This window comes from Lacticaseibacillus boliensis (assembly GCF_054784775.1).
Window position 1 is genome coordinate 115,343 of record NZ_BAAIHN010000001.1, and the last position, 57,671, is coordinate 173,013.

56 protein-coding genes (1 of these 56 cut by a window edge) are annotated in these 57,671 nt (G+C 54.0%); 7 read left to right on the forward strand and 49 right to left on the reverse strand.

Features of this window, described 5'->3' with window-relative positions; translation table 11 throughout:
* Positions 1–93: 93 nt before the first annotated feature.
* The gene (locus tag ACYVRB_RS00530; protein WP_461212869.1) at positions 94–480 is read right to left on the reverse strand and encodes a hypothetical protein; all 387 of its coding nucleotides are present in this window, start codon (positions 478–480) and stop codon (positions 94–96) included.
* A 199-nt stretch (positions 481–679) separates the two neighbouring features.
* On the opposite strand from ACYVRB_RS00530, the gene ACYVRB_RS00535 reads away from it, so the two are divergent.
* Positions 680–1,333 (forward strand): lysophospholipid acyltransferase family protein, encoded by a 654-nt coding sequence (locus ACYVRB_RS00535; protein ID WP_461212870.1) that lies wholly within the window; start codon positions 680–682, stop codon positions 1,331–1,333.
* Positions 1,334–1,363: 30 nt separating this feature from the next.
* The gene (locus ACYVRB_RS00540) at positions 1,364–2,749 is read left to right on the forward strand and encodes an APC family permease (protein WP_461212871.1); all 1,386 of its coding nucleotides are present in this window, start codon (positions 1,364–1,366) and stop codon (positions 2,747–2,749) included.
* Positions 2,750–2,820: 71 nt separating this feature from the next.
* Here ACYVRB_RS00540 and folP read toward each other — a convergent pair whose 3' ends face one another.
* The 7 genes from folP to ACYVRB_RS00575 form a co-directional block, all read right to left on the reverse strand.
* Positions 2,821–3,936 (reverse strand): dihydropteroate synthase, encoded by a 1,116-nt coding sequence (gene folP, locus ACYVRB_RS00545; protein ID WP_461212873.1) that lies wholly within the window; start codon positions 3,934–3,936, stop codon positions 2,821–2,823.
* Between the two features lie 10 nt (positions 3,937–3,946).
* The gene (locus tag ACYVRB_RS00550) at positions 3,947–4,495 is read right to left on the reverse strand and encodes a non-canonical purine NTP pyrophosphatase (RefSeq protein WP_461212875.1); all 549 of its coding nucleotides are present in this window, start codon (positions 4,493–4,495) and stop codon (positions 3,947–3,949) included.
* On the reverse strand, positions 4,492–5,742 hold the full coding sequence (locus ACYVRB_RS00555) for a bifunctional folylpolyglutamate synthase/dihydrofolate synthase (RefSeq protein ID WP_461212876.1): 1,251 nt from the start codon (positions 5,740–5,742) through the stop codon (positions 4,492–4,494). Before ACYVRB_RS00555 ends, ACYVRB_RS00550 begins: the two co-directional genes overlap by 4 nt.
* Positions 5,729–6,304, reverse strand: coding sequence for a GTP cyclohydrolase I FolE (gene folE, locus ACYVRB_RS00560; RefSeq protein ID WP_461212877.1), 576 nt, complete (start codon positions 6,302–6,304; stop codon positions 5,729–5,731). The genes ACYVRB_RS00555 and folE overlap by 14 nt, the downstream gene beginning before the upstream one ends.
* 12 nt (positions 6,305–6,316) lie before the next feature.
* Positions 6,317–6,796 carry a 2-amino-4-hydroxy-6-hydroxymethyldihydropteridine diphosphokinase gene (gene folK / locus ACYVRB_RS00565; RefSeq protein ID WP_461212878.1) on the reverse strand — a complete coding sequence of 160 codons (480 nt, stop codon included), beginning with the start codon at positions 6,794–6,796 and terminating at the stop codon, positions 6,317–6,319.
* Positions 6,789–7,145 (reverse strand): dihydroneopterin aldolase, encoded by a 357-nt coding sequence (gene folB / locus ACYVRB_RS00570; RefSeq protein WP_461212879.1) that lies wholly within the window; start codon positions 7,143–7,145, stop codon positions 6,789–6,791. Before folB ends, folK begins: the two co-directional genes overlap by 8 nt.
* A 119-nt stretch (positions 7,146–7,264) precedes the next feature.
* Positions 7,265–7,717, reverse strand: a complete 453-nt coding sequence (locus ACYVRB_RS00575) for a GNAT family N-acetyltransferase (RefSeq protein WP_461212880.1) — start codon at positions 7,715–7,717, stop codon at positions 7,265–7,267.
* Between the two features lie 193 nt (positions 7,718–7,910).
* On the opposite strand from ACYVRB_RS00575, the gene ACYVRB_RS00580 reads away from it, so the two are divergent.
* Entirely contained in the window at positions 7,911–8,081 is a 171-nt protein-coding gene (locus ACYVRB_RS00580) for an SPJ_0845 family protein (RefSeq protein WP_461212881.1), read from the forward strand.
* A gap of 38 nt (positions 8,082–8,119) precedes the next feature.
* On the opposite strand, the gene ACYVRB_RS00585 is transcribed toward ACYVRB_RS00580, so the two are convergent.
* The 34 genes from ACYVRB_RS00585 to ACYVRB_RS00750 all read right to left on the reverse strand — a co-directional run bounded on the left by ACYVRB_RS00585 (position 8,120) and on the right by ACYVRB_RS00750 (position 47,616).
* Complete coding sequence (locus ACYVRB_RS00585; RefSeq protein WP_461212882.1) at positions 8,120–9,622, reverse strand: glycoside hydrolase family 3 N-terminal domain-containing protein; 1,503 nt, start codon at positions 9,620–9,622, stop codon at positions 8,120–8,122.
* A 97-nt stretch (positions 9,623–9,719) separates the two neighbouring features.
* Positions 9,720–10,001, reverse strand: a complete 282-nt coding sequence (locus ACYVRB_RS00590; protein WP_461212883.1) for a nucleoside triphosphate pyrophosphohydrolase family protein — start codon at positions 9,999–10,001, stop codon at positions 9,720–9,722.
* Positions 9,988–10,599 (reverse strand): ribosome biogenesis GTP-binding protein YihA/YsxC, encoded by a 612-nt coding sequence (yihA, locus tag ACYVRB_RS00595; protein ID WP_461212885.1) that lies wholly within the window; start codon positions 10,597–10,599, stop codon positions 9,988–9,990. Before yihA ends, ACYVRB_RS00590 begins: the two co-directional genes overlap by 14 nt.
* Positions 10,600–10,722: 123 nt before the next feature.
* Positions 10,723–11,976, reverse strand: coding sequence for an ATP-dependent Clp protease ATP-binding subunit ClpX (clpX, locus tag ACYVRB_RS00600; RefSeq protein ID WP_461212887.1), 1,254 nt, complete (start codon positions 11,974–11,976; stop codon positions 10,723–10,725).
* Positions 11,977–12,341: 365 nt separating this feature from the next.
* Positions 12,342–13,286, reverse strand: a complete 945-nt coding sequence (locus ACYVRB_RS00605) for a DMT family transporter (RefSeq protein ID WP_461212888.1) — start codon at positions 13,284–13,286, stop codon at positions 12,342–12,344.
* A gap of 114 nt (positions 13,287–13,400) precedes the next feature.
* Entirely contained in the window at positions 13,401–14,237 is an 837-nt protein-coding gene (locus ACYVRB_RS00610) for an ROK family protein (protein WP_461212889.1), read from the reverse strand.
* Positions 14,238–14,407: 170 nt separating this feature from the next.
* Complete coding sequence (gene tig / locus ACYVRB_RS00615; RefSeq protein WP_461212890.1) at positions 14,408–15,691, reverse strand: trigger factor; 1,284 nt, start codon at positions 15,689–15,691, stop codon at positions 14,408–14,410.
* A gap of 81 nt (positions 15,692–15,772) precedes the next feature.
* Positions 15,773–16,300: a GNAT family N-acetyltransferase gene (locus tag ACYVRB_RS00620; RefSeq protein WP_461212892.1), complete on the reverse strand. Its 528-nt coding sequence runs from the start codon at positions 16,298–16,300 to the stop codon at positions 15,773–15,775.
* A gap of 19 nt (positions 16,301–16,319) precedes the next feature.
* Complete coding sequence (locus ACYVRB_RS00625) at positions 16,320–16,772, reverse strand: MarR family winged helix-turn-helix transcriptional regulator (protein ID WP_461212893.1); 453 nt, start codon at positions 16,770–16,772, stop codon at positions 16,320–16,322.
* A 91-nt stretch (positions 16,773–16,863) separates the two neighbouring features.
* Positions 16,864–18,633: an alpha-amylase family glycosyl hydrolase gene (locus tag ACYVRB_RS00630; protein ID WP_461212895.1), complete on the reverse strand. Its 1,770-nt coding sequence runs from the start codon at positions 18,631–18,633 to the stop codon at positions 16,864–16,866.
* A 44-nt stretch (positions 18,634–18,677) separates the two neighbouring features.
* The gene (locus tag ACYVRB_RS00635) at positions 18,678–21,065 is read right to left on the reverse strand and encodes a glycogen/starch/alpha-glucan phosphorylase (protein WP_461212897.1); all 2,388 of its coding nucleotides are present in this window, start codon (positions 21,063–21,065) and stop codon (positions 18,678–18,680) included.
* Between the two features lie 54 nt (positions 21,066–21,119).
* Positions 21,120–22,562 carry a glycogen synthase GlgA gene (gene glgA / locus ACYVRB_RS00640; RefSeq protein WP_461212898.1) on the reverse strand — a complete coding sequence of 481 codons (1,443 nt, stop codon included), beginning with the start codon at positions 22,560–22,562 and terminating at the stop codon, positions 21,120–21,122.
* Positions 22,555–23,724 (reverse strand): glucose-1-phosphate adenylyltransferase subunit GlgD, encoded by a 1,170-nt coding sequence (gene glgD / locus ACYVRB_RS00645; protein ID WP_461212899.1) that lies wholly within the window; start codon positions 23,722–23,724, stop codon positions 22,555–22,557. The genes glgA and glgD overlap by 8 nt, the downstream gene beginning before the upstream one ends.
* Entirely contained in the window at positions 23,721–24,863 is a 1,143-nt protein-coding gene (locus tag ACYVRB_RS00650) for a glucose-1-phosphate adenylyltransferase (protein WP_461212901.1), read from the reverse strand. The genes glgD and ACYVRB_RS00650 overlap by 4 nt, the downstream gene beginning before the upstream one ends.
* 29 nt (positions 24,864–24,892) lie before the next feature.
* The gene (gene glgB, locus ACYVRB_RS00655) at positions 24,893–26,785 is read right to left on the reverse strand and encodes a 1,4-alpha-glucan branching protein GlgB (RefSeq protein WP_461212903.1); all 1,893 of its coding nucleotides are present in this window, start codon (positions 26,783–26,785) and stop codon (positions 24,893–24,895) included.
* 274 nt (positions 26,786–27,059) lie between these two features.
* Positions 27,060–27,833 (reverse strand): tryptophan synthase subunit alpha, encoded by a 774-nt coding sequence (trpA, locus tag ACYVRB_RS00660; protein ID WP_461212904.1) that lies wholly within the window; start codon positions 27,831–27,833, stop codon positions 27,060–27,062.
* Positions 27,826–29,019 (reverse strand): tryptophan synthase subunit beta, encoded by a 1,194-nt coding sequence (gene trpB / locus ACYVRB_RS00665; RefSeq protein WP_461212906.1) that lies wholly within the window; start codon positions 29,017–29,019, stop codon positions 27,826–27,828. Before trpB ends, trpA begins: the two co-directional genes overlap by 8 nt.
* Before the next feature lie 3 nt (positions 29,020–29,022).
* Positions 29,023–29,607, reverse strand: coding sequence for a phosphoribosylanthranilate isomerase (locus tag ACYVRB_RS00670; protein WP_461212908.1), 585 nt, complete (start codon positions 29,605–29,607; stop codon positions 29,023–29,025).
* A complete protein-coding gene (gene trpC / locus ACYVRB_RS00675; protein ID WP_461212910.1) occupies positions 29,604–30,383 on the reverse strand; it encodes an indole-3-glycerol phosphate synthase TrpC in 780 nt (259 codons plus the stop codon). The genes ACYVRB_RS00670 and trpC overlap by 4 nt, the downstream gene beginning before the upstream one ends.
* On the reverse strand, positions 30,380–31,399 hold the full coding sequence (gene trpD / locus ACYVRB_RS00680) for an anthranilate phosphoribosyltransferase (RefSeq protein WP_461212912.1): 1,020 nt from the start codon (positions 31,397–31,399) through the stop codon (positions 30,380–30,382). Before trpD ends, trpC begins: the two co-directional genes overlap by 4 nt.
* Before the next feature lie 468 nt (positions 31,400–31,867).
* Positions 31,868–32,311, reverse strand: coding sequence for a MarR family winged helix-turn-helix transcriptional regulator (locus ACYVRB_RS00685; RefSeq protein WP_461212913.1), 444 nt, complete (start codon positions 32,309–32,311; stop codon positions 31,868–31,870).
* Between the two features lie 124 nt (positions 32,312–32,435).
* Positions 32,436–37,220 carry a YhgE/Pip family protein gene (locus tag ACYVRB_RS00690; RefSeq protein WP_461212915.1) on the reverse strand — a complete coding sequence of 1,595 codons (4,785 nt, stop codon included), beginning with the start codon at positions 37,218–37,220 and terminating at the stop codon, positions 32,436–32,438.
* Between the two features lie 220 nt (positions 37,221–37,440).
* Positions 37,441–39,009, reverse strand: a complete 1,569-nt coding sequence (locus ACYVRB_RS00695) for a HAMP domain-containing sensor histidine kinase (protein WP_461212916.1) — start codon at positions 39,007–39,009, stop codon at positions 37,441–37,443.
* Positions 39,009–39,695: a response regulator transcription factor gene (locus ACYVRB_RS00700; RefSeq protein ID WP_461212918.1), complete on the reverse strand. Its 687-nt coding sequence runs from the start codon at positions 39,693–39,695 to the stop codon at positions 39,009–39,011. The genes ACYVRB_RS00695 and ACYVRB_RS00700 overlap by 1 nt, the downstream gene beginning before the upstream one ends.
* Before the next feature lie 340 nt (positions 39,696–40,035).
* Entirely contained in the window at positions 40,036–41,460 is a 1,425-nt protein-coding gene (gene gndA / locus ACYVRB_RS00705) for an NADP-dependent phosphogluconate dehydrogenase (protein WP_461212919.1), read from the reverse strand.
* A gap of 91 nt (positions 41,461–41,551) precedes the next feature.
* Entirely contained in the window at positions 41,552–42,106 is a 555-nt protein-coding gene (locus ACYVRB_RS00710) for a YceD family protein (protein ID WP_461212920.1), read from the reverse strand.
* 45 nt (positions 42,107–42,151) lie between these two features.
* A complete protein-coding gene (locus tag ACYVRB_RS00715; protein WP_461212921.1) occupies positions 42,152–43,291 on the reverse strand; it encodes a nucleotidyltransferase in 1,140 nt (379 codons plus the stop codon).
* A gap of 1 nt (position 43,292) precedes the next feature.
* Positions 43,293–44,030, reverse strand: coding sequence for a class I SAM-dependent DNA methyltransferase (locus ACYVRB_RS00720; protein ID WP_461212922.1), 738 nt, complete (start codon positions 44,028–44,030; stop codon positions 43,293–43,295).
* Positions 44,030–44,386 (reverse strand): ribosome silencing factor, encoded by a 357-nt coding sequence (gene rsfS, locus ACYVRB_RS00725; protein WP_461212924.1) that lies wholly within the window; start codon positions 44,384–44,386, stop codon positions 44,030–44,032. The genes ACYVRB_RS00720 and rsfS overlap by 1 nt, the downstream gene beginning before the upstream one ends.
* A gap of 2 nt (positions 44,387–44,388) precedes the next feature.
* Positions 44,389–44,991 (reverse strand): bis(5'-nucleosyl)-tetraphosphatase (symmetrical) YqeK, encoded by a 603-nt coding sequence (gene yqeK, locus ACYVRB_RS00730; protein WP_461212925.1) that lies wholly within the window; start codon positions 44,989–44,991, stop codon positions 44,389–44,391.
* Positions 44,978–45,634 (reverse strand): nicotinate-nucleotide adenylyltransferase, encoded by a 657-nt coding sequence (locus ACYVRB_RS00735; protein ID WP_461212927.1) that lies wholly within the window; start codon positions 45,632–45,634, stop codon positions 44,978–44,980. The genes yqeK and ACYVRB_RS00735 overlap by 14 nt, the downstream gene beginning before the upstream one ends.
* An 11-nt stretch (positions 45,635–45,645) precedes the next feature.
* A complete protein-coding gene (locus ACYVRB_RS00740; protein ID WP_461212929.1) occupies positions 45,646–45,957 on the reverse strand; it encodes a YhbY family RNA-binding protein in 312 nt (103 codons plus the stop codon).
* 20 nt (positions 45,958–45,977) lie between these two features.
* Entirely contained in the window at positions 45,978–47,099 is a 1,122-nt protein-coding gene (yqeH, locus tag ACYVRB_RS00745) for a ribosome biogenesis GTPase YqeH (protein ID WP_461212930.1), read from the reverse strand.
* On the reverse strand, positions 47,092–47,616 hold the full coding sequence (locus ACYVRB_RS00750; protein ID WP_461212931.1) for a YqeG family HAD IIIA-type phosphatase: 525 nt from the start codon (positions 47,614–47,616) through the stop codon (positions 47,092–47,094). Before ACYVRB_RS00750 ends, yqeH begins: the two co-directional genes overlap by 8 nt.
* A gap of 194 nt (positions 47,617–47,810) precedes the next feature.
* Between ACYVRB_RS00750 and ACYVRB_RS00755 the strand changes: the two genes are divergently transcribed.
* From ACYVRB_RS00755 to ACYVRB_RS00770, 4 genes are read left to right on the forward strand one after another with little or no spacing between them, the layout of a single operon-like run.
* Positions 47,811–48,641, forward strand: a complete 831-nt coding sequence (locus tag ACYVRB_RS00755) for a VOC family protein (protein ID WP_461212932.1) — start codon at positions 47,811–47,813, stop codon at positions 48,639–48,641.
* A complete protein-coding gene (locus ACYVRB_RS00760) occupies positions 48,634–49,602 on the forward strand; it encodes a VOC family protein (protein WP_461212933.1) in 969 nt (322 codons plus the stop codon). The genes ACYVRB_RS00755 and ACYVRB_RS00760 overlap by 8 nt, the downstream gene beginning before the upstream one ends.
* A 9-nt stretch (positions 49,603–49,611) precedes the next feature.
* Positions 49,612–50,214, forward strand: coding sequence for an alpha/beta hydrolase (locus ACYVRB_RS00765; protein ID WP_461212934.1), 603 nt, complete (start codon positions 49,612–49,614; stop codon positions 50,212–50,214).
* 1 nt (position 50,215) lies between these two features.
* Positions 50,216–51,172 carry an NADP-dependent oxidoreductase gene (locus tag ACYVRB_RS00770; RefSeq protein WP_461212935.1) on the forward strand — a complete coding sequence of 319 codons (957 nt, stop codon included), beginning with the start codon at positions 50,216–50,218 and terminating at the stop codon, positions 51,170–51,172.
* A gap of 39 nt (positions 51,173–51,211) precedes the next feature.
* On the opposite strand, the gene rplT is transcribed toward ACYVRB_RS00770, so the two are convergent.
* The 7 genes from rplT to ACYVRB_RS00805 form a co-directional block, all read right to left on the reverse strand.
* Complete coding sequence (rplT, locus tag ACYVRB_RS00775) at positions 51,212–51,568, reverse strand: 50S ribosomal protein L20 (RefSeq protein ID WP_461212936.1); 357 nt, start codon at positions 51,566–51,568, stop codon at positions 51,212–51,214.
* 176 nt (positions 51,569–51,744) lie between these two features.
* A complete protein-coding gene (gene rpmI, locus ACYVRB_RS00780) occupies positions 51,745–51,945 on the reverse strand; it encodes a 50S ribosomal protein L35 (RefSeq protein ID WP_054718570.1) in 201 nt (66 codons plus the stop codon).
* 27 nt (positions 51,946–51,972) lie between these two features.
* Positions 51,973–52,500, reverse strand: coding sequence for a translation initiation factor IF-3 (infC, locus tag ACYVRB_RS00785; protein WP_461213029.1), 528 nt, complete (start codon positions 52,498–52,500; stop codon positions 51,973–51,975).
* 190 nt (positions 52,501–52,690) lie between these two features.
* Positions 52,691–53,074, reverse strand: a complete 384-nt coding sequence (locus ACYVRB_RS00790) for a hypothetical protein (RefSeq protein WP_461212937.1) — start codon at positions 53,072–53,074, stop codon at positions 52,691–52,693.
* Between the two features lie 164 nt (positions 53,075–53,238).
* Entirely contained in the window at positions 53,239–55,209 is a 1,971-nt protein-coding gene (gene thrS / locus ACYVRB_RS00795) for a threonine--tRNA ligase (RefSeq protein ID WP_461212938.1), read from the reverse strand.
* Between the two features lie 282 nt (positions 55,210–55,491).
* Positions 55,492–56,412 carry a primosomal protein DnaI gene (dnaI, locus tag ACYVRB_RS00800; protein WP_461212939.1) on the reverse strand — a complete coding sequence of 307 codons (921 nt, stop codon included), beginning with the start codon at positions 56,410–56,412 and terminating at the stop codon, positions 55,492–55,494.
* Positions 56,409–57,671: the 3' portion of a replication initiation and membrane attachment family protein gene (locus ACYVRB_RS00805; RefSeq protein ID WP_461212940.1), read on the reverse strand. 114 nt of this gene lie beyond the right edge of the window; only the last 1,263 of its 1,377 coding nucleotides appear in the window; its start codon lies beyond the right edge, outside the window — the gene reads right to left on this strand; it ends in the stop codon at positions 56,409–56,411. Before ACYVRB_RS00805 ends, dnaI begins: the two co-directional genes overlap by 4 nt.

Consider the following 57,671-nt stretch of genomic DNA (forward strand, 5'->3'; position numbering starts at 1 on the left):
CTCCCAAAATGTATTGCTTCTATCATAACGCATCATCTGGGCAAAATAAAAACACCGTCGTTATTAGCTCAAACGACGGTGTTAACCGACTGATTATTCGCAAACCAAAATGATATCTTGCTCATCTTCGTGAATGTATAAACAAGTTGCCTTGGCATCTTCTAAATACCAGCCTTTGGCGCCAAGCTTTCTGGCATCGACCAACAACTGGTCGATATCGGTGTTGGAAAACGAAGCATCAGCACCTACCGCAGAATCATCGGCATTACTGGTCGCCGTCACGTTCAACAACTGGTCACTGGCGTTAAACCGCGCTTGAAAGTAGGTTACAGTCGTCATGCCCACACGAGCAGCGGCAAATGTCTCACGTAGACGGGTGTGGAAAACATGTTCAACGATCGTGGTGGGGAGCCCAGAAAAATTCGCCAGGCGCCTCTCTACCGTTGCATCATTAAACGCACGTGTCAATACTGCTACCATGGTCATAACTTCCTTTCCTCTTAATCTACGTTCATTATATCACAATGAAGTTGGCGGGCGGATTAAAATCCGATGAATCCCCTCATCACCACCGCAGAGTATCCTTGCGACGGCGCTCAAGGCGGTGAAAAATCTGGATGGATAATGACTTAATGGTATAATTTAAACATGCTTTTTATGACACGAAGGGAGTTCACTCATGTTTTACTCTTTCATCCGCGTTGTCGCCAGGTTCTTGTTATTCATTGTGAACGGCAACGCCCATTATGAAAATAAAGCTGTTTTACCAGACGGTCCGTATGTGCTCGTTGGCCCTCACCGAACGTGGTGGGACCCGATTTACTTTGCCATTGCCGCATCCCCACGCAAATTTGGCTTTATGGCCAAACAGGAGCTGTTTCACAATCCGATCCTGCGCTGGATCCTCGTGCACGCCAATGCGTTTAGCGTCGACCGCGCGCATCCAGGGCCTAGTGTCATTAAGACGCCGGTCAGGATGATCAAAAACCAAGGCCTATCGATCATTATTTTCCCATCTGGGACGCGTTACTCAACGGAACTCAAAGGTGGTGCGGCGTTGATTGCCAAACTGGCCAAGGTCCCGCTTGTCCCCGCAGTTTATCAAGGCCCAGTGAAGTTCTCTCACCTATTTCTGCGCAAGCGTGTCACCATTCGCTTCGGTGAACCGATCACGGTGCCAGGTGGCAAACTGACCGACGACGTTAACAAAGCACTCGGTGAACAGATGCAAGCCAGCTTCGATGCAATCGATAAAGCGATCGACCCAAACTTCCACTATGTCCCAGATAAACAGAAGTACTTGGCGGAAAAAGAAAGCGGCAAATTAAAGTAATTATTCTTAGTAAAGAAAGAAGTCAATCCCATGAGTTTATGGCAACGCCTTACGGCTAAACCCGATCTTGATCAAACCCTGCATGCTGACCATCAGCTCGCCCGCACCTTGACGACTCGTGACCTCATCGCACTAGGCATTGGCGCCGTCATCGGCACCGGGATCTTTATCCTTCCTGGTACCGTTGCCGCCACCACCAGCGGCCCTGCCATCACGCTGGCGTTTATCCTCGCCGCAGTCGTCTGCTCGTTGGCAGCGATGTGCTATGCGGAATTTGCCTCGGCCTTACCGGTTGCTGGCTCCGCTTATGCATACGGTAATATCGTCTTCGGTCAGATTTTCGGCTGGATCATCGGCTGGGCGTTGATCTTAGAGTATATGTTAGCGGTCGCTGCGGTCTCAACAAGCTTTGCGGCATATTTTCAAAGCTTCATCGCCGGTTTCGGGTTACATATCCCAACGGCAATCACCGGTGCATTTGATCCCGGCCATGGGACCTACTTCAACCTCGTCGCCGTGGTTGTCGTCTTGTTGATCGGGATCTTACTCTCCCGCGGCATGCAAACGTCAATGGCAGTCAATCGCACGATGGTCGTCGTCAAGCTTGGGATCATCATCTTGTTCATCGCGGTAGGGGCTTTTTACATTCACCCGACCAACTGGCATCCTTATCTGCCGTTTGGCGCCAAGGGCATCCTCACCGGCGCATCAACCGTCTTCTTTGCTTACCTCGGTTTCGATGCTGTCTCCGCCAGTGCCCCAGAAGTCAAGAATCCGCAAAAAACGCTCCCACGCGGCATCATCGGTACCTTGATTGTCGCCACCATCTTGTATGTTCTCGTGGCCATTGTTTTGACCGGGATCGTCCGCTATACGCGACTAGATGTTGCTGACCCAGTATCGTTTGCGCTCAATGCGATCCACCAGCCGCAACTTTCGGGCATCATTGCTTTAGGCGCGTTGGCTGGGATGTTCACAATGATGGTAACCATGATCTATTCTTCCAGCCGGCTGGTTTACGCCATCGGTCGTGACCATCTTTTGCCCCGCTGGTTTGGTAAAGTCACCCACCAGCTTCCCCTCAATGCGCTCTGGACTGTCACATTGATCATTGCCATCATGGGCGGGTTCGTGCCGTTGACGCAGTTGGTCAACTTGGTCAACATCGGGACATTGATTGCCTTTGCCTTCGTTTCAATTGGGATTATTCCGTTGCGTAAGCACGAGCAGATCAACAACGACGGGTTCAAGGTCCCCGGCTACCCGGTGGTTCCGATCATCAGTTTCCTCTTTTGCTTGCTGTTAATGAGTCAATTAAGCAAGGAAACCTGGCTGATGAGTCTCGTCTGGTTTGCTTTTGGGATGATCGTCTACTTCGCCTATGGCTTCCGCCATGCACAGTCGTCACACCAATAACCATACAAAACAAAAATACAGGTAGGCCAGTAGCTTACCTGTATTTTTGTTTGGATTTTAGTTATCTGTGGTCATGGTAACCAATACGCAGATTCAATGGTTTGCAACATTTTCCGTAACTGAACCGTCTCAGCGACATCATGCACCCGCAAAATGTTTCCCCCACGCAAGAACATGGCACTTTCTGCAATCAACGTCACTGCAAGGCGATCGTCTTTAGCCAGCCCAAACAACTGCGCGCCAAAACCCTTGCGCGAAATTGCCACCATCAAAGGCCGCTTGAAATCGTTCAGCATGTCGAGGTTTCGCATCATCGCAAAGTCTTGTTGGCCATCTGCGACCTTAGCATAACCGATGCCTTGATCCAGCGCGATCCGCTCACCGGCAATGCCTGCGGCTTCGAGCGCGGCCAGGTTGGTGGTAAAGAAATCACGCATTTCGCGGGTCAAGTCGCTATATTCGCGGTCCCGATTGCTGTGCATCGTCAACAACCCGACTTTTTCAGGCGCCAGGAGCGCGAGCTTTCGCGGATCATCTGTGAACGCGTTGACGTCGTTGATAATATCAACGCCAGCTTCCAGCGCTGCGACCATCACCGGATATTTATAGGTGTCGATGGCGATCGGCAGGTCTGGAAACGCCTGCCGCAAAAATGCCAACACTGGTGCCACGCGCTGCAACTCAACTTCCGGCGTCACCGGGGTAAATCCAGGACGCGTGGTTTGGCCACCGACTTCGATCACATCGACACCGGCGGTCACCATCGCCTGCACCTGGGCCCGCATGGCCTCAGGGGCAACAAACCGCCCGCCGTCATAAAATGAGTCTGGTGAGACGTTCAAGATACCGTAAACCAATGGCTTGTCAGTCACATCGAAGCGATAGCGCCCGGCCTGCCACCAGATTCGATGCCGATCATAGATGGCGGTCAAATCTGCCGCCGCATCCGCGAACCCTAAAGAAACGAGCGCTTCAGCCAACGGTGCCACCGCCGCCAGAGGCACCAACACTTGTGGAGCCTCAAATACCAGATCAAACTGATGCCACAGCGCTTCTAATGCTGGCATTTGTGCTGGCGTCGCTGTGAACTGGAGTAACAGTTGGCGATCTCGGTTGACCGCCGCTTGAACCCGGCGCTCACCAAGCGTCTGTGGTGCTGTCGGTGTTGCCAATTCCGTAATATGCATGCTCACCCTCCTAAGCGAATAATGCGCTCAGCGCTCGTTCTCGCGGCAAGTACGCCTGACGCGTGGCGGCACTCATCTCCGCCAGCGTCAGCGCTTCACCAACCGGGATCAACACTTTATCAAAACCGCGACTGTATTCGCCGCGGTCAACAGGCGCCACAACCGCATCGAGGGCACCCGTCGCACTGGTCTCTTGGCCGCTTGGCGAGATCAGGGTCAAAACACTTTTCAGCGTCGCCCGTCGGTCAATGCCAGGTGCTAACAGTCTCTGCAAGGCCTCATTGGTATGCTTGCGCGGCAGTTCTCGTGCCGTGCGTACCCCGAGTCGATCCGGTAGTCCCTTCAAAAACAAGCCGGAGTCATCGCCCAACACCCAAACGTGTGGAAAGGCGCGATGCACCGCGGCTGCTTTTTTTTGGGCGTTGATCTGCAGGCTGGTGTCGCCTTCTTCAGGCAACGTTATCCCGCAAGCCACGCCAGTATGGCCATAAGCCTGTAACAGCTGATTCAACTCCGCCAGTTTGCGGTCATTGTGGGTTGCCAACATGAATTCAGTCACAACAAATCTCCTATTAAATAAAATGAACCTGCCACCAAGATAACGTCGTCGGCGCTAGCGACCTTTTTTGCCGCAGCCAAGCCAGCATGAACATCGACCGCCAACTGACTACCCGCCACCATCGTTTGCAAGGTGGCCCCTGCCAACGCCCGTGTCGGGTGCTTAGGCGTCGTGACCCATACTGCGTCTGCAACACCCAATGCCGCAGCTAATCGCGTGACGTCTTTATCCCGCAAAAAGCCGGCGACGACCAACAAGCGCCCGGTCCCTTGCTGTAGCTGGCGGATCGTCGCCAGAACCTGCGGCAAGGCGTCGGGGTTGTGCCCGGCATCGATGACCACGCGTGGCTTTGTGGCCAACTGCTGCAAACGTCCAGGCAATTGGACCTGTGCAAGGGCCGTCACCATCGGTTGCAGATCTGCAAGCACCTTTTGCTCAACCAGCCACGCCGCAACCGCAAGCGCGGTTCGGGCGTTATCGAGCTGATATTGCCCTAACATGCGGACGGAAACCGTCGTGCCATCTGCCAGGCGTGCCTGCGTTCCCGACCAGGAAGTAGCGAGTGGTGTCAGCTGCACCGCTGACGCCCGCCGGACCCCTGTCGCGTGATGGGTAGTCGCTGTTTGCAACAACACTGCTTGGGCGTCTTGTGCTTGATTTGGCGCAATAAACACCATGGCGTTGGCCTTGATGATCTGCGCTTTATTGTGGGCGATTGCTGCCAGAGTCGGGCCTAAGATGGCGGTGTGGTCAAGCGCGATATGGGTGAAAACTGCTGCTTCAGGGGCACTGATCGCATTGGTCGCGTCTGTCGCCCCACCAAGGCCGGCTTCCAGTACCGCCCAATCGCATCCTTGTTGCGCAAACCAGACCAATGTCACCAACACGTCCCACTCAAAGTCGGTGAACGCAGCTGGCATCAACTTGGCTTTTGTCATGACCGCCGCCATCACCGACGCATACGTTTGCGTGCTGATGACTTGGCCGTCGATTTGGGTCTGTTCGCGCTCGTCTCTGATCGCCGGTGACGCAAAATGCCCCACACGATAGCCCGCGTTGCGCAACGCCTGGGCGATAAACGCCCCAGTCGATCCTTTGCCGTTCGTGCCGGCAACATGGATCAAGTGCATCTTGGTGTCAGGATCGCCGAGCTGGTGCAAAACCGCCGTCAGTGCCACTACCCGTGATGGGTCAGCGGCGCGCATCTGGTGATCCATCGCCGCTCTTAGCTCGTCATAGGTTGCCATCGACGCGTCGCGCCTCCTCTTGGAATTCACGCTTTAAATCGCGATCGGTTTGAAAAACTCCGGTGTAACGCGACGTATACGTGAACAAGTCGCCACGATTGATCCCGCGCATTTCCATACACATGTGTCGGGCAACCACAGAAACTGCGATGCCTTTGGGATCCAAGATCCGCTGCAGCTCTTCAGTGATCCGACCGGTCAATACCTCTTGCACACTTGGCCGCCGCGCGACAAAATTGACCAGCCGTCCCAATTTGCTCAAGCCAATGATCTGCTTGTGATTGGGCATGTAACCGATGCTGACATGCCCAAAAAATGGCAAGAGATGATGTTCACACATCGAATAAAATGGGATCTGCTGGACCATCACCAAACCAGGGTCTTCTTCAACCGGAAACACCTTATAATCTTCGAACTGTTCTCCGGCATCAAGCGACCCGAATACTTCAGCATACATTCTCGCAACCCGCTCCGGTGTTTCGATCAAACCGGGACGATCGACATCTTCACCAACCGCTGCGAGCAGTTCGCGGACGGCTTTTTCAATACGTTGTTGATCCATGAGGGACTTCCTTTACTTTTGAATATATGGCCGCACCCAGTTGTGATCTGGAGTGGTCTTGAGCAACGCGGCAACTTCTGCGACGCGAGGGCCGGTTGCGACTTCTAATAATGGCACAAGGACAAAGCGTCGGTTGGGGATCTGGGGATGTGGGAGCGTCAGCTCAGCCGATCGCATCGTCAGATCGTCATAATACAAAAGATCTAAATCGACAGTGCGTGCTCCCCAACGAACGATCCGCTGGCGGTGCATGACCCGTTCAATATCGTGCAGTCGCCGAAGCAAAGCCATCGGTGGCATTGGGGTTTGAATAACGACTACCTGGTTGAGGTAATCATCTTGCACAACCCCACCCACAGGCTGAGTCTCATAGACCAAAGACGCTCGCACCACCTGCACCTCAGGCGTCTGATCAAGCAGCGATCGCGCCTGGTGGAGCCGATGCAACCGGTCGCCGATGTTGGTCCCGAGACCCAGATACGCCTCAGTCATCTGTTGACACCTCGATTTCGACGGTATCAAAAATCCCGTCGATCGGGACCGCGCCTTTGCGGATGCGCAGCGTGACACCGTCGACGGCATAAGTGTCTCGCAACTTCTTGAGCAACTGGTTTGCCAGCATTTCGATCAGCTGATAGTGATGGGTCGTCACGAAGTCTGAGATCGTCTGGTAAACCGCGCCGTAATCAATGGTTTCACTTAGATCGTCGTGTTGGACCTGGGTCTCGATCGGCAGGCGTAACGCCACGTCGATCTGCAACCGCTGACCGAGTTTTTGTTCCTCGGCGAAAACACCGTTGTACGTATGAAACTGCATGTTCGTGATGCGGATGACCCCCATGCGCTTGTCCTCCTGTAACCTTAGTCAGATGATAGAATGACCCTATTATACATGGTGTGCCTCAGAAGGCATAGGTATATGCAAAATGAAAACGCCTCCTATCAGGAGACGTTGGGCTGTTATTCGTCAATCCGGTGAAAATAATGGTACCAGCCGGTTTCTCGTTCGCCTATTTGATCGTATAGCTTCTGGGCACCGGTATTTGTCGAGCGCGTCTGCCAGGTCACACGCACTGCACCATGCGCTTGTCCCCAGGCAAACGTCTCTGTAATCAGCGCCCGAGCGATCCCTTGGCGGCGAAACGCTGGCATCACATACAGATCATTAAGCACCACCGTTTTGCGCAGGGCCCGCTTGTCAAACCCAAAAAGCAAAAAGGCAAAGCCCACCAGTTTGGCGTCAACCGTTGCAACCAATAAGCCGCCCAGCGTGTTTTCCGGTGTCACCAACTCCTGGATCGTCGTTTTCAACGTTGAAACATCGATTCGATGTGGCACAGGACTGTCAGCATAATAGCCTTCGACCAATACCAGCAAGTTTTCAAAATCATCAAGCGTCGCCGTTCTGATCATCTTGGATCCTCCTTTTCAACTGTGTCGATCAACGGGGCAATTTGCAACAAATCGTTACTCATGACCATCGGGTTCACTGGGTTGCCATTATGGTAGCATTTACTGGGCCTCAACTGCAACGGCTGAGGCCCCGGCAGGGTTTTGCACAGTGCGTGGGCACGTGTTATACTATCGTCAAATAGGAGGTGTCCACATGGCACTGCATATCAACAATAAGAGTGATTGGAACGAGATGTTCGACAAGTTCGCGACCCTGCCTAAAGATCGCGATAAGGCTGCCAACACCCCGATCAACGATCCGAAAAAAGAAACAGACGCGCCTGAAGCAAAAGGCGATACCGAGCAGAAGAATACCAAAGCTTAGTCAAACTGGCTGAACACAATTGTGTTCAGCCAGTTTTTTTATCTATGCTTGCGGCTCCTCATGATGCCAGCCACGGCTAACCCAATGACGACGACCGCCACGATCGCCACCAACCAGCGCCCAGAAAACGTTGCGGCTTTAGCCGGAAGCGCCTTGACGGCAATGGCCGCTGGCTTGACGCCAGTTTTAGCCACACGCACCATCACCCGCTGTTGCTTGACCTGGCGTGGAATCGTCAGTTTGAAGTCACCATTATCTGCGACTGTAGCAGTTGCAACCCGATGTTGCTTAGCAAAAGCCGAGACATGACTGCCAGCAGCGACAGACTTGGCAAGTACGCGACCGTGAACGATCGTGTGTTTCTTATTCACGGTCGTTTCGCCGAGCTTGATGTGGGGTTCAATGAACTGAGCCTTGGACAACAAGCCGAGCTTGCGTTTGAGTTTCAAAATCCGCAGATCCGACGCCTCGATTTGCGAGCGCTTGATCGTGCCTTTGGCAACAGCGGCTTTGATCGCTGGGATACCGGTGACATAATCGTTGTTCAACACGGCATCATCCCCTGCTTGGACCGCGAGGACATCTGTCGACGCCAAGTGATACTGTTGCCGAAACTGGGTGATTGCGGCCATTCCCAGGCCATCGGTGATGATGACACCATCGTAATGTAACTTGTGGCGCAACAACCCGGTGATGACCTTGCGTGATAAGGAAGCCGGGTACTTTGCGTCGATCGCCTTCATGACGATATGGGTGACCATAATGCCGTCGACACCAGCGCCAATCCCAGCTTTAAACGGTAACAGATCCTGATGTTCCAGGGTGGCCAGCGGCGTGGACACGGTCGCAAAGCCAACGTGCGTGTCGCCTGCAGCGCCATATCCGGGAAAATGCTTCAGCGTCGCGCCAACACCGGCGTCTTGCATCGCTGGGACAACTTGGGCGATATAGTCGGCCGTCGCTTGATAGCCTTGGCCAAATGTCCGGTCATAAATATAATTGCTCGGATCCGGCGCGACGTCTGCGATCGGTGCAAAGTTCCAGTTGACCCCAACACTTTTGAGCGTCGCAGCGGTTTGTTTGGCGGCGTCCAAGACACCAGCCATCCCTCCGGCGGCATAGGCCTCTTGTGGCGACGGCCAGTGTTTGAGACCTAAAGTCGGTGAATCCCAAAAGCGCGACACCTCACCGCCTTCTTGATCCGTCGCGATTAGCAACGGGATCTTGGCCTTGGCTTGATAACTATCGACCCTGGCTTTCAAGGTCGCAGCACTGCCAATTTTAAAGTCAGCGCCAAACAAGACCAACCCACCGAGATGATATTTTGCAACACCTGCCTGCGCTTGGGCGGGGTCGCTCGGTGTCCGTGACATGAACAGTTGGCCGATCTGTTCATCTAAGCTCATCTTATTGACGTAAGTTCGCAGTTGCGCGTCGCTGATCTCAGGCAACGTCACCGCCTCCACCGCTTTGGCAGTGGTCGCTGCCGCCACCACGACCACCCCAATGAACCCTGCCACGACTAATTTTAATCCTCTCACGTCCATCCTCCTCCAGTTAACTCAATCAGTATACCAGTTTGCGCAGAAGAATCGACGCCAAAATAAAAACGACCGAAAATTTCCGGTCGTTTCGTCATTAACGGGCGTAACGCTTGGCTAACATTTCCAGATTGGTCTTGGCAACATCATCGAAATCGACGTCTGCCCATAAAGCGATCTGGGATAAGTACCACAAGACATCCCCCATCTTGACCTTCAGCTGATCATGATCGAGCTCTTGGCCTTGAAAGGTATATTTCTTGATCAAGTCGACGACCTGCCCAGAATCACTGGCCAATCCCAAGGCCAGGTTAGTTAAGACGTGCTCGTTGCCAGCCAACGTCTTGTTGGCTTCTTTTTGATAATCATTCAGCTCCACCGATTTCTCCTCCAATTCCTGCAGTTTCTTCCAACCAGTGCCAGACCTGCGACTTGCCTTCGCCGGTTTCAGCGGAAAACAAGATCAGTTCATCGGTTTGGTTGATATCAAGCGTCTGTTTGATCTGTTTGATCACGCTCGCACGTTTGGCACGACTAGTTTTATCGACTTTGGTGCCGACCACCAGCGTCTTGATATGAAAATACTTCAGATACTGATACATGCTGACATCATCGGCGCTGGGTTCATGGCGCGCATCGACAAGCAACACCGCACCCCGCAACTGCTTGCGACTGGTGAGATATTCTTCGATCATCGCCGCAAACTTCGCCCGCGAAGCCTTAGAAACTTTGGCAAAGCCATAGCCTGGGACATCGACAAAATACAGCATCTCTTCCAAAATATAGAAATTAAGCGTCTGCGTTTTGCCAGGGACGCTTGACGTCCGTGCCATCGCCTTACGATCGATCAGGCGGTTGATCAAGCTGGACTTACCGACATTACTCCGACCAACGAAGGCAATTTCCGGAAAGCCGGTATCTGGGTACTGCTTGGCACTGACGGCACTGATCGTCAGGTCAACGTTGTGGATCTTCATGGGATCCCTCCTATCTAACTCAATAATTCTATCACATCCGACCCGAAGACTCTCGTTACAAATCTGCGTCGCAACATGATGGCATCAAAAAAGAGGCCAGTAATTGGCTGACCTCCATGATTGTTATGACGCTTCTTGACCGTCTTCAAGCACTAACTCGGGCTTGCCTTTGCCTTCAACCGCGGCCTTGGTGACCACAGCCTTGGTAACTTCAGGCCGACTCGGTAGCTCAAACATCAAGTCTTGCATCACGGCTTCGATGATCGACCGCAACCCACGCGCCCCGGTATCACGCACGATCGCCTTGTGGGCGATCGCATGCAAAGCCGGTTTGGTGAATTCCAGCTCGGTATCGTCGAGACTCAACAGCTTCTGATACTGCTTGACCAATGCGTTCTTAGGCTCTGTCAGAATGCGAACCAAATCGTCTTCAGTGAGCTTCTCGAGGGCCGCGATGATCGGGATCCGGCCGATGAATTCAGGAATGATCCCGAATTTCATCAAATCTTCTGGAACGATCTGCTGCATCACAGACTTGGTTGGATCATAACCAGCTTCTGGCGCACTGGCGCCGAAACCAATCGTCTTATCGCCCATCCGGTTTTTGACGATCGTCTCGATGCCGTCGAAGGCCCCACCGACGATGAACAAGATGTTGGTGGTATCGATCTGAATGAATTCTTGTTGCGGATGCTTACGCCCACCTTGAGGCGGAACGTTGGCGATCGTGCCTTCCAAGATCTTCAACAGGGCTTGTTGCACCCCTTCACCGGAGACATCCCGGGTGATCGACACGTTTTCCGACTTCTTGGCGATCTTATCGATTTCATCGATATAGATGATGCCTTTTTGCGCGCGTTCCACATCGTAGTCGGCGGCTTGCAAAAGCTTCAATAGGATGTTTTCGACGTCTTCGCCGACATAACCGGCCTCGGTCAAAGTCGTCGCATCGGCGATCGCAAACGGCACGTTCAAGATCCGGGCGAGGCTTTGCGCCAGGAACGTTTTCCCGGAGCCAGTAGGCCCAATCAACGCAATGTTACTCTTTTGTAATTCGGTATCGCCTTTATCAGCGACTTCCATCTGGTTAACACGTTTGTAGTGGTTGTAAACAGCGACGGCCAAGGCACGCTTGGCATCATCTTGGCCGATCACATAATCGTTCAAGATCTTCAAGATCTCGATCGGCTTAGGAACTTCCAACAGGTTCTGGTAGGCATCTTCTTTGAACTCTTCATCGATGATCTGCTTGCAAAGCTCAATGCATTCGTTACAAATATATACGCCAGGGCCAGCAACGATCTTCTTCACTTGGTCTTGAGATTTACCGCAGAAGCTGCAGGTTACGGGACCAGTGGTTTCAACGTTGTCAAACATAGATTCTCAACCCCTTCTTGTTAAGTCAATCATACCAAAACAGGGCGGCCCTGCATAGGCTGACTGGTCTAGCCTATCATAGTGTTTGCCGGGTTGCAATCCTCTCGTCAGGTTCGCCATGTGCAATCTTTCGATAAAGATCTGCAAGCTTTTCCAATCAACCGAGATTGCCTGCATGCCTGTCGCTTTGCGGCTCAGCGCATTTTGCCGCAACCCAAGTTCAACAGCGGACAGTCGCTACCCACCACAAATCAATGTGATACTCTCAGTAAATATTGTCCACAATTTAATTTTTTATTTGTCCACTTTTCCAACTGTTTCCAAATGAAAAAAGCTAGCCTTGAAAGACTAGCCACGAAACGAGTCTACAGTAATCTGATTGCAACCACGCCAAGGATCATAACCACCAAACCGAGCAGCTGAATCCGTGTGATCGGGCTGCGTGGTGCTGATAACCAACCGAATTGATCAATGATCAAACTACCAACCATCAACCCTACCAGCACGATCACCACCGCCAGCCCGGTACCAATTGTTGGTGCCAGATAGGCATTTCCCAAAACAAATAGGGCTCCGATCAGACCGCCGACCCACATCCACCACCGATGCATCGGCCGCGTCTGGGTATAGGTTAAGTGTGGATGCAAGATCGCAACGATCACGACCAACACGACCGTGCCGATGGCAAAAGAAATCAACGCGCTTTGGGCCGTTGATCCCAGCACGACACCGAGGTGTCCGTTAACCGCGGTTTGGCTTGCCGACAACATCCCGGCAACAACACCTAACAGGCGCCACAGCCAGAGGCTCGCCCCATGCGGGGTCAATTCCTTGCCCCCACCAAAATCATGTTCCCTAGCGAAAAACGCAGGCAAGGCGACGGTGATCAATACCCCAGCAACGACCAACAAAGCGCCGATGACGCGCACCAACGTCAGCGGCTGTACCGGTGCCGCAAACCAGCCACCATTATCGATCAACAGTCCCATCAAGATCTGCCCGGTAACCGGGAAGATGACTGTTTGCACGCTCCCGAGTTTTGGAAATAGCAAGATGTTGCTGGTCAAATAGACGACCCCAAACACCCCGCCCAACCATAACCACCAAGGTTGACTGCTGACAATCTGCGCTGACGGCAACAATGCCACACCACTGACGACAGTTGCGATTGCAAGGCCGATGGTGCCAATCAAAAAAGAAATTAACGACGACCAAAAAGGCGACCCGACGGCATCACGAAGACGCGAATTAATGGCGGTTTGGACGGGTAGCCCAAATCCAATTACCAACCCAATCATTATTGCCAGCATACTTTTCCCTCCATCGTTCACTTACGATAGATAAGTTACACGACAATGGGCAGTAATGCAAGTTTTTCGCCTTCACCCGAGTTCAGCACCTGCGCTGGCGATGCCGGCCACCTTTCACCGCTCCTGAAGAAAATTTGCGACGGCCCCGCGCAGGCACGCTTCACCATGATACCCGCCGGCCAAGATCGTCGGGGCCAACGGCGCGGCTTTAACCTCAGCTTGTACCGCTTCAGCGGCTGCTTGGACACACTCGATAAACTTAGTGTTGGCGCTGATCGCCCCACTGATGATAAAACACTCAGGGTCGATCGTGTATTGGAGGTTGAAAATCACCTTACCCAACGCCGCTTCCGCCTCAGCGACGAGACGGATTGCTAATGTGTCGCGTTGTGAGGCGCGGGCAAGAACGGTCTCGCCTGACAACTGTTCCCCAGTGGCCGCCGCGTAGCGTTCCGCAATGCGAGCAGGCGCCGCGATCGTGGCTAGCGTCGCTTGTGGTTTCATCAACATGTAACCCAATCGACCACCAAGGTCATGAGCACCATGCCAGATCTTACCGCCAAGAACGACGGCGCAGTCGAGGTCCTCATCTGCTGCAATGACGACCACAGCCTGTTTGCCAACGCCAACGCCTGCCGCCATCTCGGCCAAAGCGATACAATTAGCGCGAGTTTCGATCACGACGGGAAGCGTGAACAGTGATTCCAGCTCTGCCCGGATATCAAGATACCGCAATCCTTCAACCGTGCCGTCGCCGGCGACACTGATCGTGACCCCGTCGATCGTCGCGTGCTGACGAACCGCGGTGAAGCCGGCAACCAAGGTCTCCTTAAGCGCAACCAGCGTGTCTGGCGTCGATCGCTCGACCACTTGACTTAACGTCTTGCCATCCCACTTTGCAAATTTAATTGTCTGTTGACCAACTGCAATTGCCACTAAATTTTCTGCCATATTGATCCCCCATTATGTTGACGCGAATCTCACCTAGAATTGTTGCCTGCAGTTTGCCACCGGCAACAGGTACCACTTGGATGGTAACACACCTATTCGCATCGATGAAAGCGCTATTTTAAACATCAAAAATAAAAGACCGACCATGAGGCCGATCTTTCAGGTAGTGCTTATGCTTCTTGAGCGGATTCGGTGATGACCCGGATGGCCTTCTTAACACCGATATCATGCTTCAACATGTCATCGGAAAGGGCCTGACGAACAGCCTTTTCTTCCATGTTGTATTCGCCAGCCAAGTCCTTAACTTCAGCTTCGATTTCCTTTTCGGAAGGCACGATCTTTTCAGCCGCAACGATAGCCTCGAGTACCAAGTTGGTCTTGACGCGGGTTTCAGCATCAGCTGCAAACTGCTTCTTCAAGTCGTCTTCCTTGGTGCCAGTCAATTGATAGTACATGTCTGGGTTGATGCCTTGGCGTTGCATGTTGCCAAGGAATTGATCCATCTGGTTTTGGACTTCGGAATCGATCATGGCTTGCGGAATTTCTTCGATCGTCGCGTTTTCAACCGCTTTGCCAATGGCCTGTTCTTCCAGGGCGTTGTCAGCAGCTTCAGCCTTCTTGGATTCGAGTTCTTCCTTGATCTTGGCCTTCAATTCGTCGAGGGTATCAACGTCTTCGTCGAGGTCCTTGGCAAAATCATCATCTAAGTCAGGCAATTCCTTGGTCTTGACTTCATGGATGGTCGTCTTGAATTCGGCGTCTTTACCTTGGAGGTCTTCTGCTTGGTAGTCTTCTGGGAAGGTTACCTTAACCGTAACTTCTTCGCCAGCCTTGTGGCCAACCAATTGGTCTTCAAAGCCAGGAATGAAGGAACCTGAACCGAGTTCGAGGCTGTAGTTCTTCGCAGAACCGCCATCGAAGGCTTTGCCGTCAACGGTACCGGCATAGTCGATCGTCACGGTGTCGCCAGATTCTGCGGCGCCGTCTTCTTTGAGCACGAGTTCAGCTTGGCCTTCGCGACGCTTTTGTAATTCTTCTTCAACGTCAGCTTCGGTAACCGTGCGATCTTGCTTGTCAACGGTCAAGCCGGTGTAGTCCCCTAAGGTCACTTCTGGCTTAACGGTAACGGTCGCCTTGATGACCCAAGGTTCGCCTTCGTCCATCTTGTCAACGTCGATCTTTGGTTGGTCAACTGGTTCGATACCAGCTTCGTTAACCGCAGCTTCATAAGCGTCTGGCAAGAGGATGTTCAACGCATCTTCATACAATGCCGCTTCGCCGTACATCCGGTTGAACACCGTACGGGACACGTGACCCTTACGGAAACCAGGAACGTTCAGCGTCTTCTTTACACGGTTGAACGCTTGGTCCAACCCTACTTTAATTTGATCTTGTGCGATTTCAAAAGTCAATGCACCTTCGTTGGTGCCTTGCTTTTCCCATTTTGCAGCCATGCTGTACCTCCGACATAGTCTTTTCGTATTACATACCTAACCATGATACCCAACTTAGCACCGTTTGTAAACGGGAAAAGGCTAATCTACCGCGCATTCCATCAACCAATCCCGCTGCGGGTCGGTACCAACCTGGAAAACGTGCTCGCCAACGCGATGAAAGCCCCTGGTGGCGTAAAAGGCCTTGGCCGGTTCGTTGTGTTCCCACACCCCCAGCGCGATCGTCGTTTTGTGAGCTTGCTTGGCATAATTCCACGCGAACGTGAACAGTTGACTGCCAAACCCATGGTGCTTGAACTCAGGCAAGATATAGATCCGCTCAAGTTCCAGAGCATTACCCGCCTGGACATCTGGGGTCAGCGCCGCATCGACATTGAGTTTGAGATACCCGACGGCCTGCCCTGCAGCTTCAATGAACCAAAACGTCGTCCCTGGTGTGTGCAGTTCAGCAAGCAGTTGTTCTGGCGAATATGCCGTCGCCAAAAATGTCGCCATGTCATTAGGGGCCGTGTTGGCGTCGAACGTGTCAGCAAACGTCGTCCTCGCCAGTTTCACAAGCGTTGCCACATCCGAGTCTGTCACCTGTTTGATCTGATTTGTTACTACCATAAATACTCCTTTTAAGCTTTTAATAGTCGCGTTTGCCACCGCTTTTGACGAATTGCCAATCTTCATCGATATTGGCACACATCTGGTTTAATAACCGCGTCAACGTTGCCACGTCTGCTTCGCTCATGCCAGCCAGCGCCCGCTGTTGAGAATAATCATTCTCGCGGCGGATGAGCGCATAGGCTTTCAGCCCCGCAGGTGTCGGAAACAGTTGCTGACGCTTGGCGTTGGCCGGGTCCGGCCGCTTGGTAATCAACCCCTGACGCTGGAGCTTCATCACACTGCGCGCCACTGTGGCACGATCAACTTTCAACTGATTTACAAGCTGCTCTTGGATGATTCCCGGTGCTTCGGTGATCCGCACCAAGTATAAGTATTGGCCACGGGTGAGCGTAACAGCTTGAAACTCAATGTTGGCAATACTGTCTAGTGCTCTGGCTACGACCCCAATCGCCCGTAATGGTTCTTGCATACGCTCACCTCCATGTACTCCAGTATAACCAGATATGTTGCAATTGCAACACGAAAAAACCGCCGTGTAAACACGACGGTAATCAATCTCATTAATCCAAGGTTTGAATCTGACTCGTATGTGGATCGAGTGTGACCGGCGCCAACAGCGAGCGCCAAGCTTGCGGAATGTAGTTGAGGTTGGCGCCGCTGGGGGTAAACGACACAGTCCGATCACCGGCGTTGCAATAACACACGAGCCCAGTGGCGCCTTGGATCCGCAAGACCCCAAAGACGTCACCATCCCAAAACGGGGCAAACGACGCGTCGCCTTGCAATGCCGGCAGTTGTCGTAACGCGGCGGCGCGTTCATAAAGCGCCTGGACCCGTGAATTGGGTGCTTGCCAAGGATAGTACTTACGGTTGTCTGGATCTTTGCCGCCGGTCAACCCGGCCTCGTCGCCATAAAACTGCACCCAGTTACCTGGCAACACCGCCGCCAACGTCAATAACAACGCCAGCTGTTTTTCGTCTTCATGCACCTCCGTCAGGATCCGTGGCGTGTCGTGCGTCGACAGGCTGGTGAAGTTATAGGCAAAGACATCAGGCGGATAATTCTCTTGCAAGGTCAACAACTGACGACCCAAACTTGCCGGTGGAAGCTTGCCCAACACATAATCCAGCATCAATTGGCGTTGCGGATAGTTCATGACCGCATGCAAGGCTTCGCCTTCTAGATATGGCCGACGACGACCATACGCAACCTTATGAGAGGCATCCTCCCAGACTTCGCCAATCAAAACCCGGTCTGGAAACGTATCAAGCAAGTGGCGAATCTGGATCAGAAAGTCCATCGCCAGTTCATCAACGACGTCGAGCCGCCAGCCATCAACGCCAAGGCCTGTCCAATACCCGATCACAGAATCCGGCCCGCCGGCAATGAATTGATGAAAAGCCTGGCTGTCTTTGCGGATCGCCGGCAGATCCCGTACGCCCCACCAGCTGGCGTAATCGTCCGGCCAATGCGTGAACGTAAACCACGGCGCATAGTCGCTTTGTTGCGATTGCGCCGCACCGATCTCGGGATAGTGGCCAAACGCGTTGAAATACCGCGAGTCTTGGCCGACGTGGTTGAAGACGCCGTCGAGGATCAGACGCATCTTGCGGGCGTGCAGTTCCGCCACCAGCGCTTTGAAATCGGCAAGATCACCCAACATCGGATCGATCTTCAAATAATCTGCCGTGTCATAACGGTGGTTGCTACGCGCCTCAAAGATTGGGCTGAGATAAATTGCCGTGAAGCCTTGCGCCTGTAGCCAATCTAACTTGGCTGTAATACCAGCAAGATTGCCGCCATAAAAATCCCAGCGGACGATCTCGCCGGTGGCGTCTTTGATGTAATAAGGACTGTCTGTCAGCTGACCGTATAAAAAGCTGTTGGGTTTGGGCGCGTTGACGTGCCCATCTGGGTTCCCGTTGTTGAAGCGATCGACAAAAATGTGATAGATCCGCGCATCCCGATACCACGCCGGGACTTTTTCCAGGCGCTTGACCACAGTCAGTTGATACCAAGGCGCCGCATCTGGATCGTGATAGCTCTGGCCGCTGCCGCCAAAACCGCCGGCCACCGCGCCGTAGGTCACCTGACCGTTAGCAGTTTCAACGCGAAAGGCGTAATACCACAACCCTTGGGCATCAGGCGTCAGCGTAGCGACCCAATTACCACCACGACGTTGCATGACAACGGCCTGCATCCCCCCATCTGCCTGCGACACCAACAAGGTCGCCACCTTGGCTTCCGGTGCGCGCAACCGCCAGGTCACTTGAGTCCCGACAACGACCGCACCAAACGGGGTGCGGTCGATAAATGAATCAAATTCCATCCAATCACCATCCGTCCTGAGTTGACAGCGACAACTGCGCGCTTTTACACCGGCGTGTTAGGCAACACATCCCAGATCTGGCGACCATAGCGCTGAACCGTGAAGTCAGCAGAAAATTGACCGGAAGCCGCAATATTTTTCAACGCCGCTTGTCCCCAGGCTAACGGTGTCTGCCAAAGCGCATCGAGTTGGCGGCTGGCAGCGAGGTAGCTGGCAAAGTCGGCCAAAACCAGATAAGTATCGTTATAGATCAACAACTCATCTTGAATCTCGCGGCCTTCGGTGGTGATGCCGGGAATCGTCCCGTCTGTCAGCATGTCAACGATGCGATGAAGCGTCGGATCTGCCTCGTATACCGCACGGGCCGAGTACTCGTTGGAGGCTTTGAGGGCGGCGACCTTGTCGGCCGTCAAGCCAAACGTCACCATCGCGTCGCTACCAGCCGCTTCACGAATCTCAATGTTGGCACCATCAAGGGTCGCCAACGTCAGCGCGCCGTTGGCCATCAGCTTCATGTTACTGGTTCCCGACGCCTCAGTTCCTGCCAAGGAGATCTGCTCCGAGATATCCGCCGCCGGAATGATCTGCTCGGCCAACGTGACCCCGTAGTTAGGAATAAATGCCACCGCCAACTTGCCGGCACAATCGGGATCATGATTGACCATGTCTGCGACCGCGTTGATCAAACGGATGACGGCCTTGGCATACCGGTAACTTGGTGCGGCCTTGGCTCCAAAGATGTGCACCCGTGGTGGCCGGGACTCGCCTTTTTTGATGGCAAGATAGGCTTCCAAGATTCCAAACACGTGAAGCAACTGGCGCTTGTAGGCATGCAGGCGCTTGATCTGAACGTCAAAGATCGCGTGAGGATCAACTTCAAAGCCGAGATGAGCAGAAATCACCGTCGCCAGGCGCTGCTTATTGGCAAACTTCGCGGCGTTCAAAGCCTTTAAAAAATCGTGATCGTTGCTTTGGGCCAACAGCGGCACGAGTTCTCTGGGATCGCGCCGCCAAGCCGTCCCGATAGTGGCATCGAGTAGCTGGCTGAGGTCGGGGTTGGCGATCTGCACCCAGCGTCTGGGCGTGATGCCATTGGTCTTGTTGTTGAAGCGCTCTGGGAAGATCGTGTAAAGATCCCTGAGCACACTTTGTTTCAAAAGGTTGGAATGAATCTTGGCGACGCCGTTGACCGCATGGCTACCGATAGTGGCCAGATACGCCATGCGCAGATACCCATTGGCCAAAGGGGCACACCGCGACACCAAGGTCTCTCCAAACAGTCGGGTGTATTGCTGGCGGAACCGGCGGTCGACTTCTTGGGCCAGCTGGGCCAAGCGCGGCAACAGGCGGGCAAACATCTCCTCGGGCCAGGTTTCAAGCGCTTCGGTCATCAGCGTGTGGTTGGTGTAGCTCAACGTCGCCACCGTGATACGCCAGGCTTCGTCCCAAGGCAGATGCCCATCATCTAACAAAACGCGCATCAATTCCAACACCGCCATCGCGGGATGGGTGTCGTTGATATGGATGCTGACAAACTGTGGCAAGAGATGGAGGTCTTGGTGGAACCGGCGGTAATGCGTGATGATGCTTTGAATGCCAGCGGAGGTGAAGAAATATTCTTGGCGCAGCCGTAACTCGCGGCCGGCAGTGTCGGAGTCATCGGGATACAAGATCTGGGTGATCGCATTGACGCGCGCCTTTTCTTCCAAGCTGTGCACGTGTCCGGGCACCGGTTCTGCACTCCACAACCGCATGGTGTTGACGACATGGTTGCGGTAGCCGACCATCGCGGTATCGTATGGCACCGCCAGTACCTCGTCAGTATTATAATACTCGGCTTCGAGGCGCCCGCCGTCTCCCGGCACCAGCGCGACGCTACCGCCGAAACGCACGATCACCGCCCGGTCTTCCTTACGCGTCTCCCAGACATACGGATCACGCAACCAGTCGTCTGGTAATTCGACTTGATAGCCGTCGACAAACCGTTGCTGAAACAGGCCGTACTGGTACCGGATCCCGTTGCCGTTGCCGGCCATACCGACGGCTGCCATCGCATCCAAAAATGCACTGGCCAGCCGGCCTAGGCCCCCGTTACCAAGGCCTGGATCGCCTTCTGCCGCGTATAAAGCAGTCGTGTCGATGCCAAGTTCTTCCAGCCCGGCTTCGACAGTTTCTTTGACGCCCAGATTTAACAGGTTCGACGCCAACAAGCGCCCCGGCATGAATTCGATGGAGAAGTAATAGACCTGTTTTTGCTGGTGGTGGTCGTAATCCGCTCTGGTTTTTGCCCAATCGGTGGCATAATAGCCTTTGACCAAGAAGGCCAGCGCCTGATATTGCTGCAGAAGTGAGAGGTGCTCTAAAGAATTAGCGAAAATGTGCATCGCCTCTTCTTGATAATCTGCAATGAAACGCTTCTTGGTTAATGCCATACCCCTTTGCTCCTTTCAAAAAAGGCGGCACTTGGCCGCCTATCCTTTCTGACATCAACCGAGCAGCGACTGATAGCCAGAAAGATACGTCGTTGCAGCATGGACCCAATCAAAATCTTTGCTCATGGCGTTTTGTTGCAGCTGTTGGTACACCTCAGGTTCGCTGGTATACACTTTTGCTGCGCGCGCCATGGTTTCCGCCAACACACCTGCGTTAAATTCCCAAAACGAGAAGCCATCGCCGCTGCCGTCGGTTTCATCATAGGCGATAACGGAATCACGGAGGCCGCCGGTTTCGTGGACGACCGGCAAGGCACCATAACGCATCGCCATCATCTGCGCTAAGCCGCTGGGTTCAAATGCAGATGGCATCACGAAGAAATCGACGCCGCCATAGATCCGCTGGGCAAGTGCGGTGTCAAAGCCGATGATGGTGCCGACCTTGCCAGCATAGCGGTTGTGCAACTCGGTGAAGTGGCGCTCCAGATCCGTGTCACCTGTCCCCAAGATCACAACCTGGCAAGACGCGCTCGGCAGGAGTTGATCGAGGGCTTCGATCAACAGGTCCATACCTTTTTGCCGGGTCAGCCGAGAAACGACCCCGAAGAGCGGGACGTCGCTTTGCGGCAGGCCAAATTCTTCTTGTAGCGCACGCTTGTCTTGGGCCTTGCCCGCCAAGTCGCTTGCGCTGTAGTTGGCATACAGGTGGGTGTCGGTTTGTGGATCGTAAAGCTTGGTGTCGATGCCGTTCAGGATCCCTCGCAACTTCCAGCTTTGTTTCCGCAGCGTGCCATCGAGGTGTTCGCCAAACGCCGGCGTCTGGATCTCACCGGCATAACTCGGACTGACGGTTGTGATCAGATCCGCAAAGTTGATACCGCCTTTGAGATAGTTCACCTGACCGTCTTGCATGAAACCGTCGTCATTGGCGAACTGGCGGCCGATGCCGAAGACATCGGCCAACACTGATGGCGGGAACCAGCCTTGAAACTGCAGGTTGTGGATCGTTAACTGCGTGTGGATGTCGGCATAGGCCTCGATCCACTGGTACTTATCTTTCAAAAGCACCGGCACAAAGGCGGTGTGCCAGTCGTTGACGTGGATCACATCGGGAATGAAATCGATCACCTGCAGCATTTCGATCAGCGCCATCGAAAAGAAACCGAAGCGTCCACCGTCATCCCACTCACCGTACAACTGATCCCGGGCAAAAAAGGCTTCGTTATCGATGAAGTAATACGTCACTGCCCCAAGCTTCATCGTGAGCACCCCAACATATTGCGAGCTCTGCTGACCAAACGCCAGCGTGAAGCGCGCCAGCGGACGCAGTTGGTCTTTGTAGCGCTGCGGGAACTGCCGGGGATAATACGGCAACACCACCCGGATGTCTACCCCTGCGCGCTGCAACGCCTGTGGCAGCGCATAAGCCACGTCACCGAGACCGCCAGTCTTGTAAAATGGCGCCCCTTCCGCCGCGGCGAAGAGAACCTTAAGCATTCACATTCGCCTCCAATTCACTCTCCCGGAAAATCGTCTGGTTCTTGCGCAACACGATCGGCGCATCGGGCTTGCCAATGACCGACAGATTCGGACCGATCACGACACCTTTATCCAAGATCGCATACCGCACCGTTGACCCGGTCGAGATCTTGGCACCTTGCATGATGACTGCGTGTTGCACCACCGCATCGTGGTGGACGACGACGTTGCGGAAGACCACGGAATCTTCGACCCGGCCTTCGATATAGGTGCCGGTGCCAAGCAGCGAGTTCAAAACTACCGCGTCTTTGGCGAAGAAACTCGGCACTTCGTTTTTGCTCTTGGTCAAGATCGGCACGTTGGACAACAACAACGACTGGAAGTTGACGTCGTTAAGCATCTCCATGTTGGCGTCGTAATAGCGCTGGATGGCATCGATCCGAGCAAGATACCCGGTGTATTCGAAGGCGTTGGCGTTGTTGGCCAACACATAATCCCGTAACAACTCTGGCAGGCGCCGGAACGTGCGGCTGGAGGCCGCTTCGTCGAGCAAATCGATCAGGTCGCTGGTCGCCAGCAGATAAATATCCATGAAGCTTGGGATCTCGGCGCTGGAGTCGTCATCGTGGCGTTCTTGGGCCTGAATCACGGAGCTTGCCGCGCCTTGTTCGGACAAGCTCAGCGTCCAATCAGTCGGCCGGATACGCGCCACCGGCAATTTCTTGTACACGGTCGTCACCCGCGCGTCGCCGGCTTTGTGGTAGTTCAAAATCGCGTTAAGGTTGACGTTAGCGACGTTTTTGGCACCCATCACCACCGTGTACTTAGAACCTGAGCCGCGCAGGAACTGGGTGTAGTTCTCATAATAACGCGCACGCAACTGTTCGTCGTTGTAATCACGCGTGGCGACGTATGGAAACAAGAACACGCCGCCTTGGATCAAGTCGAGATTCCACGCCGCCCCAGAACGGATATGATCTTGCACGCTGCGTTCAGACTCCGGCATGAACAAGCCCACACTGTGAATATCCGCAGCGGTGATTGCTGACAGTGGGAAATCTAGCAAACGGTAGCGACCGGCAAAAGGCAGCGTGCCGATCGGACGGTGCTCAGTCAACGGTAATAAGGTATGCACGTCTTCGTTCAGATCGATGACGGCGGCCATTTCTCCTTGTCTCATGCTTTTTCCTTCCTTCCTACGACTTCTCCGTATCCGATCACAGCGATTTCCGAGCTCGATCCGATCACTTCGCCACCGTCGCCAACCACCGCGTCTTCACCGACGATGGCATGATCGATCGTGACGTTCTTCCCGATCACCGCGTTTGGCATGATCATCGAGTCTTTAATGACGCTGCCTTCTCCGACCTTGACGTTTTGACTCAAGATGCTGTGCTCAACTTCGCCTGCGACGTATGAGCCGTCGGTGACCATGGCGCGGTGGACTTTGGCGGTCTTGGTGAAGAACATCGGTGGCAACGCTTCGGTTTGTGAATAGATCCGCCAGTTACGATTGGTGATGTTCAGCGGATTGTTAGGCGACAAGAACTCCATGTTCGCCTCCCACAACGACTGGATCGTCCCGACGTCTTTCCAATACCCGTGAAACGCATAGGCAAACGTCGGCTCGTTGTGTGCAAGATACGCCGGGATCACGTCTTTACCAAAGTCTTCCATCTTGCCGTCGGTCGCATAAGAATCCGACAGATATTTGCGCAGCGGCGCCCAATCGAAGATGTAGATCCCCATCGAAGCCAGGTCAGATTTTGGCTTTTCCGGCTTTTCTTCAAAGGCAATGATACGGTCGGTGTCGTCGGTGTTCATGATCCCAAAGCGCGTCGCTTCTTCCAGCGATACCGGCATGACCGCCACCGTCAGCGTCGCTTTTTTGGCTTTATGAAACGCCAGCATCCGCTCGTAATCCATCTTGTAGATGTGGTCCCCGGAAAGGATCAACACGTACTGCGGGTTATACGAGTCGATGTACGCCATGTTTTGATAGATCGCATGCGCCGTGCCTTCAAAAAACTTTTCGCCTTCGCTCGATGCGTAAGGCTGTAAGATCGTCACCCCGGCACCACGCTCGTTGAGGCCCCAGCTGGCGCCGTTTTGCACGTGGCGGTTGAGCTCTAGGGGTTGATATTGGGTGATGACGCCAACGGTATTGACACCGGAATTGCTGAGATTGCTGAGGGTAAAATCGATAATTCGATACCGCCCACCGAAGGGAACGGAAGGCTTCGCTGTGTTTTTGGTCAACTTGCCTAACCGGGTGCCTTGACCACCGGCTAGAATCATGCCTAACATCTCAGTGCTCATTTGCCTTTCCTCCTATTAATAAGCCACGTTCACAACGTCAATTCTGGCCCCGTCTCAAGGATCTGCGGTGCGATCAATAATGCCCCCATTGCCGGCAAAACGACTTCGACACTGTCTGGTTGGCCGCCTTGCGGGGTACCGGTCGTGTGAAGCGTTTTTTGTAGTCGTCGCCAGGTGCCACCGAAGTGGACGCTTTCTGTGTTCAACACGATTTGGTAGGTGCCGGCCTGTGGCACCGGTACCAAAAAGTGTTGGCGTTCAAGCGGCATCAAGTTCAAAACCACCACGGTGAAGTCCCGTGCAGACTGGCCCCAACGGATATAACTCAGCTGTTCAGGACCGTCGCCGATCGTCACTGTCATTCCTGCTGCTTGATGGTCGTTCACCCACAGACTTGAGCGCTTCGTATACAACCGGTTCAGCGTCTGCGTAAAGTTTTGCATCGCGCGGTTCATCGGGTCATCAAGATCGACCCACTCGAGCTGACTCCAGTCCCGCCACTCCAGAAACTGGCCCCACTCGCCACCCATGAACAAGAGCTTCTTGCCGGGATGGGTCATCAACCAGACAAACATCACCCGCAAGTTAGCGAACTGGTTGTAGCGATCTCCCGGCATCTTGTGCATCAAGGACTTTTTGCCGTGGACGACTTCATCATGGGAAAAAGGTAGGATGAATTGCTCATCATACGCATAGACCCAAGAAAACGTCAGCAGGTGTAAATGGTCGCGCCTGGCATAGGGATCCATGGCAAAATAGCGCAACGTGTCGTTCATCCAGCCCATGTTCCACTTGTAGTTGAACCCCAGCCCGCCGGCATCGATCGGGGCTGACACCTGCGGATAGGCAGACGACTCTTCGGCAATCATCAACACGTCTGGATGTGCGGCGAAGACTTGAGTGTTTAACTTCTTCAAAAATGCCAAGCCTTCCAAGTTTTCCCGGCCGCCGTCGCGATTGCGATCGTTTTCTTTGCCGGCATCATAATCCATATACAACATGTTGGACACCGCGTCGACGCGCAACCCATCGAGGTGGAACTGATCGAGCCAAAACATGGCACTCGAAATCAAGAAGCTCTGGACTTGGGTCTTACCTAAATCGAAATTCCACGTCCCCCAGCGGACATTATCGGCACGATGGGGATCTTGATATTCGAACGTCGGGGTGCCGTCAAACATCGCCAACGTATCGGTGTTGCGGATGAAATGCCCCGGCACCCAGTCCATGATTACCCCGATGCCGGCACGATGGGCGGTATCGACAAACGCCATGAAATCATCTGGCGTGCCAAACCGGCTGGTCGCGGCAAAATAGCCCATCAGCTGATAACCCCAGCTGGCATCCAACAAGTGTTCCATCAGCGGCATCAACTCGATGTGGGTATATCCCATCTTCTTCACATAAGGGATCAAGTTGGCGCTCAGTTCGCGATAGGTGAGATAAGTATCATCATCGTGGCGCATGAACGAGCCAAGATGCACCTCATAAATATTGAGTGGCTGCGCATATACCGGCGACAGTTGCCGATGAGTCAACCAACGCTTGTCTTGCCAGGCGTGGGCTGGCAAGTCCCACAAACGGGCTGCCGTGCCAGGCTTAGGTTCAAAGTAAAAACCATACGGGTCGATTTTTTCGATCACCTCCCCGCTTGCGGTTGTCAGGTGCAATTTGTACAGCTGGCCTTTTTCGCCTGCGTGCTGGCCTTGCCAACAACCGGTGTCCCCGATGGGCGTCAGTGCCACCGGTTGCCAATCTGAGAAATCGCCAACCACTGCGACCGCCTGCGCGTTTGGTGCCCATACTGTAAATTCCCAGACGCCTGGGGCTACCTTATGGGCCCCAAAACGTCGATAACTCTGATAATCTTCACCGCGTCCAAACAGATAGAGCCACGGTGAGATCGCTTCTTCATCAGCCAACCGCGTCGCCTCCTTTGTTTCCGCTTACATTGTAATTATAACACGCTTCGTAGGAATATCCTTGTCCAAGGATTAAGATATATTATCCTAAAAAATAACACACGTTTTCTTTTGCAATGCGCATGGTTTCGGCATTCTTTTGAGGCGCTTGAAAAGCACAGCGACCCAACCAGTATTCACGTCTTCCACTTTTTGTGTAGTGATTTTAAGGCAAAAAAAGACTCGTAGCAAAACCTGAATTTGGTTTTGTTGCGAGTCTTTAATTGAATCGATCTTAGGCCTTGGCGACAGCGGCGACCATCGCTTTGGTATATTCACCCACAGCAGCAGGCGCATCGTCACTATCGGCAGCAAGTTGCACGATCGCGGAGCCCACGATCACACCGTCAGCAACACCTGCCAACTCTTGGGCTTGCTCCGGCGTATGCACCCCGAAGCCGATACACAGCGGCGCGTCGGTTACTTTACGCAAGTCGGCGATCAGATCGTCGAGGTTTTGCGCAAAACCTTCGCGTTGGCCTGTGACGCCCAAGGCGGAGACGATGTAGATGAAGCCGGTAGCGTAACGCACAAGCTTCTTCAAGCGCGGGCCGCTGGTCGGGCTGACCAACGGGATCAAATCAACGCCATGCTTTTGTGCAAACGGCAAGATCTCATCGGCTTCTTCTTCCGGCAGATCTGGAATGACCAAGCCGTAAACGCCGAGCTCTTCACAGCGGGCACAAAAAGCGTCGTAGCCGTATTTGAACGGGATGTTAGCGTAGGTCAAGAACACTAACGGGACTTGGGTATGTTCGCGCACGCGTCGCACGATGTCGAAGACGCCATCGACGGTGACGCCCCCGGCAAACGCCCGCAAGCCGGCCGCCTGGATGACAGGACCGTCAGCAATCGGATCGGAAAATGGCACCCCGAGCTCGACAATGTCAGCCCCGTTTGCGGCCAGCGCAACGACTTCATCAACGGTTTGATCAGCTGTCGGATCGCCGGCAGTCACGAACGGAATGAACGCCTTGTGGTTTTGAAAAACATCTCTTAACTTACTCATGAACATTTACCCCCCGATAAGCAGCGATCTGTGCAACATCTTTATCCCCACGGCCAGACAGCGTGCAGATAATGGTTTGATCTTTGCGCATCGTCGGTGCTAACTTCTGGACATAAGCGACCGCGTGGCAAGACTCAACCGCCGCGATGATGCCTTCCATCTTCGCAATGTATTCGAAGGCGTCGACCGATTCGTCATCGGTGATGCCAACGTAATGGGCGCGCCCGGAGGCATCAAGCGCTGCGTGTTCAGGACCGACGCCGGGATAATCGAGGCCGGCGGAAATCGAATAGACCTTAGCGATTTGGCCTTCAGTGTTTTGCATGAAGATCGACTTCATGCCGTGGAAGATCCCTGGCGTGCCGGTTTCCAGCGTTGCCGCAGTGTGGCCGGAATGAACGCCTTCACCGGCGGCTTCGACACCATACAATGCCACTTCAGGATCATCGATGAATTCAGCAAACGACCCGATCGCATTGGAGCCCCCACCGACACAGGCCACCACAGCGTCTGGCAGCTTGCCTTCGACATCAAGGATCTGTTGCTTGGCTTCTTTGGAGATCACAGACTGGAATTCGTGGACCATGGCCGGATATGGGGCTGGGCCCATGGCGGAACCGATCACGTAAAACGTGTCGTCTGGATGCGCTGCCCAGTCTTGCAAGGCCGCGTTGACCGCGTCTTTGAGCAGGCCTTGGCCGCTGGTGACGGGATTGACCTTGGTGCCCAACAGCTCCATCCGGTAAACATTCAGCTTCTGGCGCTCGGTGTCTTCTTTGCCCATGAACACTTCGCATTTCATCCCAAACAAGGCGGCGATCGTTGCGGTCGCCACACCGTGTTGGCCGGCACCAGTTTCAGCGATCAGACGCGTCTTGCCCAGGCGCCGTGCCAAGAGGACTTGGCCGATCACGTTGTTGATCTTGTGGGCCCCAGTGTGGTTGAGGTCTTCACGCTTAAGATAAATCTTCGCGCCGCCAAGATCTTCAGTCATTCGCTTGGCATAATACAACAAAGACGGACGGTTGGCGTAGTCGTTCAACAAGCGATGGAACTCTTCGTAAAATTTGGGATCGTTCTTAGCTTCATTGAAGCAAGCCGTGAGCTTGTCCAACGATGCCATCAAGGTTTCGGGAACGTATTGGCCCCCGTATTCACCATAGCGATTATCAGTTTTGTCTTCCATAATTTAAATCTCCTCTTTCAGATTGCGGACCGCGGAGACGAATGCATGAACCTTCGCGGCGTCTTTATGATGATCGGTTTCTAAGCGGCTGGAAGCATCAACGATTTGCGGATGCACGGCAGCGATCGCTTGTTGAACATTAGCGCCGTCGAGGCCCCCTGCCAACATCAAGGGTTGTTCGACCGGTGGGAGCTGCGTCCAGGGTAATGTGTTCCCTGACCCGTCGCCGGCATCGAGCAAGGCGATATCGGCGACTGTTTTGGGAGCCGTTGGATCGACACGCGCAATCACCATCAACCCTGCCTGTTGCAAGGCGACGATCGTTTTCTTGGGACTGACGCGATGCAACTGGACCACATCGATCAGTTCCGCTTGATGAAGCCGGATGAGATGGCGGATATCGGGTTCGACCACGACTGCAACTTTGCAGATCGTTGGGTCGAGTTTTGCGACCATCTTGGTCAATTGCTCATCGTCAACGTGATGACGCCCAGCTGCCAAAACGAAGCCGGCATAATCCGGATGTTCGCGATTGATGATGGCGATATCTTGAAGGCTGGTTGCGCCACACACTTTGACCTGAGTCATTGAACCACCGCCTTATATTCTTGAATGATTGCCTGGCGATCAGCTGCGCGCATGAAGGTTTCGCCGATCAGCACGCCGTTGATGCCGGCAGCTTGTAACTCGGCCAGTTGCCCGGCCTGGGTGATCCCAGATTCCGCCAAGACCTTGATGTCTGCTGGAATTTGCTTGCGCAGGCGCTCGCTGGTGCCGATGTCGACGGTAAAGTCTTTGAGGTTGCGGTTATTGATACCGATCAAGCGCGGCTTGATGGCCAATGCGCGCTGAATCTCTTCTTCGTCGTGACATTCCACCAAGGCATCTAACCCCAGTGCTGTCGCCAGACGATAATAGTCACGAAGCTGCTGATCGGTCAAGATCGCGACGATCAACAACACGATGCTGGCGCCGGCCGCCTTGGCCTGATACAGCATGTATTCGTCGATCACAAAGTCTTTGCGCAACACCGGCTTGCTGGATTCGGCTGCGATCGCCTGTAAATACTTCAGGTCGCCTTGAAAATAATCCGGCTCGGTCAATACACTGATCGCGTCGACGCCGGCAGCAGTATAATCCGCCGCGATGGCCTCATATGGAAAATCTTTTGCGATCAGGCCTTTAGAAGGCGATGCTTTTTTGACTTCAGCGATGATGCCAAAGTGATCGTCGAGCGCATCGATGAAGCTGGGCTTGCTCACCGTATTGGCCACGGCTTCTGCCTTGACGACTGCCAAGGACTTCTGCGCTTTTTCGCGCACCAGACGCTTGGCGGTCGCTTGTGTGAGCTTGTCTAAAATCATGCACTCACCTCAACGGTAGAAGCTGCGATCAGGTCGTTGAGGAGCTTGGCGGCCTTGCCGCTGGCAATGGTTTGCCGGGCTAATTCAACACCGGCCGTGATGGTGTCAGCCTTAGCGGCGATAAACAACGCCACCCCTGCGTTGAGCAAGACGGCGTCGGCTTTCGGGCCGGCGACGCCGTTCAAAATGTCGCGGGTGATCTGGGCGTTTTCAGCCGGAGTCCCACCGACCAGCTCGTCTTTGTCGGCATAGGTGATGCCGTAATCTGCAGGATCGATCTTGCGGGCGGTGATCTGGCCGTCGGTGATGACCAAGGCATCGGTCTTGCCGGTGACGGTGACTTCATCGAGTCCGTCTTGGCCGTGAACGACCATGCCGCGCTTGACGCCCAGTTGGATCAAGGCGTCGGCCATCGGTTGCATCAAGTCTTCACGGTAAACGCCGAGAAGCTGATATGTTGGCTTGGCCGGATTGGCCAGCGGGCCGATCAGATTGAAGATGGTCGGGAAGCCAAGCAACTTGCGGGTCGGGCCGACGAAGCGCATTGCGGCGTGATACTTTTGTGCGAACAAGAAGCAGGCGTTGTATTTGTGCAACAGTTGTTCTGAAGCGGCGACCGACGCGTTGATGTTGTAGCCGAGGGCTTCCAACACATCGGCGGCGCCGGACTTGGAAGAAGCGGCCCGGTTGCCATGTTTGGCGATCGGTGCGCCGGCTGCGGCAATGACAAACATCGAGGTCGTGGAAATGTTGAAGGTGTTGGCGTGGTCACCACCGGTACCAACGACTTCCAGCACTGGCTCTTCGGGATCAAACTTCGTGGCGTTGGCCCGCATCGAGTCAGCGGCACCGGCAATTTCGGTGGCGGTGGCGCCTTTTTCTGCCATCGCGGTCAGGTAGCTGGCGATCAAGCTTGGATCGACTTCGCCGTGCAAGAGTTCGTTGTGTGCTGCCTTGGTTTCGTCAAAAGACAGATCGTTATGTTGGACTAAGTGGTTGATTGTTTCGTTTAACATGAGTATTTCCTCCTCAGGAATTGTCGTTTTCGAGATCAGCAATTAATTAGGAGTCGCCATCGTTTGTTCATAATTAGTACCACCTTTATCCAGAATACAAAAAATCCGCCCATAAACAGTTACGACTGTTTAAGGACGGATAATTTCCGCGGTGCCACCTTAATTGGGTATCTTAAAGAAAATACCCCCACTCAGCGAAGGGCTATCACCCTCCCGGCAACTGACGTATGCCTGACGTATACCCTGACTGGCCGAAGCGTTTGGGGTATCCCTCGATGGTCCATTTAATCGCCTGCGTTCCACGGCATTCCCAGCAACGGCCGCTCTCTGTGCGTGCACAACGATCTTGATCTCCATCTCAACGGTTTATGGACGAATTTGTTTTGTTGTGAATAAGATAAGCTCTTTCTCATCTTTTGTCAACGGGTTTTTAATAATTCCGTGAAAAAGTTCCCGGAATCGACGCGTTTAATCCTTATCCGGGGCGATGATCGTGTTCCCGACACGGCGCATGATCCGCAACAGTTCCATGGCGTCGTGTTCCCCTAGCGCATCGACCCAGTCGTTAAAGCGCTTGGAGATGACTTTGTTCACGCGCGCGGTCACTTCTTCACCGTGGGGCGTCAACCGTAGATAAAGGCGTCTGCGGTCTGCTTCGTCACGCTCTTGGACGATCGTATCTTTGTCCAACAAGGTCTTGATCTGCCGAGAGATCGCGGCGCGCGTGACGCCACGCTTCTTTGCGATTTCTGACAATCCTAGCTGATGCCCGGCGGCAAGATCACGCATGATCAGAAATTGCTCAAACGAAATACCATCTGCTTTCATGGGCTCTGAGATCAACTCACCCACATACTTGAACGCTTGGAAATAGACTTCGATATACGCTTCTAACAATTCAGGTTCGGCCATGACATCATCCTCCTAATTATCTCTAGCGTACCACATCGACCCTTATCCTGTCCTCATAATTACGTCATCAAAAAAGCCCGAGCGACGAGTGGGAACACTCGTCGTTCAGGCTTCCTCATTCAGCTTACTTTGTCTGCTCAGAATCGTGATTCCAGGTCCCTTGAAGCCGGGTTGCCGGGATCATGAGCACGAGGCTCAACAAGGCAATGACCAGCAAGACGATCACGCTTGTCACCACGGTACCCCCAGCGATCCCGCCGGAAATCGCATCACGATAACCATTAATGGCATAAGTCATCGGCAGGAACTTCTGGGTTGCTTCATAAAGCGGACTGATGGTTTGGGCTGGGAACAACCCGCCGGAACCACTCAGGGTCAACAGACCCAGGGCAATGAAGATCCCGACCCGGTTGAACGCAAGCGTCAGCATCTGGGTGAGATACATCGCCGCCAAGGCAAACAACATCGTCATCGCGTAGAACCCGACAATATGGGCAACTGGCAAGCCAACAACTAAGATCAAAGTGGCTTCGACAAACCCGGCAGCTAACGCAACGATCGTACCCACGGCAACTTTACCGCCGAGGAACTGCATCAAGGTCCGGTCGTCATCGTCTTCACGCTTCATTGGATAAGCGAAGTTGAAGATGATGATGGCGATGAACATCGCCAGCGCCAGCACGTATGGTGCCAAGGCCGCGCCGTAGTTCTTCACGGAGGTGTATTTCTTTTGAACCGTCTGCGATGGTGCTGCAAACATCTTGGCCGTCAGCTTCGTCAAGTGCGTGCTTGCCACTTGTTGATAGCCATCAGCGAGCCCGTCAGACAGTTTCTTGGAGCCGCTAGTCAACTGCTTGTTGTTAGCCGTCAACTGGCTGGTCCCGTCTTTGAGCTGCTTGACACCGCTCGTCAGGGTCGGAACTTGGCTGTTCAACTGATCCAAACCGTTGGCAAGCGTGCCAGAACCTGTATAGAGTTGGTTGACACCAGAGCTCAAGGCTGGCACCTTGCTGTTCAGCTGATCAAGCCCGTTGGCAAGCGTGCCAGAACCTGTATAAAGCTGGTTGACACCTGAACTCAAGGTTGGCACCTTGCTGTTCAGCTGATCTAAACCGTTGGTGAGCGTGCCGGAGCCAACATATAGCTGGCTGACGCCAGAACTCAACGCTGGCACTTTGCTGTTCAACTGATCCAGCCCATTAGCGAGCGTGCCGGAACCAGCATATAGCTGGTTGACGCCAGAACTAAGTGCAGGCACTTTGCCGTTCAGTTCATCAAGACCGTTAGCAAGGGTGGCGGAACCAACATATAACTGGTTGACACCTGAACTGAGTGCAGGTACCTTGTCGTTCAGTTCATCAAGACCGTTAGCAAGGGTACCGGAACCAACATATAGCTGGTTGACACCTGAACTAAGTGCAGGCACCTTGTCGTTCAGTTCATCTAAACCATTAGCAAGTTGCGTGGAACCTGTGTACAGCTGACCAACACCAGAACTCAAGGTTGGAATTGCTGCGACCAATTGCACAGAACCATCTCGTAATACTGGTGAGCTGGCTGTCAATTGCTTGCCACCATTGTTCAAGGCAGTCAATGCTTGGACGAGCGTGTAATCGTTTTGCGAAACGCCGGTCGGATCTGTCGTCCCATTGTAAAGTTGCTTGGCGCCGTCATTGAATGCGGTCAACGCCTGAGCAAGGGTGTAATCCGATTCGGAAACACCGGTTGGATCTGCAGTCCCGTTATATAGTTGCTTGGCACCATCGTTCAGCTGGCTAACACCGCTGACCAAAGCTGGCACGCTGGCGTTCAATTCTGCTGCCCCAGACTTCAAAGCAGGAGAATTGGCACTCAGCTTGGTACCACCTTCGTTCAACGCCGTCAGCGCTTGGGCAAGCGTATAGTTATCTTGCGAGACACCGGTTGGATCCGCGGTGCCGTTGTACAACTGCTTACCACCTTCGTTCAGCTGGTTAACGCCACTGACCAAAGTTGGTACATTGGCATTCAGCTCGGCAGCGCCAGACTTCAGCTTGGCCGAGTTGGCACTCAGCTGACTGCCGCCTTGATTCAGCGCCGTCAAGGCTTGCGTCAAGGTATAGTTACTTTGGTCGACACCGGTTGGGTCTGTGGTGCCGTTATAGATCGACTTGGAACCGTTGTAGAGCTGGCTGACCCCTGAAGAAAGCTCAGGAACCTTCGAGTTCAGTTGGGTGGTGCCGTCTTTAAGCTGGCTGACGCCATCCTTCAACTTGGTGATACCTTGAACCAAGCTGAGATCCGCCACATTGCTCGACGTTTTGGCAACATTCACCTTATCGTTCAGCTGTGCAAGACCATCGCTCAGCTGGTTGACCGCATCCGTGTATGACGCGTGCCCGCTGGCGTCAGGATCGTTCAGTTCTGTGTTGAGCGTCTTCAGCTTGGTGCTGAAAGTCTGAATCGCGTTAATCAACCCTGTTGGATCCCCGTCACTGTCAGTGCCTTTATCCGTGAGGGAAGTCTTCACATAACTGAGATAACCCTTGGCCGTTGAATACTGGGCGGCGTCTGCCGTTTCTTCCGCATTATAAGACGTCTTGAATTTGCTCAATGCATCTTGCAAAGTCTTCTTTTGCGTCGCATCGGTTGTCGCATTGATTGCCGTTTCCAGAGCCGTCAAATCGGTGTTTGCAGTCGCTTTAGCGGCACCTGAGGCCTTCTCATAGTGATAAAGCGGATAAGCCTTAGAGCCTGCTGGTAATCCAAGTTGTTCAGCGGTGACACCAAACGTGCTTGGACTCAAGCCCATATCAACTTGCATAAACGCGGAACTCATCAACGTGTTTTGCTTCTGGACGACGCCTAGCAGTTTGTCCATCTTGGTACTCAATTGAGAAATGCCATCTGGCAAATTCGGATTATTGTTTCGTGCACTCAACGTATACAGTTTGAGATCTTTGATCCCGTCGTTGAGCTTGGTAATTCCTGAACTGAGCGTTTCCGCGCCGGTGTCGTTGGAAACCACGCCACTATATAGCGCATTCACGCCGTCTTGAAGTTGCGAAGCACCATCATCGAGTTGCGTTACCCCAGTCGATAATGCCGGCACGTTGCTATTCAAGGAGTCAAGGCCGGTCGCAAGCGCAACGAGATCATTGTTTGAATGATTGATTGTCTTGCCGTAAAGAACACTGATGCCGCTGGCTAACTGATCGGCGCCGTCGGCATACTGACTCACACCATCATTTAACTGCGTCACGCCATTAGCAAGCGTCGGGGTTTTGCCATTAAGCTCGGTCAACCCTTCAGCAAGTTTCTTCAAGTTTCCGTTAGCAACAGTCTTGCCATAAAGCACACTCACGCCACTGGTCAATTGATCAGCCCCGTCGGTATACTGCGCAACCCCATCGTTAAGTTTAGCCACACCGTCAGCAAGTGTCGGGGCCTTAGTGTTTAATTCGAGTAGCCCTTCAGCAAGCTTTTTCAGATTGCCATTAGCGATTGTCTTCCCATAGACCTCTGACAGGCCATTGGCGAGCTTTTGAATCTGTCCGCTCGTGACAGTCTTGTCATACAAAACGCTGAGGCCACTTGCAACCTGATCAGTACCATCGGTGTATTGGATGATCCCATCATTGAGTTTGGTCACGCCACTGGCTAACGTTGGTACCTTGCCTTGAAGCTCGGCCAACCCACCATTCAGCTGATGACCACCCGCGTCCAGCTGCGTCACGCCACTGGCTAACGTTGGCACGCTGGCTTGCAGGGTGCCCAGGCCAGTATTTAATTGATGGCCGCCGGCGTCCAGTTGCGTCACACCGCTGGCCAAGGCCGGCACGCTGGCTTGCAGGGTGCCCAGGCCAGTATTTAATTGATGGCCGCCAGCGTCTAGTTGCACGACACCGCTGGCCAAGGCCGGCACACTAGCTTGCAGGGTGCCCAGGCCGGTATTCAATTGATGGCCGCCAGCGTCTAGTTGCACAACGCCACTGGCCAAGGCCGGCACGCTACCATACAGCACGCTCAAGCCAGTGTTCAACTGATGGCCGCCGGCATCAAGCTGGGACACGCCGCTGGCTAAAGCCGGTACGCTGGCATGCAGTGTGCCCAGGCCGCCGTTGAGCTGATGGCCGCCAGCATCTAGCTGGGACACCCCACTGGCTAAGGCTGGGACGCTGGCATGCAGCGTGCCCAGGCCGCCATTGAGTTGATGACCGCCGGCGTCGAGTTGTTGCACGCCATCGGCAAGGGTTGGCACCTGTTGTTGCATCTGTGTCAGCCCGTCGTCGACCTGACTGACGCCGTCGGTATATTTGACGACGCCTTTGGTCAAGGTCTTCGAGCCGCTGGCCGCGGTCTTCATGCCAGAACCGATCTTACCGATTTGGCTGAACAGCTCATTAACAAAGGCCGTGGTCACCTTTTGTTTGATCTCATCGTTCAGTTTTGTGGTGCCGACTTGACTGATGATTTCAGAGACATAGTTCAGCGAACCGTTTGTCTCATATGTTAGCTTCATCTGCTTGGGATGAGCATCAAGTACCGTCGCCGCATCCTTAGAAAAATTCTTTGGAATCGTGACAACCGTATAATACTTGTTGTTCTTGAGCCCAGCCGCCGCCTTTTGAGCGGAAACAAAATGCCATTCGAGCTGGTCATCGTCTCGCAATTGCGAAACGGTGTCTGCCCCTGCCTGGATGGTTTTGCCCGATAAAGTGGCAGGGTGGTCGAGATTGACGACCGCCACCGGGATCTTCCCAGTGTTGCCGTATGGATCCCACGCACTCGTCAGAAAACAAAACGAGTAAATAAATGGGATCAAGATAATCGCCACCATCGCCAGCATCAACCCTTTGTGCTGCGCGATGGTTTTGAATTCCCGCTTCATCACTTCTTCGTCAACTCCTTCATTGATGATTGCAAACAAGAATCATTCGCGCCTGCAATGGCATGTACTGTTAACGCCATTAACATAGAGATTAATATCGCGCTTTTTTTATAAAAAGTCAAGAATTGACTATGAAAGTTCTCATTTGTGCGCCTGACGAGAAAACGGTTTCTAGCTGAAGTTAACGCCAAAACGCAAAAAAAGCGTCTATCAATGTCAGTTATCTTGACATCGATAGACGCACAATTTCGTCTAAACGTTAAGCTGGATCATTCTTGAAGGGATCGTCGATCGGTGCCGCCTCTGCCTGCTCGCGGAAATGGTCCGCTTGCTCCTTCGTAATCGTTGGCAGATCAATGCGGAAACTGGAGCCGTGTCCTAGCGCGGAGTCGACGGTGATCGAGCCGTGGTAGCCTTCGACCAGCTGGTGGGCGATCGAAAGGCCCAGGCCGTTGCCACCTTTTTCGCGACTACGGGCCTTATCCACGCGGTAGAACCGATTGAAGACACGTTCGCGGTCTTCATTGGCCAGCCCTTCGCCAAAGTCTTGAACGGCGATGGCGACGCCGTCAGTATTGGTCCCTACGGAAATATGGATCTCTTTGCGCTCCAAAGAGTATTTGACCGCATTATCGAGCAAGATGATCATGACCTGTTCGAGATGGTTGCGGTACATATGCACGAACACAGAACCTTCCAAGTCTTTGTCCAGAATAAAGACAAAGTCTGGATGGATCATCTTGAAGTCGTTGACAACTTGTTCGACAAGCTGGCTGACTTCGGTGACGGCATTAGGGAACTGCACATCGACTTGGTCTGCGCGGGTCAGATCCAGCATCTCTTGAATCAGCGATTTCATCCGCATCACCTCTTGCAGACTAGCGCGCAACGATTCGTCGAGCACTTCCGGATCGTCTTTACCCCAGCGGTTCAAGAGCTGCAGATGCCCTTCCAAAACCGCCACTGGCGTCCGCAGTTCATGGGAGACATCTTGGACAAAATCGCCTTGTTGATCGATGAACCGCTGAATGCGATCCAACATTCCGTTGAACTCGTTGACCAGATCACTGAGCTCGTCGTTTTGCTTGAGTTCCGGAATCCGGACGCTAGACTGCGGCTCTTCGTTGACCACGTTGATCGTGTCGGTGATCATCCGGATCGGTTTTAAGAAGCGCTTGGATAAGAAGAAGCCGATCACCATCGAAACCAACAGCGCGATACCACTGAGCAGCAAGATCATGTTGAACACCCGCCGCATGGTGCCGTGGACGGCTTGCATCCGGTCGCTGATCTGGACATAACCGAGATGCTTGCCGGTGGTACTAGAGACGATTGGCGCAGAGACGACCATGCCGTTAAAATCGCGATCGCGCACGTTCCGGTAGGTCGTGGTCGTCGTTTTTTTCAGCGGTTGATCTTGGTTGCGGCTGCTATAAAGCAAACGCCCCTTGTTGTTATAAACGGCCAGGCTGATGTCTGTCCGGGACAGTTTTTGGATGATCGAATCGGCGTATACCGAATCAGAGTTCCCCCCGACCAACGTCACACCGGTCCCTGTGCTGGTCTGATAATCGTTGCCATTCACTTCAAGTAAAGGCGAGACATTCTCGACGGTGAGCTTCGAAGCGATCGGGGACAATCGCTGTTCCACCGCATTCAACGTCTCGTTCAGCGTGCTACGCTCCTGACTCTGCAGGATGTTTCCTGTCGCCCCATACAAAATCAGCGAAAAGACGATGAACGTGACGAAAATGCCGACGCCAACAATCGCCGTCCACTTAAAAGCCAGTGGTAGACGTCTTGAAGGTTTAACCTCGGACTCTGGCATTACGAGCGCATGACATAACCGGTTCCCCGCACGGTTTGGATATAACTCGGTTCGCCACTGCGATCGATCTTGTTACGAATATAACGGACATACACATCGACAACGTTGGTTTCAACGTCGGAGTTGTAGCCCCAGACCTTGCTCAACAAGACATCGCGCGCCAAAACCACGTTGATGTTTTCCATCAGCGTCAACAGCAGTTCATATTCACGCTTGGTCAGCTCGATGATGTCGTCGCCACGACGAACGACCCGGTTTTCTTTTTCGATCGTAAGGTCGCGATAAGTCAGCGTGGTTTGCTTGGCGGCATTATGCTCGCCTTCGATACTGATACGGCGCAACAACGCGCGCAATCGGGCCAACAATTCTTCGATCGCAAACGGCTTAACGATGTAGTCATCGGCCCCATGATCCAAACCAGAAACCCGGTCGATCACAGAATCGCGGGCGGTCATCATGATGATCGGCGTGTTCTTGCTTTGACGGACTCGGCGGCAAACTTCCAGCCCGTTGAGCTCAGGAAGCATCAGGTCAAGCAGGATCGCATCCCAGTCTTCGCTCAAGGCTGCTTCCAGCCCGGTACGACCGTTAAAATGGACGGCAGTTTCGTAACCTTCGTGCTTTAACTCCAGCTCGACGAAACGCGCCAGGTTTTTCTCATCTTCAATAATTAAAATTCGACTCATGATTTGGACTCCTTTGTCATTTTCACATTGTGCTCGCCTCTGACAAAATTCTCATTTACCGGCAAGACGCCGCGGGATTTTCTCATGCAAAAGGTTGCTTCCTGCATTGTAACATAGTTCGTCATCCTTGACTATCTCAGGTGTTCTTAAGATTAGTAAGCGTAAACAAATAGGAAGATTCTGGGTTTTCTAATTGGTATAGAACAATTTAATTAGAATCCTTAAAAAGAAAAGGATGCATTAAATTGGTATATACCAATATTTCGAACTGCATTCAACAAAAAACGGCCCTCACAGCCCGATGTAATCGACTGTGAGAACCGAATTTGATTGAAAAATCCTACTGTTCCTTATACCACGTGTAATGGAAGATCCCAGGACGATCCGCACGTTCATAAGTATGCGCACCGAAGTAATCCCGTTGAGCTTGGATCATGTTGGCTGGCAGGACTTCTGAACGATAAGAATCGTAATAAGAAATTGCAGCCATGAAGCCTGGTACTGGCACGCCGGCTTTAGCCGCTAAGCCTACCAAGTCACGGACAGCTTCTTGATAGTTCTTGGCGATGTTCAAGAAGTAGTCGTCCAACAACAAGTTCTTCAACGCCGGATCTTTTTCATAGGCGCTGGTAATGTTTTGCAAGAATACCGCGCGGATGATGCAACCAGCGCGCCAAATCGACGCGATCTGACCGTAGTTGAGATCCCAGTTGTAATGCTCAGAAGCCACACGCATTTGTTCGAAGCCTTGGGCATAACTCATGACCTTAGAGAAGTACAACGCCTTCCGGATCGTTTCGATGGCTTCTTTCTTGTCGCCAACCTTGACGTTGCCAACCGGCTTTGGCAGGACCTTGCTTGCCGCGACACGTTCGTCTTTCATCGCGGAGATGTAGCGGGCGTACAAGGATTCAGTGATGACAGACTGTGGCACCCCGAGTTCGGCAGCGGATTGCGTGCTCCACTTACCAGTCCCCTTATTGCCGGCGCGGTCTAAGATCACATCGACGATCGGCTTGTCAGAACCAAGGTCATCCTTACGGGTCAAGATCTCGGCGGTGATGTCGATCAGGTATGAATGCAATTCACCCTTGGACCAGTCAGCGAAAACGTCGGCGATCTCTTGCATGTCCAAGCCAACGAAGTTCCGCAACAGATTGTAGGCTTCAGCAATCAGTTCCATATCGCCGTATTCGATCCCGTTATGCACCATCTTGACATAATGGCCGGCACCGTCAGGCCCGATGTAGGAAACACAAGGCGCGCCGTCTTCTTCTGCCTTGGCAGAGATCTGTTCGAGGATCGGTGCCACCAGGTCATAGGCTTCGCGCTGGCCGCCTGGCATCAATGAAGGCCCTTGCAAGGCGCCAAGTTCACCACCAGAAACACCCATACCGATGAAGTTGATGCCGGAATCTGCGAGATCCTTGTTCCGCCGACGGGTGTCGTGGAAGTTGGTGTTCCCACCATCGATCAAGACATCGCCTTTGTCGAGTAGCGGCACGAGCTGTGAGATGACAGCGTCGGTACCGGCGCCAGCTTTGACCATCAAGATGATCCGGCGCGGCTTTTCAAGCGATGCAACGAAGTCTTCGATCGTGTAGCTCGGTACGAGCTTCTTGTCAGCGTGATCTTTGGCGACCTGTTCCGTCTTGGCCCCTGTCCGGTTGAAAATCGCGACGGTGTAGCCGCGGCTTTCGATGTTGAGGGCGAGGTTCTTGCCCATGACCGCCATCCCGATGACGCCAATTGTTGGTTTGTCCATTAAATTGCCTCCTACAGCGTCCGTCGCTGGGACAGACGCGTTATCGTTACCGTTTCATGGTAGCAGAATGAGCGCCAGATTAAAAGTTGTCTCAGTCTTTTTTGTCAGGATCGTCGTCAAACAGTCCCTGTAACTTGGCAAAAGGCGAATCCGCCGCTTGTTGGTCTTCTTGATTGGCTTTAAAATCGGCTTCTGAGACCACTTGCCAGTCTTGGCCGCTTGGCATCGTCCCGCCGGCTTCTTCTTCAGGCGTTAGGATCTGCATCGGGATGCTCAGCAACACGTGATCTGCGACCGCGCTCAACAAGTCAAGCTCGTCGTCGACCATGGTGATAACCAGCTCCCCTTCTTCGTACTTCTCACGGTTGGCATCGTCTTGAATGTAGATTTCGCTGAAATCAAAATCTAATGGCAACGTCACCGGCGTCAAGCTGCGAGTCGACGGTACAGTCAGCTGCCCCTTGAGATGTGCAGACAGCAAAAAGTCGCCGTCGTCGGCACTGATATAGGCGTCAAGCTGAATCGGGCTGACGTCGATGATTTCTGGATCGCGCGCCATCAAGTCGGCTTTGAGATCAAGCGTCTCGTCAACGTGCAGTGGCGTGTGTTTGTATTTGGCCAATTCGGCCGCTGTAAACTTAAGCATGAGTACCCCTTTTCTATAAAATCAACTCTAAAACAGATGCTGCGCTCATTGCAGCATGAGCGGAATCCGGCCGTAGTTTTGGTCCCGACCGTTGATCCCTTCGATCAAGCTGTCTGCGCGCTGTTGCCAATACAACAAGCCTCCCGGTGCCAACATCGCCGCAGAAACGCGGGTGATCAGCGGTAAGGCGACTTGTTTTTTGACGTCGTGCAGATACGCGCGCCCGGCAGTCGTGAATCCCAGCACCTGCAAGTAGCGCTCTTGGTGGGCGGCTTGGACGGCGGCTTGCGTCAGGTTCAACAGCACGCTCAGGCACAACCGGCGCAACCGCGCATACGTGTAGCGCTTCGATTTGATTGCGTGCATGAACGTGGTGAAGTCAGTGGACGCTGCGATCTGCTGGGTCAAGCGGAACTCCAGCCCTTCTGTCATGGTATCGATCTGGCGCAACGCGGCCAGGTCTGCTGTCAACAGGTGGTAACGTAGCAACGGATAAAACGCCTGCCACGAATAATGCGGCGTCGCCAAGGCGGCTTGGGTCGCCGGCGGGACCAACGCGGCCACCGAGTCGCCTGCTTTAAGCGCCTGGCGAATGTGGCTGCCGCTGGCAAATTGCGCTTGCACTTGATGGTCGTCGTGCCCGGCGCCGACGCGTGCCAGCGGCAAAAGCCGCATGGGTTCGCCGAGGGCCAGGTTTGCTTGAGCGTAGCTCATCCCCAACAACAAATTAGGGGCACTGAGATCGACCCCGACCGTCGTGCGATAATACGCGTTCAGCTGAGTCGCATAGGTCTGCGTGAAATCATGAAAATGATCTTCTGCTGGCGGTGCCGCCGCCAGCTCGCGAGCGGCTTGCGCGTAATCGACGCCTGGCGCTTCGGTTCCAAACGCCAGCGTGTCCACCCCCAGTGCCGCCAGCAAGGTCACCCCGCCGGTGGCAAACTGAGGGGCGGCCTGCACCGCGTCGGTAACCGGCAGTTCGATCACGAGATCGGCCCCGCTTGCCAAGGCCGCCTGGCTACGCGCCCATTTGTCCACGATCGCAGGCTCGCCGCGCTGCGTGTAGTTGCCGGCGAGCGCCACCACCACGACGTCGGCCCCACTAAGTCGGCGTGCTTCCGCCAACGCATGAACATGGCCGTTGTGTAGCGGATTGAACTCCGCAATCATCCCCACCGCTTGCATATTATGCCTTCTTGGCGTGGAAGAACCAGCGCGTGGCGTCAGGTGTGACGGCTTTGGTGCCAAAATCGGCACTGACGTCGATGTCAGTAAACCCGGCTGCCTTCAGCGTCTCGACAACGTCTGCCAGTTCATAGGTGCGCTCGTGGTGGGTTTCATTCATCGGATGGTACGCGTCGATGCTTTCGTCATAGACAAAAAACGTCAGATCGTGCTCCACCGTGTGCGGCAAGTCGCCGGCGTAGCTTTGCCACATGAACGCGTAGTCTTCGGTGCGGTAGTTATACATATACCCTGGGAACACGTCATCGACTTGGTGTAGCGAATGCGCATCGAAGAAGAAATCGCCACCGGATTCAAGGATCCCCGCCACCTGGGTGAAGACAGTTTTGACGGCGTCGAGGTCTGGCATGTAGCACAGTGAATCGTCAAAGCACGTCACCGCCGCCACCGGGTTGATCCCGGCAAGATCACGCATGTCACCTTGCATCAGCGGCATGCTACGGTCTGCGGCGATTAGCTTTTGTTCAGCCAGCGCCAGCATTTCTGCAGACAGATCCAACAAGGCCACATCAAACCCGGCTTCTTGCAGCAATATCGCCAGGCTACCAGAGCCGCCAGCAAGCTCGAGCAACTTTTGCCCTTGCGGTGCCAGCCGCGCAGTCACGTAATCACGCCAGCGAGCATACAGCGAGTCGTCCATCAAGGTATCATAAACTTGGGCGAATGAGCTGTAAATCATTAGGCCGTGACCCACTGTTGCACGTCAACTAACGGTGCGTCAGACCAGAGCTTCTCAAGGTTATAAAAGGCACGTTCTTCTGGCACGAAGACATGCACAACGACGTCGTTGAAGTCCATCAGCATCCAGCGTGAGCCCTTCTTGCCTTCGATACGCGGCTGGTTGCCGCCGGCTGCCATCACGGCGTCTTCGATCCCGTCAACGATCGCTTGGACCTGACGTTCAGAATTCCCGTTCATGATGACGAAATAATCGGCCAACAGGCTGATCTCGTTCATGTCTAATGCAACGATGTCTTCAGCACGCTTGTCATCTGCGGCCTTGACGATAGTTTCCAGTAATTTTTTTGCGTTCATGCTTACTCCTTAGGTTGAATGAAGGCGTTATAAGTCAACAGTGTTTTGGGATAGACGATCTTGTGATTCGAAATGAGATAGGTCAAGGTGTTCTCCAGCTCGATCAGCGTGGCTTGACGCATGTTGGACTTGGCAGCGTTGCGCGCGGCGATTTCTGCCGGGAGCTTGCGTGCCGGTTCGATGAAGTCGGCGACAAAAACGATCTGATCGAGCGTCGTCATCTCCGGATCGCCGGTGGTATGGCGCTCGATGGCGGTAATCACCTGATGATCGGTCACCCCAACTTCATTGCGGATAAACCAGGTCCCGACCATGCCGTGCCACACCCCACGGCCATACCGCAGTAGCTGTAGATCAAAGCCGTTGCGCTTGATCACATCTTCGTAATCGCTGACCGGGATCTCCTTGGCGTAATCGTGTAACAGCCCTGCCAAACCAGCGCGGTCGACGTCTTCGCTAAAACGTTGCGCGAGTTCTCGCGCCGTCGACTCCACCCGTAAGCAGTGCTGAAAGCGGTCTTCACTCAGGCGATTCTGCAACAGCGCGATAATGCCTGCGCGGGATTGCCCATTGGTCAGACGCGTCGGATATTCAATTGTCGCCAAGATATAATCCTTCTTTCTCAATATAAGCTCGCACCGGTTCCGGAACGAGGTAACGAATGCTTTGGCCGGTGGCGACGCGCTCGCGGATCTCAGTGGATGAGATGTCGATCAAAGGCGCGTCGACCCAAAGGATCGGATACGGGCTTTGCGGCGTGTAACCGCGCCGCTTGACACCGACAAACGTGACCAGCTTCACCAGCTCATCGATGCGATGCCACTTGGGCAAGTAATCGACCATGTCGGCACCGATGATGAAATAATAATCGGTGTCGGGATGCAGTCGCTTCAGCCCCACCATCGTGTCGTAGCTGTAACTGATGCCGCCACGTTGCAGCTCACACAGCTCGATGCCAAACAGCGGATTGTCGCGAATTGCGGCTTCCAGCATGGCCAGCCGGTGTTTAGGGTCGATCGCGTCTTTGTGATCGACATGCGGCGGCTGATTGTCAGGCATAAAGAGCACTTGCCGCAAACCGAGTTGCGTACCGACCGCCTCGGCCATGATCAGATGCCCATTATGGATCGGGTTGAATGTCCCGCCGAACAGACCGATTTGTTTGCGCCGCGACCCCAGAATGGCTTCAGAAACTTCTTCGGTGATCACCGGATGGGTCAACGTGGTGACCGTGTTTTCCCCACTCATGGCGTCGCCTCCTACAACTTTGCGATTTCAGCGGAGACGTGGCGATTTTCAGGATCAAACGCCCGCTTGTACACGACAACAACGCGCCCGATCGTTTGGGCCACTTCTAGGCCCGGAATCGCTTCAGCTAAGGCAGCCCCGACAGACTTCGGCGTTTCTTCGCTGGCCGGCAGCAGGCTGATCTTAATCAGCTCACGAGCCTCTAGCGCGGCTTTTACGCCGTCAACGAAACTGTCGCTGATCTCATTTTTACCCAACGTGATCAGCGGCTTCATCGTCATGGCTTGACTCCGCAGGTAACGTTTTTGTTTTCCAGTTAACATATATTCTCTCTCCTTGCTTACTAAACCAGCGCCTTGCGCAACAATACATCGACCCCTTTAGGCGCGTAGCCCGCAACGGTTTGGCCAGCCGGGATGACGACCCAGCCGAGTCCTGCAAAGACCAGATCAGATTCTTCCTTAGGCGTGAATTCAAAGCGCACGAGTTCAGGAAAATCTGCGCCTTCACGTGGTGGTGCCAACAAGCCGCCTTTGTGCTTGGCGTAAAAGGCATCCGCGTTTTCGGTTTTGGTGCGGTGCAGCAACAGTTGGTTGTCGACGTAGATCGTGAAGCCGGACTTCTTGCCGGCAACAAAATCAAAACGGGCCAGCCCGGCGAGGAAAATGGTTTGGCCAGGGTTGAGTTGGTAAACCTTTGGCCGGATCGGATGCGTTGGCGCCACCAGGTTCAAGTCGCGCTTGTCGACGTAATGCGCCATCTGGCCGCGATGGATGATCCCAGGCGTGTCGATCAAGTTGCGCCCGTCATCCAACGGAATCTCGATACGATCCAGGGTCGTACCAGGGAAGCGCGAGGTCGTGATGAGTTCTTGCACACCGGTCAGGCGTTTGATGATCTGGTTGATCAATGTCGATTTGCCGGTGTTGGTGACCCCGACGACATAGACGTCGCGGCCATCGCGGTAGCGTTCGATGACATCGAGCAATTCATCGATCTGCTTGCCTTTTTTGGCAGACGTCAACATGGTGGCGACCGGGCGCAGGCCTTGGGCGTGCGCCGCTTGGGTCAGCCAGTTCGTCAGCTTGCGCGGGTTGACCGACTTGGGCAAAACATCGGCCTTGTTGCCGACCAAGACGACCGGGTTGTTGCCCACGAAGCGATGCAGCCCTGGGATGACGCTGCCGTTGAAGTCGAAGATGTCGACGACGTTGACGATCAAGGCGTCGGCTTCGCCCAAGGCGTTAAGCAGGCGCAGGAAGTCGTCGTCGGTCAACTCAACGTCTTGCACTTCATTATAATGGCGCAGCCGGAAGCAGCGCTGGCAATACAGCTCTGCGTCTGGGTCAGCTTGCATTTTTGCCAGAGTGCCGGCGGGCAGATAGCCCGCGTGGTTGGGCTCTTGTGTCTGTAACAAGGCGCCACACCCGATGCAGCGCAATTCGTCTGTTGATTCTTCAGCCATGCAGATCCTCCTTGTATGTCAACGACGACTTCCCGCCGAGTAACATGAATACAAAACGTTCTAGGAATCGATTGATACGCGTGTTCCACGCATCCGTTGCCACCAGCGGCCGCACCAAGATCGTGCGGACCCCGGCTGCGTTGCCGGCCATTACGTCAGTCAACAACTGATCGCCGACCATCACGACTTCGTGCTTGTTCAACCGCAACTGCCGCCGCGCCCGCTCAACGCCAAAAGGTAGTGGCTTGAGCGCCCGCGAGACAAACGGCAAATCGAGTTTGGCAAGTGCGCGGGCAATCCGGTGGTGGTTGTTATTGGACACCACCATCACTGTGATACCGGCTTCGTGCATCCGTTGTAGCCATGCGTGCAACGCCGGCGTGCCGTCAGGATTGTTCCATGCGATCAAGGTGTTGTCCAGATCGGTCAAAATCGCCTTGATGCCTTGTTCTTGTAGCCGTTGTGGCGTCAGACCATAAACAGCCTGCACGAGCCAGGTCGGTTTAAATACTGCCATGCTTGGCCTCCCTATTCTAAAGCATATCTAACCTATTATAACAAACCCTCTGCCCCATTGCACCGGCTGTGTGGCGAGCGTAAAAATCGCCTTTTAATCGAGAATACGGTACGATGAGATTAAAGCGGTTGCGCTTGCAATCCTAGCAGAAAATCATATACTTATCTTTAATAAGTAGAATTGAGGTGATTCACGTGCTTCCTTCGTTACACCATGTTTCCCTGCTCACCGGCGACATCCCTGCCACCACCGCGTTTTATCGCGATCGTCTGGGGTTGCGTCTCGTCAAAAATACGGTTAATCAAGAAAATCTGCATATGCGCCACATTTTTTATGGCGACGCTACCGGCACGCCAGGCACAGTCATCACGTTTTTTGGCGTCGACCACCTCGGCCCGCGCTACGATGATGGCAGCCACATGGCCGGCATCACGTTCGGAATCCCTGAGGCTAAGACTGAATACTGGAAAAACCGCCTCGGCGGCTTGACCGTGCAAGACCCTAACGGTGTGACGATCACGCTGACGCCTGTCGCCTCCCAAGACCAGCACGACCTGCTGGGGTATTGGGGAAGTGCCTTGAACGTCGTCGACGTCGAGGCAACACGGCGTTTTTTTGCAGCGATGTTGGGTGTGGATTCAACGACGCGTGAAATCTTGTTGCCCGACAGCCGCCGGCTAGCGCTCCAGCAAGTGGCCCCTGGCAAACACCGCTTTGGACGCGGCAGCATCGACCACATTGCTTTGACCGTGGCCAGCGTCGACGTGTTGGCTGACTTGCAGCAACAGGCACGAGCCCATGGCTACGTCATCGAAAAATTGATCGATCGCGGCTGGTTCACCAGCTTGTATGTGCGCGAACCCAACGGTAACCGCATCGAGTTTGCGACCCCAACGCCAGGCTTTACCCTCGATGAGCCGCAAGCGACCTTGGGACAAGGCCTGGGCCTGCCGCCACATCTTGAACCGCAACGTTCAGCAATTGCTGCGTACTGGCATCGCAAAGGAGTGGATTTCAATGATTGAATCCCCGCTGTTAGGCATCAACCACGTCACCGCCATGGCCAAAGACCCAGAAGCGATCTACACCTTGATGGTTAAGATCCTCGGCCTGCACCTGATCAAAAAAACTGTCAACCAAGACGCCTTGGACACGTATCACCTCTATTTCACCGACGACCAAGGGACTGCCGGCACCGACATGACCTTTTTCACTTTTCCCAATCAAGATCGCGCTCAGCGCGGCACTAACATGATCAGCGCCGTCAGCTTTCGTGTGCCAAACGACGCGGCGTTGGATTATTGGCACGAACGCTTGCAAGACCGCGGGCTGCAAACCGGCACGGTCAGACAGCAGTTCGACGCATTGGTGCTGGATTTCACCGACGCGGACGGCCAGGTCTACCAGCTGATTTCAGACGAACACGATCATGGCGTCGCCGGCGGCGCCCCGTGGCAGCATAGCGACGTGCCCCAAGAATTTGCAATCGTGGGGCTGGGTCCGGTAACCATCACGATCATCAATTTGGCACATCTCGATTATGTGCTGACAACCGTCATGGGTTTTGAACAGATCGCAGAAGCCGCCAGTCGCCGATTATACAGCGTCAACGCCGGTGGCCACGGCGCTCAGGTGATCGTCGAACAAAACCGCACGTTGCCGATCGCCGAAGAAGGCTATGGCATGATCCACCACGCCGCGTTCAACACCGTCGACCTCACCAGCCTCAAGTCCTGGGTGAAGCAGATTGCCAGCTTCCGCTTGCCCCAATCGGATCTGATCGACCGCTATTATTTTCAGTCCAACTACTTCCGCGCGGCGCCGCAGGTATTGTTTGAAATCGCCACCGCCGGCCCAGGCTTTTTGCAAGACGAGGGTTACGACGAAGCCGGGGTCAAGTTGGAACTGCCGCCCAAGCTGGAGCCTCGACGCGAAGCGATCGAAGCCGGGCTGAAGCCTTTTGCCACCGACTGGCGCGGGCGTTAGGAGGACAAAATGACAACCTTTATTCCCGGAACGTCTGCCACCACCTTGTTGTTGCTCCACGGCACCGGCGGCAGCGAACGCGATCTGGTGCCGCTGGCGCATTTTGTCGCGCCAGAAGCCGCCGTCTTAAGTATCGGCGGGCGCGTTGCCGAAAACGGTGAGGCCCGCTATTTTCGCCACCGTGCGGATGGCAGTTTTGACTTCGCCGATCTTGCCCGCCAAACCACCTGGCTGCTCGACACGGTCGCCGCGGCGCTGACGCAGTATCAGCGCGCTGTTGACCACACCTTGGCCATGGGCTATTCTAACGGCGCCAATATCGCCGCGCGCGCCATGCTGGAAAAGTCGGTTCCGTGGCGCGACGCGCTGTTTTTTCACCCGATGCGCTTGGGCAACGAAGATCCGCATCGCGCCCTCAACGACGCGCATGTCTGGCTTTCTCACGGCGCCCACGATCCTTTCGCCAACAGCGAAAATTTCACCGCGCTTGAAACCCTGTTTTCAGGATCAGGGGCGGCGGTAACGACGTATTATCACCAGCATGGGCACCAACTCACCAACGACGAACTAGAAGCCGCCAAGACCTGGTTTGCCCAACTGAAGGAGGAATAACATGATTCGCTTTGGCTTCGATCACTTCGGGGGACCCGATGTGTTCACCACCATCGAACAAGCCCCACCCCAACCCAAAGCCGGCCAAGTGCAACTACAGGTGCTCGGCTTTGGCCTGAATCCCTATGACGCCAGCCTTCGTCGCGGCGAACAGCAAGAAACGCGCCCGCTGAAATTTCCGATCGTGCCAGGCACAGACGTCGTCGGGCGCGTCACCAGCCTCGGACAAGGCGTCAGCGGTTTTGCGATTGGGGACATCGTCATGAACTACCGCCCGCTTGGCGGCTACAGCGAATACGTCACCGCCAGCGTCACCAAGCTGATCGCAAAACCCAGCGCGTTGAGCTTTCTTGATGCCGCCGCGTTACCACAAATCGGCGTTGCCGCCTATTCGATCATCGAACAACTGGCGCTGCCGGCCGGCGCTCGGCTGGTGATTATCGGTGCCGGTGGCGGCGTCGGCAGTCTCTTGGTACAACTGGCAAAATGCCGTGGTTTCACCGTGACGGCCATTGCCGCTGCTAGCCACCACGAGCAGCTACAAGCCCTCGGTGCCGATACCATCTTAGATTATGCCCAGGCCCGTCAGCAGGCCCAACCGGTCGCTGACGCTGTGGTCAACGCCATCAACGGCGGCGCCGACCACGACCTCAGCCGCCAATGGGTCCGCGCTGGCGGCATTGTGCTGACCACCGCCAACGTTGCCATGGCACCAGGCAATTTTGACCATCAGCCGCTGGCCAAGCTTGCACCGACTGAAGCTGCGTTCAACTTCCTGGCGACCGTTTCGCGCACCTGGGGCCTCACGATCCGCATCGCCGCGGTGCTCGACTTTTCGCTAGCCGGCGTCCAGCGCGGGCACGCGTTACTCGATGCCGGGCATGTCGACGGGAAACTGGTCGTTATGCAACCGGCCGCGATCCTCAACGCCAGCCACGACGACCGCAACTTATTGTAATGGCAAAAAAACAGCCGCATCAGCGGCTGTTTTCGTTATTTAGGCCAAAGCCTTTTTAGCAGTGTCTGCTAAGGCAGTGAAGCCTGCAGGATCTGCAATGGCGATGTCGGCAAGCATCTTACGGTTCATGTCGACGTTAGCCAGCTTCAAACCATGCATGAGCTTGCTGTAGGAAAGGCCGTTCATACGCGCAGCGGCGTTGATCCGGGCGATCCACAGACGACGGAAATCACGCTTCTTAGCGCGACGGTCGCGGAATGCGTAGCGATAGGAAACCATCACTTGAGCATTAGCTGACTTAAACAGTAAGTGCTTGGCACCACGATAGCCCTTGGCGAGCTTCAGTACCTTTTTACGACGCTTACGAGTAACAGTTCCACCTTTAACACGTGGCATTAGAATTCCTCCTCAAATCTTTACGAAAAATCTCTTCGAGCGCGGACACCGTGCTCAACTTAAACGTGCTTTCGCGTGGCATCGGGCGACGCCCTGCGGAACTACCGTCACAACGAGTGAACTCGTTGCACCGCCAGTCCCCGCTGGGCTCTGCCCTAAACGCCACTCGACGCGCTCTACTTCATTTGGCTGAGCATCTGGCGGATCCGCTTCATATCGGAATGGGATACCAAGCCGGACTTGCGCAGTTGACGACGTTGCTTCTTGGTCTTACCGTGGAAACGGTGAGAGGTGTAGGCGTGGCCCCGCTTCAAAGCGCCGCTAGCGGTCTTCTTGAAGCGCTTGGCAGAAGCGCGGTGGGTCTTGAATTTTGGCATGACGATTTCCTCCTAAATAACTTCTGACTACTTTTTGTTGTCAGGTTTTGGTGCAAGCATTAAGAACATGCTCCGACCATCCATCTTCGGACGGGATTCAACGACGGCGAGCTCCTTAGTGGCAGCCGCCATTTGTTCCAAGACCTTTTGCCCCAGGTCTTTATGGGTAATCGCACGGCCACGGAAACGAACGGAAACTTTGACCTTGTCCCCTTTTTCAAGGAACTTGGTGGCATTCTTCAAACGGGTGTTGAAGTCGGCCTCACCGATCGTCGGGCTTAAGCGAATTTCTTTGATGCTGATGGTTTTTTGTTTCTTGCGAGCTTCGCGTTGCTTTTTCTGCAACTCGAAACGATACTTACCAAAATCCATGATCCGCGCAACTGGCGGCTTGGCGTTCGGCGACACAAGGACAAGATCCAAGTTAGCAGCTTCTGCTAACGCAAGGGCATCACGGGTTGACTTCACGCCTAGCTGTTCGCCGTCTTGGGCGATCAGCCGTACTTCGCGTGAACGAATTCCGTTATTGACCATCATATCTCGTGCTATGGCAATTCACCTCCAAATTTATTGGAAAAAACCAAGCAAAAACGGCACGAACTCCATATAGAGCCCCCGCCGTCGTATTTATCCGTACATTTGCCTAGCGGTCACGATGACGTGGGCGAGAAGCGGGCACTTCTGCTTGTTTTCTCAACAGATTTCACTATACACGCCGCGTCGCCACGTGTCAAGTAAAACTGCATTACTGATCATCGTCATCCGCATGTTGGTCGCGGTAAGCGGCAAGCCGGTCGCTCAACCGGTGGCGTTTTTTGAAGATCGTCATGACCCAGGTGATGGCCGCGATACCGACACTGCCAAACACCGCCACGTTCACCGGCGCAAAGTTGATCAGTGTGAACCACCACTGCGCCAAAAAATACACGCCGGCCAATGCCACCAACGAAACCACGATCGACACGCCAAACAACCCGCGATAGCCGTTGCCCGTTAACCGAGCAAAGCGCCGGTTGCGGTTGCCAGGCAACAGAACCAGCGCCAACATCGTCAGCACCATCATGAGTGCAACGAGCAGGCGCGCGAGAATGAATAACAACAACCAAGAACCCCATAATGCAACGATCATCGACATGCCCCTTTCACAATAGTTGTAGATTACCACACTCGCTTGACCTGCACCACTTTCTTTTTCGTGATCGTCGCCTACTTATATAGAAGAAACAGACAAAAAAAGCGTCCCTGCCCTACCCAAAACGGGGGAACAGAGACGCTTTTGTGGATGGCTAAAAGTTAGTCGCCAAGCACTTTTTTAACTTCGCTGGCTTTGCGCTTGCCGTCGCGAGAGTAGTTCTTGACTTCGGCAACCATGGCTTCGATGAACATCTTAGCCGATTCTTCTTCGGTGTGTTCTTCACCATAGCGACGAACAGAAACGCCGGCGTTGGCGCGTTCTTTGTCACCAACAACGATCGTGTACGGTACCTTGCGGGTCTGGGCTTCGCGGATCTTGTAGCCCATCTTCTCGTTGCGATCGTCGACCTCAGCACGCAGGCCGGCTTTAAGCATCCGGTCTTTGAGGTCTTCAACGTAGTCTTTATGCGCATCGGCAACAGGAATCAAGATTGCTTGGGTCGGTGCTAACCAAGTTGGGAAAGCCCCTTTGTAGATTTCGGTCAGGTAAGCGATGAAGCGTTCCATCGTGCCCACAACACCACGGTGAATCATGACCGGACGGTGTTCTTGCCCATCTTTGCCGACATAAGTCAAACCGAAGCGTTCTGGCAACATGAAGTCTAACTGGATGGTAGACATGGTTTCGTCGTTGCCAAGTGCGGTCTTGGTTTGGATATCGAGCTTTGGCCCGTAGAAGGCTGCTTCGCCTTCTGCTTCGTAGTAATCCAGACCCAAGTCATCCATCGCGCCTTTGAGCATGGTTTGAGAACGGGTCCACATTTCTTCATCATCGAAGTACTTTTCGGTGTTTTCAGGGTCGCGGTAAGACAGCCGGAAGGTGTAATCGTTGATGTTGAAGTCTTCGTAAACATCCATGATCAGACGCAGGATCTTCTTGAATTCTTCTTGGATCTGATCCAAGGCAACGAAGGTGTGGCCATCGTTCAAGGTCATTTCACGCACACGCTGCAAGCCGGACAAGGCGCCAGACTTTTCGTAACGGTGCATCATGCCCAATTCAGCGATCCGCAGTGGCAATTCACGATAAGAGCGGATGTGGTGCTTGTAAATCTGGATATGAGATGGGCAGTTCATCGGGCGCAATTCGAGCATTTCGCCGTCGCCCATGTCCATTGGTGGGAACATGTCTTCGCGGTAGTGATCCCAGTGGCCGGAAGTCTTGTACAGATCGAGGTTAGCCAGGATCGGGGTGTAAACATGCTTGTAGCCGTCAGCCAGTTCCTTGTCGATGATGTAGCGTTCGATCACGCGACGAATGGTGGCACCGTTTGGCATCCAGTATGGCAAGCCGGCACCGGCCTTAGGATCGACGAAGAACAAGTCGAGGTCGCGACCGATGGTCCGATGGTCGTGTTCTTTGGCGTCTTGGCGGCGCTTGGCGTCATCTTCTAGATCAGCCTGCTTGTAATAAGCGGTCCCGTAGATCCGTTGGAGCATCGGGTTGGAAGACTTGCCTTCCCAATAAGCACCAGCAACAGAAAGCAACTCGAAGTGCTTGAGGTCTTTCAAGCTTGGCAACAAGGCAGATTCTTCGAAATCGAAGAAGTCGCCCAGTGAAAAGCCTTTGATCTCGCCGTCTTGAGCTTCGACCAGTTGCTTTTTGAACGGTTCGTTGGCAAAATATGCCAGCGCTTCGTCTTTGCTTAAGGTCTTGGCAGCGATCTCTGGGTTAGCCTTGATGATATCAGCCATCTTGGCCTTGATTTCAGGCAGTTGGTCAACGGTCAGCTGGCCGTTGTCTTTGTCGGTGTCGTAGAAGAAGCCGTCTTCTTGGGCTTCACCTTGGCCCAAACGGACTTCTGGGAACAGCTCTTTGATTGCGGCCGCAAGCACGAAGGTCGCGGTTTGGCGCAAAACGGCCAAGCCGTCTGCGGAATCTTTGGTAACGATCTCGACGCTGGCGTCTGCGTCAACAACGGCGTCAACGCTGACGAGCTTGTCGTTGACCTTCCCGGCGACAGCCTTTTTAGCCAAGCTTGGGGCGATGCTCTTGGCGATATCTAAAACACTAACAGCGTCGTCAAACGACTTAACACTTTTATCTGGTAACGTAATTGCGATTGCCATGTTATGTAGATCTCCTTTTAAGATAGATTCAGAAGTTAAAAAAATCCCGGATGCCATCACTGGCATCCGGGACGATTGCTCGCGGTTCCACCCGAATTGAAAGCTGACGCTTTCCACTCTGTGCGATAACCCAGCACGGGTCGAGGAGAAACCGAGAAGCGGTGCGGATCAGGTCTGGCACGCTTACAGCCTTGGCGTGACCTCTCTGTTCATGATCCTTATAACTTCCGTCTTCGATACCTAGATTAAACCACAACGCCTGCACGCATGCAAGCGGGATTTTTAACCATTGCGACGATCCGGGCCGCCGACGACGTATTCGGTCGCCAAAAATCGGACGCGTTCCATGATCCGTTGGGCCTTCAATGCCTCGTTATCACCGCGATCGGCCCCGGCGAGATACCGTCCGAGCTCCGCCATGGTCTTGTTGCTGGAAAACATCGTCGGCAGCTCTTCTTGCAAACGGTATTGTAAAATGATGCCCAAGACCTCGTCACGAAACCACGGTGACAAGGCTTCTGCACCGATGTCATCGAGCATCAGCACCTGCGCTTTTTTGATCGCGTTGGTTTTAGGCAACACCGAATTGTCTTGGATCGCGGCTTTCATCTCGACGGCTAGCGTTGGCACATGGACCAGCGTCGAGCCGATGCCTTGTTTGGCCAGCTCGTTGGCGATCGCTCCCAGCAAATAGGTCTTGCCGCGCCCAAAAGCACCGGTGAGATAAAGCCCTTTGTGGAACTTGTCAGGGGCTTGCGTCATCGCGCTGGTGAATTCGATCGCCGCCCCCAGCGCGTCGACGCGGTCGTTAGCATCATAATCGTCGAAGCTCGCCGTGCCGATCGCCTTGGGCATGTTGACGGCTTTGACCAGTTGCTGCTGGCTACGTTGCTTGTCTTCGGCGAGTTTTTCTTTAGTCGGTTCATAGGCGATATCGATCTGAGCGTTGGCGACCACCAGCTGTGGCTGATAGCCTGGCGCAAACGTCGTATGGCCGCTTTGATACTTATCGCGCTGTTGCACGAACTCATAGATCTTGGCCGCCCCGCGCCGGCTGGCATCAGGCGCCAGCCTGTCGGCGTTAGCACGCAAAAACGCCTGCACCTCAGGGTCTGCTACTGCAGCGTTGATCATCTCATGGTATTTGCCGGTCACTTGTCGGCGATCCATGAGCGCTTTGAGTGTTTCACTCATGTCTTTCATTGCGAATCCGCCCCCTTATGCTGCAGTTTCCGCAGCGCGTCTAACTTGTTGCGAATGCTTTGTTGATCTTGATGCGCCACCGGCTTGGTCGCCTTGGTCGCATTTTCCGGTTTCAGCCAAGTCGGGATCTCTTCTTGGCGAGTCGGACGATTACGGTTAGCCTTTGGTTTGGCCTTCTCTGCGGTTTCTTTGCGGATCTGGGCCAACGCAGCATCCGGGGTTTTGACCCCGGCATTCACCCAGCGCGTGACGAAGCTGCCAAGTAGCGCCTGGCTGAGGCTGTCGTAACTGCGGAAAATGTAATCGACCAAGATGTTGATCGTCACCGTGTCGAAGGTATGATCGTCCATCAACTTACGCAACGCGAAGGTCTCGTTAGGCCAGGCTTTGGCCCGCGAATCGTTGGCTTTACGCTTCTTGGTGTCGTCTAAAAACGGCGCCGGCGCCATGTTGGTCGCCCGGGCCAGCAACTCGGCTTCTTCTACGGTGAGCTTCAACTGCGACTTTGGCTTGTTAGCAGGCGTTTGCACGTCCTGGCCTTGCTCGACAAACGCCGGATGAGCGGTTTTTTGATACGATTGTTCCGCAAATTCACGGACCTGCTTGAGGTTCAACTTTCCAGTCATCACATCCGTCGCCTTCATGATCAGCCGCGATAATTCCGGCGGCTGGAGGCCATAAAGTCGCGCGATCTGATACAAGGACTCACGGTTGCGATCGAGTTCGCCGGCCGCCAGATTCGAACGCGTAAGCATCTGGGCCAACAACACCCAGTCGTAGCCCGCTGCATCCCCTAGGCTGACTTTGGGCGCTGGCTTTTGGGCCAGTGCGCGCTTTGCCTGCGTTGTGACAGGTGGCTGTTCGAGCACGTTGGTGAGTTGAAATACCGATAAGAAGTCGTGGGAGATATCCTGCCACTCTTCGCGGCGGACCGGATACAGCGTAAACTGAGACGCCAGTTGCGAATACCGGGTCTCACCGACGCGATCGTACAACAACATCCCCAACAAGTCATCAGAGAAAAATGCCTGAGGCGTCACCGGCGCATACAGCTCGTAGGCATAGTAGCGGCTGATGCTGTCGGTTGTCGTGTAGGTCTTCAACAACCCGACGGCTTCCAGCCGGATCCGCGCTTGAAACAGTGTGTCGACATCGATGTTCAACAGGTCCAACAGGCGGGTTTGCGGCTGGCGGTCGGTCAACGCCGGTGTCTTATGGACTTCCTGCCACAAGCTGAGGTATAGCGCCAACGCCACCGG

What these genes read in the sequence shown, in the direction of transcription:
- ACYVRB_RS00630 (WP_461212895.1), bottom strand. Translation starts at nt 18,633, where the DNA reads ATGGAATTTGATTCATTTATCGACCGCACCCCGTTTGGTGCGGTCGTT.
- ACYVRB_RS00575 (WP_461212880.1), bottom strand. Translation starts at nt 7,717, where the DNA reads ATGATCAGAACGGCGACGCTTGATGATTTTGAAAACTTGCTGGTATTG.
- ACYVRB_RS00700 (WP_461212918.1), bottom strand. Translation starts at nt 39,695, where the DNA reads ATGAGTCGAATTTTAATTATTGAAGATGAGAAAAACCTGGCGCGTTTC.
- ACYVRB_RS00650 (WP_461212901.1), bottom strand. Translation starts at nt 24,863, where the DNA reads ATGAGCACTGAGATGTTAGGCATGATTCTAGCCGGTGGTCAAGGCACC.
- ACYVRB_RS00605 (WP_461212888.1), bottom strand. Translation starts at nt 13,286, where the DNA reads ATGCTGGCAATAATGATTGGGTTGGTAATTGGATTTGGGCTACCCGTC.
- ACYVRB_RS00720 (WP_461212922.1), bottom strand. Translation starts at nt 44,030, where the DNA reads ATGATTTACAGCTCATTCGCCCAAGTTTATGATACCTTGATGGACGAC.
- ACYVRB_RS00625 (WP_461212893.1), bottom strand. Translation starts at nt 16,772, where the DNA reads ATGCAAGAACCATTACGGGCGATTGGGGTCGTAGCCAGAGCACTAGAC.
- trpD (WP_461212912.1), bottom strand. Translation starts at nt 31,399, where the DNA reads ATGTTAAACGAAACAATCAACCACTTAGTCCAACATAACGATCTGTCT.
- rsfS (WP_461212924.1), bottom strand. Translation starts at nt 44,386, where the DNA reads ATGAACGCAAAAAAATTACTGGAAACTATCGTCAAGGCCGCAGATGAC.
- rplT (WP_461212936.1), bottom strand. Translation starts at nt 51,568, where the DNA reads ATGCCACGTGTTAAAGGTGGAACTGTTACTCGTAAGCGTCGTAAAAAG.
- rpmI (WP_054718570.1), bottom strand. Translation starts at nt 51,945, where the DNA reads ATGCCAAAATTCAAGACCCACCGCGCTTCTGCCAAGCGCTTCAAGAAG.
- thrS (WP_461212938.1), bottom strand. Translation starts at nt 55,209, where the DNA reads ATGGCAATCGCAATTACGTTACCAGATAAAAGTGTTAAGTCGTTTGAC.
- folK (WP_461212878.1), bottom strand. Translation starts at nt 6,796, where the DNA reads ATGACTGAGGCGTATCTGGGTCTCGGGACCAACATCGGCGACCGGTTG.
- ACYVRB_RS00535 (WP_461212870.1), top strand. Translation starts at nt 680, where the DNA reads ATGTTTTACTCTTTCATCCGCGTTGTCGCCAGGTTCTTGTTATTCATT.
- ACYVRB_RS00695 (WP_461212916.1), bottom strand. Translation starts at nt 39,009, where the DNA reads ATGCCAGAGTCCGAGGTTAAACCTTCAAGACGTCTACCACTGGCTTTT.
- ACYVRB_RS00770 (WP_461212935.1), top strand. Translation starts at nt 50,216, where the DNA reads ATGATTCGCTTTGGCTTCGATCACTTCGGGGGACCCGATGTGTTCACC.
- ACYVRB_RS00530 (WP_461212869.1), bottom strand. Translation starts at nt 480, where the DNA reads ATGGTAGCAGTATTGACACGTGCGTTTAATGATGCAACGGTAGAGAGG.
- ACYVRB_RS00790 (WP_461212937.1), bottom strand. Translation starts at nt 53,074, where the DNA reads ATGATCGTTGCATTATGGGGTTCTTGGTTGTTGTTATTCATTCTCGCG.
- glgA (WP_461212898.1), bottom strand. Translation starts at nt 22,562, where the DNA reads ATGCTTAAGGTTCTCTTCGCCGCGGCGGAAGGGGCGCCATTTTACAAG.
- trpB (WP_461212906.1), bottom strand. Translation starts at nt 29,019, where the DNA reads ATGGAAGACAAAACTGATAATCGCTATGGTGAATACGGGGGCCAATAC.
- gndA (WP_461212919.1), bottom strand. Translation starts at nt 41,460, where the DNA reads ATGGACAAACCAACAATTGGCGTCATCGGGATGGCGGTCATGGGCAAG.
- ACYVRB_RS00610 (WP_461212889.1), bottom strand. Translation starts at nt 14,237, where the DNA reads ATGGCAGAAAATTTAGTGGCAATTGCAGTTGGTCAACAGACAATTAAA.
- ACYVRB_RS00760 (WP_461212933.1), top strand. Translation starts at nt 48,634, where the DNA reads ATGATTGAATCCCCGCTGTTAGGCATCAACCACGTCACCGCCATGGCC.
- ACYVRB_RS00735 (WP_461212927.1), bottom strand. Translation starts at nt 45,634, where the DNA reads ATGAGTGGGGAAAACACGGTCACCACGTTGACCCATCCGGTGATCACC.
- ACYVRB_RS00620 (WP_461212892.1), bottom strand. Translation starts at nt 16,300, where the DNA reads ATGGTAGTAACAAATCAGATCAAACAGGTGACAGACTCGGATGTGGCA.
- ACYVRB_RS00765 (WP_461212934.1), top strand. Translation starts at nt 49,612, where the DNA reads ATGACAACCTTTATTCCCGGAACGTCTGCCACCACCTTGTTGTTGCTC.
- ACYVRB_RS00580 (WP_461212881.1), top strand. Translation starts at nt 7,911, where the DNA reads ATGGCACTGCATATCAACAATAAGAGTGATTGGAACGAGATGTTCGAC.
- folB (WP_461212879.1), bottom strand. Translation starts at nt 7,145, where the DNA reads ATGGGGGTCATCCGCATCACGAACATGCAGTTTCATACGTACAACGGT.
- folE (WP_461212877.1), bottom strand. Translation starts at nt 6,304, where the DNA reads ATGGATCAACAACGTATTGAAAAAGCCGTCCGCGAACTGCTCGCAGCG.
- folP (WP_461212873.1), bottom strand. Translation starts at nt 3,936, where the DNA reads ATGCATATTACGGAATTGGCAACACCGACAGCACCACAGACGCTTGGT.
- ACYVRB_RS00750 (WP_461212931.1), bottom strand. Translation starts at nt 47,616, where the DNA reads ATGGCAGTATTTAAACCGACCTGGCTCGTGCAGGCTGTTTATGGTCTG.
- ACYVRB_RS00740 (WP_461212929.1), bottom strand. Translation starts at nt 45,957, where the DNA reads ATGTTAACTGGAAAACAAAAACGTTACCTGCGGAGTCAAGCCATGACG.
- dnaI (WP_461212939.1), bottom strand. Translation starts at nt 56,412, where the DNA reads ATGAAAGACATGAGTGAAACACTCAAAGCGCTCATGGATCGCCGACAA.
- yihA (WP_461212885.1), bottom strand. Translation starts at nt 10,599, where the DNA reads ATGAAGATCCACAACGTTGACCTGACGATCAGTGCCGTCAGTGCCAAG.
- ACYVRB_RS00715 (WP_461212921.1), bottom strand. Translation starts at nt 43,291, where the DNA reads ATGCAAGCGGTGGGGATGATTGCGGAGTTCAATCCGCTACACAACGGC.
- ACYVRB_RS00685 (WP_461212913.1), bottom strand. Translation starts at nt 32,311, where the DNA reads ATGGCCGAACCTGAATTGTTAGAAGCGTATATCGAAGTCTATTTCCAA.
- yqeH (WP_461212930.1), bottom strand. Translation starts at nt 47,099, where the DNA reads ATGGCTGAAGAATCAACAGACGAATTGCGCTGCATCGGGTGTGGCGCC.
- ACYVRB_RS00635 (WP_461212897.1), bottom strand. Translation starts at nt 21,065, where the DNA reads ATGGCATTAACCAAGAAGCGTTTCATTGCAGATTATCAAGAAGAGGCG.
- trpA (WP_461212904.1), bottom strand. Translation starts at nt 27,833, where the DNA reads ATGAGTAAGTTAAGAGATGTTTTTCAAAACCACAAGGCGTTCATTCCG.
- ACYVRB_RS00670 (WP_461212908.1), bottom strand. Translation starts at nt 29,607, where the DNA reads ATGACTCAGGTCAAAGTGTGTGGCGCAACCAGCCTTCAAGATATCGCC.
- glgD (WP_461212899.1), bottom strand. Translation starts at nt 23,724, where the DNA reads ATGAGACAAGGAGAAATGGCCGCCGTCATCGATCTGAACGAAGACGTG.
- trpC (WP_461212910.1), bottom strand. Translation starts at nt 30,383, where the DNA reads ATGATTTTAGACAAGCTCACACAAGCGACCGCCAAGCGTCTGGTGCGC.
- ACYVRB_RS00710 (WP_461212920.1), bottom strand. Translation starts at nt 42,106, where the DNA reads ATGCTTAAGTTTACAGCGGCCGAATTGGCCAAATACAAACACACGCCA.
- ACYVRB_RS00555 (WP_461212876.1), bottom strand. Translation starts at nt 5,742, where the DNA reads ATGGCAACCTATGACGAGCTAAGAGCGGCGATGGATCACCAGATGCGC.
- tig (WP_461212890.1), bottom strand. Translation starts at nt 15,691, where the DNA reads ATGGCTGCAAAATGGGAAAAGCAAGGCACCAACGAAGGTGCATTGACT.
- clpX (WP_461212887.1), bottom strand. Translation starts at nt 11,976, where the DNA reads ATGTTTGACAACGTTGAAACCACTGGTCCCGTAACCTGCAGCTTCTGC.
- ACYVRB_RS00540 (WP_461212871.1), top strand. Translation starts at nt 1,364, where the DNA reads ATGAGTTTATGGCAACGCCTTACGGCTAAACCCGATCTTGATCAAACC.